Below are 57,326 nucleotides of genomic sequence, written 5' to 3'. Positions count from 1 at the left end.
CTTGATCAGTTACTTTTTGCGCGACTTGACTCAATGGAATCCCGATATTACCGGCGGCATAGGCGTGACCTTGCGCACGCTTATAATCGAGCATCAATTGAATCAGCGTGGTGGTCGTCGTCTTACCGTTTGACCCCGTCACACTAACCCATTGTGCTTCTGACACTTCATAGGCTAATTCGGGTTCCGTTAAAACTGGAATATGGCGAGCCACTGCTGCTTCGACCATCGGATTATCGTAGCGAATCCCAGGATTTTTAAAGAGGTAACTAAAAGCATGTTCGTCAAACAGGCTAACCGGATGACTCCCCGTAATAACGGTGGCGCCTAAAGCCCGTAATTCGGCAACTGCTTCCGATGATTCTTGGTCTTGTCCGTCATTGACGACGACCGTTGCCCCTAATTTTAATAATAGTTGCGCGGCGTTAATCCCACTTTTGCCTAACCCTAACACTAATACTGCTTGATCTTGATACGTTGCGACTGTTCTCATCAATTACGCCCTCTTCTAGAAAATTAACAAATAAATAGCTGAACAAATAATGCTGAAAAGCCAGAAACTGATATCAATCCGCCATTCACTCCACCCTGACATTTCGAAATGGTGATGAATCGGACTCATTTTAAAGATTCGTTTATGGAATAACTTGAATGACGCGACCTGCAACATGACGCTGGCCGTTTCAATCACGTAGACTAACCCAATTAATAGCAATGAGAATTCACGATGCAATAGAATCGACATCGCGGCTAATGCACCACCGAGTGCTAGTGACCCGACATCGCCCATGAAAATTTGCGCTGGTTTACGATTAAAGAGTAAGAACCCGACTAATCCACCAACCATGCTGAGGCCAAAAATCGCCACATCGATTTGATTTTGTTGGAACGCAATCCACGTATAAGTGGCAAACGAAACCGTTGCTAAACCAGCCACCAATCCGTCAATCCCATCGGTTAAGTTAACCGCGTTTGAAAAGCCGACTAACCAAAATAAAACAAAGGGCACAAATAACCAAAGACTCGAAATCGAACCAATCAATGGCATTTGTAACGCGTGACTAAAGCCTTCATGTTGGTAAACCCAAACAAAAACTAAGCCACCGATAATTTGACCGGCTAGTTTTTGCCAAGCTTTCAACCCCATATTTTGCTTTTTAAAGACTTTAATAAAATCATCTGCAAAACCGAGTAACCCATATAGCACTAGGATAAATAAGACAATCCATAGACTATTCGTTAGTTGATCTAAATAAAGGCCCACCCAGAGACTCGAAATAACAGCGGCAATGATGAACAATAAACCACCCATCGTTGGCGTGCCGTTTTTCTTAGCGTGCCACTTAGGGCCTTCTTCGCGAATCGTTTGGCCCTCTTTTTTCATCCGTAAATAACCAATGAATAACGGCATAAAGATCACCGTAATCACGAAACTACTCATCAAGGGTACTAAAAATTGTCCTGTTGCCATTTGATAAACTCCTTTAATCGACACTCACTTATTTTAATTGTACTTTAACTTTTTTAACGCCATCTAGCAACCCGTTAGTCGCCAAACTTTGTTGATAGGCGTAACCACTACCCTTTATCTCAACTTGAATTCCCGTTAATTGAGATAACTTCAATAAATCATTTTTGGACCAGCCCGTCACATCCGGCATCGTCATCGCGCCATTGGTCATTAACAAGACCCGTTGGTTCGGTAAAATAATACTGCCGGCACTTGGCACTTGTTGCACGACTAAATTACCACTACCGACTAACGCCGTTTTTAAACCGGCCTCGGTCAACTCACTTTGTGCCGTCTTAGTCGCCTTTGTTAGAACGGAAGGTAATTTAACTTGTTGCTGTTTATCCTTCTCCGCTTTTTTAGTGTATTCCAATGCCCGTTGCATCATCGGATTAAAAATTTGTGACAGAATCGTTTCGGCACTATCCGTCATTTGTTGCGGTTGTTTCATCGTGATATATAAAATATATTTTGGATCATCAGCAGGCGCAATACCACCTACAGAGAAGATGTAATTGTTAGCACCAGTTAAATACCCCCCGGTGGGCGCCGTAATCTGGGCCGTCCCGGTTTTAACCGCGACTTTGTAATTCGGAATCTGATAAACCTGTCCCGTCCCATAATCCTGATAAACAACATCTTCCATATTTTGAAGGACTTCTTTAGCCGTGCTGGCCTTAATCGGTTGGCCGACTTTAATCGGTTCAATCGTTTTACGTTTACCAACGCCCGCCAAAATTTGTGGTTGAATCATCGTGCCATTATTAGCAATCGCACTCGTCATTTGCAACATTTGCATCACATTGACGTTAATCCCTTGACCAAACGAAGTCGTTGCTTGATCCAACGGCCGCGTATATTGTAGGGATCCGGAAACTTCACCAGGTAACTCAATACCGGTTTTTTTCATAAAGCCAAACTTGGTCAGGTATGACTTCCAAACATCGGAGCCCATTTCCTGTTCTAACTTAACCATCCCAACGTTACTGGAACGGGCGAAGGCTTGGCTGAGCGGAATCGTCCCCCAACCACTCGTTTGCCAATCACTAATTTTTTTATCACCGACTTGCACCGAACCGGATTTATAATATTCATTGGGATTATAGTTTCCAGAATCGATGGCAGCTGACAGGGTCGCAATTTTTAAGACCGACCCAGGTTCATACCCATCTTCGACCAATGTATCGCGCCAGATATCGCCAATACCCTTTTTGGTGCTGGCATTAAACGTTGGCCGTTGTGAGGCTGCTAGAATTTCACCCGTCTTAGCATTCATCAAAACAGCGTTCATGCTAACCGGTTTGTATTTCTTATTGACCGTCGTTAATAGACTTTCGAGATAAGATTGGAGTCGTGAATCGATGGTCAAATAAACATCTTGACCATTTTTAGCGGCTTTCACCTTGTTTTGTTTCTGACTGAGCGCGTAGCCGTATGAATCTTGCATTAAATTCTTATAACCATCTTCACCGGTTAACTGTTGATTGAAGTATTTTTCAATCCCCATCACCCCGACTAAATCTTGACTACCGTCAGCGGTGGCACTTTTCGATGTTTGAGCAAGACCAATGACGTGTGACGCGAATGTCCCATTAGGATAGAGCCGCGTGGGTGATTCTTTAAAATAAATCCCAGTTAATTTTTGGGCTTCGATTTTCCGTTTGATGCTCAACGATAAATTTTGACCCGCACTCCCAAATTCAACTTGGTAGACTGCTTGGTTGGTTGGCGTCATTTGTTTATAAATCTTAGCTTCACTTAATGGTAAATACTGACTTAATATTTTGGCCACTTTTTTCTTATTTGTGACATAAAGCGGCTTTTTATTAGTCCCCACATAATCGTGGCTCAAGACCGCATACACTGAATAAGCGTTCGTATCTTGCGCTAAGACGTTGCCCAGTGAGTCATAGATTGTGCCACGTTGCGCCCGCACAACCGTGTCTTCTTCATATTTTTTGTGAGAACGCTTGGTCAAATCAACCCCTGCAATCTGCCCGGTTGCAGCGATATAGATGAAGCGTCCGGCAAAAACCACAAAAATCGCCGCAATAATTAGCACTAAAAGCCTGCCAAATACGCGTCGATTCCATTGTGGACTCTTACGTGTCTTTTTAACTAACTTCATTTAGACACATTTCGAATATTATTTTCATTTAACGTCAGACCATTTTTTTGGGCAAAGGCATCTAAGCAATCTGAACTCGTCAATTCACCAATTTCTTGTTTTAAATCACTATTTCTAGCATGCACTTGGGTCATTGACCGTGATGTGGTTTGTAAATCACGTTGCGCATTAACCACCGCAATTTTAGTCGTCAATAAGCCCACCAACATTCCAAAAAAAGCGATACCGATAATGGCTAACGTCGTCTTCTCCATCGCCGATAATGCGACTTTCCGATTAGGTTGTTCATTAGGAGCTGTATGTATTGTCGGTTGTTGGTTTGGTATTAATTCAGGAGCTACAAGTTGGCGCGCCGTGTTAGATGCCATTTATATCAGTCCTTTTTTTAGTCGTCAAATTCTTTTTGCTTTTCTGCAACCCGCAATTTAGCACTGTGCGAGCGGTGATTATCTTCTAATTCTTCATCCGTTGGTAAAATCGGTTTACGGTTCACTAACTTCAAAACTGTCACTTGCGTCTCTGGCAAGACCGGTAAACCACGCGGAATTTCTTTAGGAGTGGCTTGTTCTTTAAACATGGTCTTCACTAAACGATCTTCTAGCGATTGGAACGTAATAACACTGATTCGGCCACCGATGTTCACAAGCGGAATCGCCTGTTCGATTGACTCCTCAATCGCGCCTAATTCATCATTGACCGCAATTCGAATCGCTTGGAAAATCCGTTTGGCTGGATGACCACCCGTTCGGCGAGCTGGTGCGGGAATCGCGTCTTTAATTAAGTCCGCTAATTCAATCGTTGTTTCGATTGGCGCAATTTCACGTCGTTGTTCGATTTTACGTGCCACTTGTTTGGAGAATTTTTCTTCACCATACCGGAAGAAAATTTTAATCAATTGTTGATAGGTCCATTCATTGACGATCGTGTAGGCCGTTAATTCGGCCCCTTGGTCCATTCGCATATCGAGTGGGGCTTCTTTTTTATAACTGAATCCCCGTTGTGCGTCATCAAACTGTGGTGATGAGACCCCTAAATCGTATAAAATACCATCAATCTTAGTCACACCATGCTCTGCAAGTGCTTGTTTTAAATAACGGAAATTACTCTTCACAAATGTGACTTGACCCGCTTCAGCATATTTAGCGAGACGTTCCTTGCTACTGGCCAAAGCGTGATCGTCTTGGTCGAATGAATAAAGATGACCCGTGGTTAATTGTGACAATAGATATTCACTATGCCCGCCGCCACCAAGTGTTGCATCCACGTAAATCCCATCAGGTTGAACATTCAAGGCATCAACCGTTTCTTTTAATAAAACACTTTGATGTTTAAATGTTTCTGACATCTGATTACCATCCTTTTAAAAGTCGAAATCCAACATATTTTCTGCAATTTCGTCAAAGTTTTCTTCTGCTTCTTCACTAAAACTATCCCATTTTGCTTGGCTCCAAATTTCAATCCGGTTAGAAACACCGATTAGGACACAATCTTTCTCTAAACCGGCATGGGTTACCAATGTTTGCGGAATATTAATCCGGCCTTGTTTATCGGGAACACATTCCACCGCTGCTGAATAAAAGAAACGGACAAAGGCCCGCGCATCTTTTTTAGCGAGTGGTAATTTTTTTAATTTTTCTTCTAATTGTTGCCATTCATCGAGTGGGTAGCCGAAGATGCAGTTATCCATGCCACGGGTTAATACGAATTCTGTGCCTAAATCCTCACGAAATTTGGCCGGCATGATTAGCCGTCCTTTCGCATCAATTGTATGCCGAAATTCGCCCATGAACATATACTTCACCCCTTTGCCCACCTCAACTAATTTTAGTCTACCACAATCCCCCACTTTCTACCACATTTTGCCTAAAAAAAGCTGTTCGCTATTTTTAGCGTTTTTTTGATTTTAATGAACAAGTCCAAAAAGCCAAATAAAAAAAGGCGCTCTCCGCAGAGATCACCTTTATTGACCATTATTGGTCATTATTATTATCATTTTTTAAAAGTTTAAAATGCCAGTACCTGCTAACGCGCCAAAAACGACTGAACCCACTGTGGCAATTAACATGACCCAAACGAACACTTTGGTAACCCGACTAAACGTACTTGTCTTTTTCTTCAACTATTCCACCACCTAGTCATTTCTTATCAGCAGTTTACACCGAATACGCTAAAAGTGCAACTCAGACTTTTTATATCACAAAAAAGACGTTACAATGGAACTATTAACTTTTGAGGTGACTAAATGATGCAACTCTTTTGGATTCTTTTACCATTACTGTGTGGCGGCGTAGCCTATGCAAGCCAACGCTTGATTCACCGCTATTTCCATCGTAAACTCGCGTTAGTCAGTTGGGTCTTACCCACTCCCCTGATTCTGAGCACCATTATGCTCAGTCATCCCTACTTCAACAAGGCTGGTTGGTTTATCCTTCTCGCGATGTGTCTCTGGGGCATTATTTGGGCCTTAACCCGTTTTTATTACGATCACGAATTATTTCTTAAGAAATTTTTACGAAGTTGGTGGCGTTTCGTCTTAATCATGTCGGCCGCTTGGTATTTAACGTTCTTGATTATTACATTAATTTAAAAAGAGTCATCAACTTAATGCCGGTTGATGACTCTTTTAGTTTATTCAAATAGTGGTAACAATTCTGATAATTCATGTACCGTCACCGTTGGTTGTGCCGTGATTGGCAGATGATCAACATCAAAATAAACAGATTGCACCCCCGCGTTGATGCCAGCTTCAACATCCAACGCACGATCACCAATCATCACCGTTTCCGTCGGTTTTAAATCGTATTTTTGACATAAATACAATAAACTATCCGGCGCTGGTTTACGGGCAAAGGCCTGTTGACTCGTGACAATCTCCGTAAAATACTGATTCAATCCTTGTTGCGCCAGATAAGTTTGCGCAGCCTGATCGCGATGCGTTAACAAGAAATTCTGGCCCCGCTGACTAACCTGAGCAAGAATCGCCGCCGCCCCCACGTAAGGTTGCGGTGTTAGTTGCGTTTGCTGCTCAAGTTCATGGTATTGTCGGTCTAACGTTTCAAACCCAACGCCAGTCGTTTGCGCTAATTGCCGCAACGCCACTTTTATTGATTGTTGTTTAATTAATCGGTAGAGCGCTTCTGCTTGAACGGGCACTTGATGGCGTGCGTAAACCGTCAGTAATGCTTCTAACATCACTGGATAAGTATCATAAAGCGTGCCATCGAAATCCCAGATTGCATTCCGATAACTCATCGCGATTCCTGCGTATCAAATAAAATCGTCACCGGACCATCGTTTTCGAGTCCGACTTGCATATCCGCCCCAAATTCACCAGTCGCAACGGTTAAACCAGTCGCCGCTAACTTCTGATTAAAGCGATTGTACATCTTTTCAGCGTAATCAGGTGCACCAGCCGCTGTAAAGCTTGGCCGGTTGCCCTTCTTAGTCGACGCATATAACGTAAATTGTGAAACCGATAGAATTGATCCGTCAACTTGGTTCAACGCCAAATTCATCTTGCCGGCTTCGTCTTCAAAAACCCGTAACAGACTAATTTTTTTGACCAAATAATCTAAATCGGCATCCGTATCTTCGTCGCAAATCCCGACTAATAATAAAAAGCCTTTATCAATCTGACCGACAACGGTCTGTTCAACGGTCACACTCGCGTGACTCACTCGTTGTAATACCACTCGCATTAGCGAATCCCCCTTTTATCCTTGTACCCGTTTAACTTCATAAATATCAGGAATATTTTTAACGGCTTCCATAATCGTTTCTAAATGTTCAATATTACGAATCCCAACGGTCACGTGAATATCAGCCATCTGATCATGGTCAATCCGACCCATGATATTGTTCAACTGTTTAGAATGCGCATTTAACGCTTGCAACACGTCGTTTAGCAAACCGCCACGATTGTAGCCATAAACTTCCAGATTCGCATCGTACAATTGTTGCGATTTATCAGACGTATTTTCCCAGCTAACTTCCGTTAATCGGCTATTCATGTCCGCACGGTCAATGATATTCGGACAATCCCGCCGATGGACTGAAACGCCCCGTCCCTTAGTCACATACCCCACGATATCGTCACCAGGAACGGGATTACAACATTTACTTAAGCGCACCAATACATTGTCGACCCCGTCGATAATCACACCATCTTCATGTTTAATGGTGATGTGATTCCCACTCGCTTTAGGGCCTGGCTGTTGTGAATCCTTGGCTGATAAAATTTTGGCTTCTAGTACCTTTTGGTCGTTTTCTTCTTTTTCACGTCGTTCTTTGACCGTTAAACGATTAACCACTGATTGAGGCGAAATTTCGCCAAATCCAATTGCCGCGTACAATTCTTCATCGGCATTAAAATTGAAATGGGGTAGAATCACGCCAACCGCCGTTTTATTGAGGTAATCTTTCGGTAGATAACCTTGATCAGATAAAAGATGTTCCAAGGCACTACGCCCTTTTTCAACGTTCTCATCCCGATCTTCTTTTTTGAAGTAACGTTTAATCTTATTCCGAGCTCGCGCTGTGAAGGCCAGTTTAATCCAATCACGACTCGGCGTCGCGCTGGTCGATGTCAACATTTCAACAATATCACCGTTGCGTAATTGATAATTCAACGGCACAATCTTACCGTTAATTTTGGCACCGACCGCGTGATTACCGACTTCGGTATGGACTAAATAAGCAAAATCAAGCGGGACCGAGCCCTTGGGCAATTCGTAAACATCCCCTTTAGGCGTAAAGACGTAAACTCGATCACTAAAAATATCGCCTTTGACACTTTCCATAAATTCAGCCGCGTCTTCAGAAGCATCCTGAATTTCCAGAATTTCACGGAATAAATCGAGTTTGCGACCCGATTCATCGATCTTAATCTGTTCTTTGACGCCTTCTTTATAGGCCCAATGCGCGGCCACCCCGTATTCAGCAACATCGTGCATCTCTTGCGTCCGAATCTGGACTTCCAACGGTTTACCCTTAGGACCAATCACGGTCGTATGAATCGATTGATACATATTAGCTTTCGGCATCGCGATGTAGTCTTTAAAACGGCCCGGCATCGGTTTCCATTTGGTATGAATCGCCCCTAAAACAGCGTAACAATCCTTAATCGAATCGACCACGATCCGAATCGCTAATAAATCATAGAGTTCTTCAAAGCGTTTATGCTGATCGCGCATCTTGCGATAAATTGAATAGAGATGTTTGGGCCGACCATAGATTTCGTAATTCATCTCTAAATCAGCGACTGAATCTTTAATCTCTTCAATCGCGCCTTGAATATAGAGTTCCCGTTGCGTCCGTTTCGAATTCATTAAATGGACAATCCGATAATATTGTTGTGGGTTTAAATACCGCAATGAAATATCTTCTAATTCCCATTTAATCTTGCTAATCCCTAAACGATCGGCAAGTGGTGCGTAGATTTCAAGCGTTTCATTCGCAATCCGTCGTTGTTTTTCGGGTTTTAAATGTTTGAGAGTCCGCATATTATGGAGACGATCGGCGAGTTTCACCATGATCACCCGTAAATCTTTAGCCATCGCCAACAACATTTTCCGGTGATTTTCGGCTAATTGTTCCTGATGCGATTTATATTTAATCTTCCCTAATTTGGTAACGCCATCGACGATAATCGCCACATCATGACCAAACATCTCTTCAACGTCGCCTAAGGTAATGTTGGTATCTTCAACCACGTCGTGCAAATAACCAGAAGCCACCGTTTCAGGATCCATCTTCAATTCGGCTAAAATCCCAGCGACTTGAATCGGATGAATAATATACGGTTCACCGGATTGGCGAATCTGTTCTTTATGGACATAGGCCGCAAAATCGTAAGCCTTTTGGACGAAAGCAAGATGCTCAGCGTTCATGTATTTCTGGCATAATTGTAAAACCTCTTGTTGCGAAATCACCTTTTCTTCTGACATCTTGCTCCACTCACTCTCTCATACTCAATTAAAATTGCTTTTTAAACAACAAAACTGACTCAACAATTTTGTCGAGTCAGTTCTATTTGCGACGTTCATACGCGGTGTTAATCCCTAAGTAACTTAACAAGAAATAAATAGGAACAAACCAGTAATTATAATCTGCATAGCGAACAACCACCATTAAGGCAAATAAAACTGGTAAATATAAAATATGATACCAAGGCGCACGGGTTTTCTGAATGCGATAACCAATCATAAATGCCGCGCAACCATTAATTAACATGAAGAGTAGTCCCACCCGCCAAGTTTTACTGATTCCAAGCCAACCAAAAATAAGTGGCAATAGGACCGCTAATACTAAGGCGACTAGGAAATACCGTACCCAAACTTGTTGTAAAAAACGATTTTGTTTTAATTTATTCATCTCTATAAGCCCTCTATCAAATTGTTATTCCCTATCATACTATAAAGTGGCTAACTCTGTCACATATGACAGCGCACTTAATAAATATAATGGCGCCGTTTCCGCCCGTAAAATCCGAGGGCCTAGTCCGACTAATTGAAAATTGGCCGCCTGTAATTGTGCTACTTCAGCCGGCGCTAAGCCGCCTTCTGGCCCAAAGACACACAACAAGCTTTGCCCAGCCGTCAATGTTTGTAAATTCTTCACTAGTTGTGCAGTTTCACCGGCTTTCGCCGATTCTTCATACGCCACTAGTTTGACGGTCGCCGCTTCAGTTGCGATCGAGGTTAAACTTGCGCGCCATTCAATCGTTGGGACATGCGTTCGATGGGCTTGTTCGGCCGCTTCTTGCGCAATCTTTTGCAATCGTTGTAACTTCTTAGTTTGCTTTTTAGCATCCCATTTCGCAATTGAAAATTGACTGTTACAAAAAATAAACCGGTGCGCCCCGAGTTGAGTACCCTTTTGAACGATCCAATCGGTTTTATCCCCTTTGGACAACCCACAAACAATCGTGGTGGCCACTGGTAATTCGACCGTCGTGGTTAACGCGGTTTGAACCGTCAGTTGCACCATTTTATTGGTGACATCAGCGACCATGATTGCAGCCACGAAGGCTTGTTCATCAACCGACACCAACTCAACTTGGGTGCCCACTTGCATCCGCATCACCTTCAACATATGGTGGGCGGTTTCCCCCGTTAATTCAACGGCTTGTTCGAGGGCTAAAGGTTGCTCTAAAAAATAACGTTGCATCTTAATTCCTCTTAATCTTCATCAGTTTTCAAACGTGCGATAATCCCGACCCAATCACCCATATATAAGGTTTCTTGAACTATCAGTTCATTAGCCGCTAACGTTTGACGAATGACCGCTTCTTTATCGTTAATAATACCGGCTAACAATAAATGCCCGTTCGGTTTCAAAAGTGGTTTAGCTTGCGGAATCATCGGCACTAAAACTTCCGTTAACATATTGGCCACAATCACATCTGCCGGAACCGCAATCCCGTTTAACAAATCATTCGGTTGGGCGTCAATCCCCTTAGTCACTGGGTTTAAAGCAAAGTTCTCTTTAGCCGAATCGACGGCGACTTGATCGACATCGTACGCACGAATATCACTAACCCCAAGATGGGCCGCTGCAATACTCAAAACACCGGAACCCGTCCCGACATCAATCAGCTGTTCACCGCCGCGTAAAATCATTTCCAACATTTGTACCGAAAGATGCGTTGTCGGATGCGTTCCAGTCCCAAACGCCATCCCCGGATCCATCTTGATTAACGCTTCACGCGGATCTTCTGGTTGATAATCGGTCCAACTAGGGACGACCGTTAAAAAGCGCGTTAAACGGGTTGGCCGATAATATTTCTTCCAAGCCGTTGCCCAATCATCATCCGCGACTTGTTGTAACGCTACGGTACCGGCGCCGGCATCTAATCCAAATTCAGCCAATTGGCCAATTCGGTGTTTAATGATTGGTAACCGTTCGGGGACAAAAATAGATTCAGGGAAAAAGGCACTAATTTGAACATCAGTCACATCTTCAATCTGAATCCCTTCAGCCCCCGCATCAGTTAGAATATTCGCAATTGCTTCAACGGATTCATTGAGGGTTGTGACGGTTACTTTTGTCCATTCCATTTTAAAGGCTCCTTAATACTTAGGATAAGCGTAATATTTTTTAGCTAATTGAGCGTCTGCTTGTGCAACAGTTGCTTGGAAGACCGTATCATCCCAATTTAGAATAAACGTTTCTTCTTCAGATTCATCATTGGCAAACGCGGCTAATTGGTCTTCGCCATCATCTAATAAATCTTGTAGATAATTGAAAAGGCCACGGGCAACTTGTGCGTTTAACCCTTGGCGACCTGAGAAAGGAATCACGGCCAAATAGTTATCAGCGTATTCAAACCCGTCTAACTTACTTTCATCAAAAAATAAAATCGCATCTTCATAACTAATTTCATCTGATTCATTTAATTCGCCATCTTGATCTTCGACTGCTAGTTCTTGGCTCTTTGCAACATTTAACGTAAATTCAAGTTCAATTGCGCGCGATTGTTTATCCCAGTTCAAGTTAACATCACCGCTAAATTGTAAATCATCTAATTCGGTTTCAAAGAATTCAAGCATATTTTGGTCTGCCATCATTAATCACCATTTCCTTATTATTATTCTATCTTTTCTGTAAATAGCTGGTCTGATAATATCATACCTGATTATGGCCCGAATCTAAAGACATAACAAATAAAAAAACCAAGTTAGTCTAAGCCAACTTGGTTTTAAGCCTAATCTTGGGTCGCACCTTGACCCCAATAAATGACGTCCATTGTTTGCTGATCGTAACGTTGAAATTCGATTCCCAGTGCTTCTAATGAATGACTCATGACACGCCCATATAACCGCATATCCGCTTCAGCCGAATTATCGTCTGGTCGAATCGCATGCATCAGGATAAACTTCGCCATCTCCGATTGCAACGGTGTCTCAATTTGAGCTAATGGATCAAAGGTCATCGTGACAAAGCGAATGTCACTACTATTCCCATCTTGAGCAAGTTCGACAATTGGAAAACCGCCAAAATTACGTTGTTGTCGTAAATAACCTAATAGCCGGTCAATCTGAACTTTTGTAAACGCTGATTTATAGAAGAGAAAATGCCAGGTTTGTCGTTCCATTATGTCACCCATCCAAGTTAGTTATCGTTATTGATTACTCTTATTATGCCATAACCGGTTGGATTCGTCAGGTCTAAAAGCTAACTTTCGAAATTGCTTGTAATACTTGATTAATTCGTTGCCGTTGAACAGTCTGCTCAGACCGACCCAGAATAATCCGTTGATAAACGGTCAGTTCATCACCCTCGAGTGAATCAACCATCGTTTCCGTCGCAACCACGTAATCCGCTAACGCATTTTGCAGTTCTTGATTAATTTGTTCAAAGACGATTGGCGGCTCAACGCTCCCCGCCTGGGCCACAAATTGACGCAACACCGTTAGATTTTGTTCAAAATACAGTTTAAGCGTTTCCAAATTTTCATTCACCAAACATTTACCCAAACTAATGTTACGACACGTCTGCGCATATTCATCAAAGACAGTCTCAAAAACGACAAATTTCTCGAGTAATCGGTTTAGTTTAATCACGTATTCGGTTGTCGGGACAGTGGTTGCTTGAATTGGCATGGTGGTTCCTCCTTTAGTTTTGCTAATCGTTATAATAAGAATATAGAATATTTTAACAGCCGTCAATAAATAACTTTATATCAATTTAACAATTTAATTGTATTCAAGCGAATTTTATGCTTCTTAAATATAAAAAAGACCCCGGCTAGCTCAAATGAATTGAGCGCTAGAATCCCTGTACTACCCTTATTTAACTCACTTATTTTCCTTGGTGTTTAATTCAGATTGTGCCACCTGATACGATTTCGTTAAATCAGCAAAAGTCGCCTGAACTTTCTGATAATGACCATTATCGGCTCTGGCTCGATTAAGTAGTTGGTTGAAATCGTGCGACTCAACCTTAATATCATCTTCATAACTATGTTTAAACCAACTCATCTAAATCCTCTCCTTGCTTACAATGATTATACAACGAAATCCATTAATTGGCGTCAGCTAACCCCTTTAATATTTGCAATTTTAAGCAGATGCCGTAAACTAAGCATATTGTATAGTAAGGAGTGTCGTCATTTTGAGTAAGAAAAAGAAGGATCAACTACCTAAAACCCTCGTTGAAAAAATTCTTGATAAGCAAAAAATTAGTTACACACAGTTTGCTTTTCCAACCCATGAAGAACACCATGTCGCTCAAATGCAAGTTGAGCATCTCGGGATTGATGAACATTTGATTTACAAAACACTGGTCTTAACTGGCAAACAAACCGGTCCGATTGTTGGTGTCGTGCCGATTGATGGTCATTTAGATGAAAAAAAGCTCAGCCAAATTTCAGGTAATAAAAAAATTACCATGCTGCCCCTTAAAGACTTAGTGGCGACAACCGGTTACGAACATGGTGCCAATACCCCCATCGGCATTTGGGAAAAGGCCCATTTCCCGATTTATATCGATCAGCAAGCCGCTGAAGAGCCTTTAATCTTCGTTTCATCGGGTAAAATTGGTCGTTCGATTCAAATCAATCCGCAAGATTTACAAAAAGCGGTCTCAGCTACTTTTTGCGATATCAGTACCCACTAAAAAACGTTAGAATCAGTTGATTCTAACGTTTTTTAGTCTAAATATTGATCGATATTATGTTTCGAAATCGTCATTGGTTTTCTGAGTTGTGTGGAATCTTTGATAATATTATGAATGACAGTTTGCGGCAAAATTGATTGGGCCGTCAACTCCGCTAAAACATCATCCTCAATCACAATCTGAGTAACCGCGTTACGCAACTTAACGGTCGCCAAATATTGATCAGCACTTTGTTCTTCTGTAATTTCATATTTACCATAAAAATGTTTCTGTGCCATTCGCTCATCTCCTTGAGAATAGAATAACACACTGTCCCCTAAAAATTAAGTACCTAATTATAGGATAAACGAAAACTAATATCGTTCGTTAACAAGCTATCTCACTAGGCTCGCAAGGACTGTCGTAAATTCTGGGTCTGCATTAAAGGGTTGCACCACATCAAATTGTTGACCGCCATTTCCCATGAAATAACCGCGATTTTCATCCTCGATCTCTTCGACCGTCTCTAGGCAGTCCGCCACAAAACTAGGCGTCACCACAAGTATCTTGTGCACACCTTGCCCTGGTAAGGCCTTTAACGTTGCATCGGTCGCCGGCGTTAACCATTCATTCGGTCCAAACTTCGATTGATAGGTCATGGTAACTGGGACCGCTGTTTTTAACTGGGCGGCAATCAAGGCCGTGCAATTCTCACAACGTTGTGGATAGGGATCCCCTTTAGTCGCGTAACTCTTAGGAATCCCGTGATAGGATAATAGAATCTGATCGTAATCAGCATCGGCTAATTGTGTTTGGATTTTGGCCGCCATCGCTTGCACATATTGTGGATTGTCGCTGAAATCTTGAATAAAATGCAACGTCGGCATTTGTGGATAACCCACATAAAAACGCGCAACCTCATCGTAGACTGCTCCAACCGTCGTCGTTGAATATTGCGGATAAAGTGGAATCACGGTTAAATCCGTCACCCCAGCGGCCTCAAATTCAGTTAAAACCGCCCCAATGCGCGGATTGCTATAACTCATCGCAAAACGGACCATTTTATCCGGAAAATGAGCTTGCAACGCCGTGGTTTGTTGTTGCGTATAATATAACAACGGTGACCCATTTTCAGTCCAGATCGATTGATACAGTTTTGCCGATTTCTTAGGCCGTGCGGGTAAAATCATCAAATTTAAAATTGGCCACCAGAATAGTCGTGGTATTTGAATCACACGTGGATCACCTAAAAATAATTTCAAATAGCTGCGCACAGCTTTGGTTGTCGGTTCCGCCGGTGTGCCTAAATTAATGAGTAATACCCCATTTTTTGTCATTGAAAAGCCCCTCTTCATCAATTCTAATTGATATTCATTCTCAATGATACCGAATCCGTTGCCAAAGCTCAATCTTTTTTGTGATTTACTTTTCAGAATCCATAAAATCTGCTATAATAATACCATTGTGGAGAGTTGGCAGAGTGGTAATGCAACGGACTCGAAATCCGTCGAACCGGCTTATACCGGCGCGCAGGTTCAATTCCTGTACTCTCCTTCAGCTATCTAAATCAGATTTCTTAAATAAGTGCAATCAATGTCGCCATATTGACATTGATTGTGCTTATTTAATTGCATTTCCCGCACGACACACAAAACAAGCTGTGACAGAAGTCGTCATATTCTGATATTAAACGAACATTATTTTTTGACGCGCGCCAGAACTCATCAATTTCCGTTCAAATCAAAAAATCGTCTATCCTTAGTTCGGGATAGGCGATTTTTCAAAGTTCTGTCACAGCTTGTATTAATTCTAATTAATTTAATTCGTCTCTTGCTTTGAAAAATGACTGACTAGCCAATAACCGATGGCACACGCTAATACCATGATTGCTGTCAATAAATATAAATTGCTGTAGCCGACTGCGGGTTCAATCAAACCTAATAAGAATGGTCCGATACCGAGACTCAGATCAAAGAAAATAAAGAACGTCGCGGTCGCTTGACTTAAACGTTTAACGGGGACTTTCTTAGCCACAATTGATTGCGCAACTGATTGGAAATTACCGAAACCTAACCCAATTAGAAAAGCTGAGACTAATAACCCCCAACCACTATGCGTCCAAGCAACCCCTGCTAGCCCAACCGCGTTAATTAATAAGGTTGGGACAACAACGGCTTTGGCGCCAACAGCGTCCAATAAGCGGCCGGTAAAGGGTCGTGATAATAAGGCCGCAAATGCGTAGGCTAAAAAGAAATAGCTTGCATAGGTCGCCAAATCCAATTGACCAGCGTAAAATGAAAGATAAGCTTGAATCGCTGCATAACCTAATCCAACAACGAACATCAATAGTGCGATTGGCATCGCCTTGATTTCAATAAAATGTGCTAAAGTTAACGGTTCGTTATGTTGAACCTTCTTAAACCGAATTTTTTCGGCATTAATCAGTGTGGCAATGACGAGGGCCGCGATTGCAAAACCAATTTCAACATTAAATAACGTTGAAAAGCCAACCGTCTGCATCAGTTTTAACCCTAAAAAGGGCCCAACTGCCGTTCCTAAAACGGTGCTTAAACTGAAATAACTAATCCCTTCACTACGGCGTTCGACTGGAAAAAGTAACACCACCGCCGTATTGGTCACAGTACTAATTAAACCAATCGCTAAACCGTGGAGTAAGCGTACCGCCATTAAAATCGCTAAACTGGTTGTAAAATGGTATAAAATCATCGCGGGCACTAATAAAATCGTCCCGGTCATTAACAATTTTTTAGTCGTAAAATGTTGGGTTAAATAACCTGAACTAAACCGCGCGATTAAAATCCCAATCACGGTAATCCCAATCACTAATCCGGCAATGCTGGTACTCGTGTGAAATTGGTCCGTCGTAAATTTAGCGGTGGTCACCATTAAACTATAATAGGTTGTCATCACCAATAGATTGACACTCGCAATTAACCAAAAATCACGGGTAAATATTTTTTCTTTTCTCACAAACTTGATCCCTCCTGTTTTTACACAACTTTAATATTATAAGTAATGGAGTGAAGTCCATGTCAACCGATAATCAATATTCAATTGGCCAATTTTCTAAATTAACCGGCTTATCACCAGATACATTGCGCTATTATGAACGCCAACACCTACTAACGCCGCTACGCGGGACACGCAATTTGCGCTACTATTCTAACCAGCATCAAGAACGGATTGCCCTAATCCGTCGCTTGAAAGGCGGTGGCTTTTCAATTGCTGAAATTCAAAAGTATCTTGAATTACGTAGCCACCACGGGACTTTTCAACAACGACGCGACTATTTAGCCAAACAATTAATCACATTACACGAACGCCAACAAAAACTAAACGCTAGTATCGATTACGTCCAAACCAAAATGGCGATTTTGGATGACTGGATTGCCAACGACAAGTAAGTCTCCTAAATTCGATATTTCTTTTTAGGTTAAAATTCGTTATACTGATAATAACTTAAACTATGAGACTTAGAGGTTCATCGCGATGAAAATTTCAATTCGTAAATTGCCATTTTTATATGATTTAATATTCTTAGCCGTCACCGTGATTCAATCCATTATTATTCTGGTGGTTAATCCCCATTTGACGAACTTCATGACCATCTATAGTGATTCAATGGGCAAGGTTTGGTGGCTTAGTCTGATTGCCATTGTATTGCACGTCGTTTCCTACCTGACCTCTTTGAGTCGGAACACCGCGCTCTTTGCCAACCTGGTAGCGATTATTGCCTACATCATCTTCATTCTACTGCCAGGGTATTTCATTGGCGCCTTGATTTTATTACTGATTGGATTGATTGCCTCTTTCAAATCCTATCAATTCCATATCAACTAATCATGACCGTTCTAGCAACTACCCGCATTTTGCGAGTTGCTAGAACGGTATTTTTAATAACGGCTTATTTATGCTATAATTAGTTTAATTATAAAACTAAGGGGATTATTTTTATGAAACGAATAATTGCAGTTTTTAGTTTGATTTGTCTTTTTGCATTGCCTTTTGTAAGCCCTTACTTATTCGATAAAGGCATGACTTTTGCCAAAAGCCATCCAACCAGCGCCGTTCAATTCGATGCGCATCAACAACCAAAAGTTCAACATAAGGCCACTTCTGATCAAAGCGAGGCCCATTTAACCGCTTTTAATCAGCGTTTTGAACATTATTTTGATCAACTCACGCTTTCTAAGAACGCGCTGGTTGCGCTGATTACCGTTTTCACATTATCGATTTTAGCCATGCTCTCCCAACCGCTCTTGGCTTACCTGGGGACTTGCCATCAGACCACACCAAAAAAGCAGCCCGCCCCAGACAAAGCACGTCAAAAGATTGCTGCTTACAAACACCACTTATTAGGTTAATTGAGGTTTAATTTACGATACGTATAATGCCCCTCTTTTAACGATTGATTCGCATAAGGGGTTTCATTGAGCAATGAGACGTATTCTTGAGCGCGTTGTTCGGAGCTGAACGCACGAATCATTTTACTTTTTTCAACATACAGTGGGTTCGCTTGGTACAATACAACGTAGATCCATTGATTCATCATTATCACCTAACTTTTAATTATCACATAAAGAAAGGCCGCCTCGTAATGAGTCGGCCTTTTTATTGGTTATCTTAACGACGAGCTTCTTTAATACGAGCTGCCTTACCATGTAATGCGCGTAAGTAGTATAACTTAGCACGACGAACACGGCCATGACGGATAACTTCAAGTTTAGCAACACGTGGTGAATGTAATGGGAATGTTCTTTCCACACCAATACCGCTACTGATCTTACGAACAGTATAAGTTTCGCTCACGCCAACACCGTGACGTTTGATAACAACGCCTTCGAATAATTGGATACGTTCGCGCGTACCTTCGACAACTCGAACGTGAACTCGAACACTGTCACCAGGACGGAATTCAGGCATGTCTGAACGTAGTTGTGATTTTGTAAGTTCTTGAATTAATAGATTCATTAGAATCTCTCCTTTTTCACAGATATTCATTAACGTTGAATCGCCAGCGGAATACCGTTGTTTTGTGACTTCACATCACAATATTAAATTTTACCATAATTAGCCACCAATTAAAAGACTAATTTTCTGAAGTCGCTTCTTGTTTTAATTCACGAATCCATTTGATTTGATCCTTGGTTAAATCGAGTTTCTTTAACAAATCGGGGCGCCGTTCCAATGTGCGTTTAAGCGACATCTTTTCACGCCATTCATTGATTAGTTTATGATTACCGTTCATCAATACTTCTGGGACCGTTAACCCACGGTATTCTGGTGGTCGCGTATATTGCGGGTGTTCCAATAAACCGGTTGAAAATGAATCCGTAATCGCGGATTGTTGGTTACCCAACACACCGGGAATTAGCCGTGCAATCGCGTCAATCATGACCATCGCGCCTAATTCGCCACCCGTTAAGACGAAATCACCTAAGGAAACTTCATCGGTGACCAGAGTGCGGATTCGTTCGTCATAACCTTCGTAATGACCACAGATAAACACTAGATGGTCTTCTTGCGCAAATTCTTCAGCCACGCTTTGATTAAAGGTGACCCCCGCTGGATCTAAAAGAATCACGCGTTTATGGCCCGGATTCTTCGCATTAACTTGATCCATCGCTTCAAAAATGGGTTGGGGGCGCAACAACATCCCCGCACCACCACCATAGGGGGCATCATCAACTGAATGGTGTTTATTAACTGAAAAATCACGGAAGTCTGTGACTTCTAGATTGACCAATTCCCGGTCGATTGCTTTACCAATAATGGATTGTGATAACCCATTTTGAACCATGTCTGGAAATAAACTTAAGACATCTATTTTCATTCAATCAGTCCTTCTGGTACTTCAACATAGGCTTTACCCGCTTCTAAATCAATCCGTTTAATGACTGTTTTTAAGAACGGTAATAATAAATCCTGATGACCCCGTTTTTTAATAACCCAGACATCGTTGGGCCCGGGATTAATAATTTCGTTGACGGTCCCATAACTAGTCCCATCAGCTTCTTCAACAACTTCAATGCCGATGATATCATCGTAATAATATTCACCATCGTCCAATTCATTATCCCGTTGATTCGCCGCAATTTTTAAATTATGGCCTTTGAAGGGTTCCACATCATTGATGTTCGGATACCCCTCAAATTGCAATAGATAGAATTGTTTGTGTTGACGCATCGCTGAAACGGTCACGTCAGTTAAACCGTTAGGCATTTCAACGGTGAGTCGTGTTCCCTTTTTAAAACGGTCTTCCGCAAAATCGGTGGTGGCGATTACCCGGACTTCACCCCGAATGCCGTGTGTATTGACGATTTTACCGACTTGATAATATTTTTCTGGCATGCAATTTTCTCCTTATTCAACAAAAAACGCCTAAACAAAACATTGCTGTTTCATCTAAACGTTTTTTTAGGCATCTACAATATTTAAGCGGACGCGCTTAGCATATGGTGCTTTCACACTATAAACAATGGTACGGATTGATTGCGCAATCCGACCCTGCTTGCCAATGACGCGACCGATATCAGCAGGATTCACCTTTAAGTCAAATTCCATAAAACGTTCAGTTTCATGTTCAGTCAATTTGACGTCTTGGGGATGTTCGACAAGTGGCTGAACAATTGCAATAATTAGTTCTTTCACATCTGTCATAACGAGTCCCTATTTCTTAGCGAAACGCGCTTCGTGATATTTTTGCATAATCCCTTGTTTTGATAAAAGATTACGAACAGTATCAGAAGGTTGTGCGCCTTTTTGTAACCAGTCCATGATGACTTCTTCTTGTAAGTTCAAGTCAATTGGTTCTGTTAATGGATTGTAGTAACCAACTTCTTGGATAAAGCGGCCATCACGTGGTGAACGTGAATCTGCTACAACAATACGGTAGAATGGGCGTTTCTTAGAACCCATGCGTTTCATACGAATTTTAACTGACATTAATGCCACCTCCTATTAATTCTTTAACAAGACATAATATACCAAAAATTACAGGCCGTGTAAAGTGTTTTTTCTTTACAGGCTGATTTTTTTTAATTTAACTTGATTATGATTTAAACCGGCGCGCATTTTTAAGGCGTTTCTTCTTATTCTTCTTATTCTTACGAACCATTGAGTTCATCGCCATCTTACCCATGCGCCCTTGAACGCCATTGCCCATTAAACCTTCCATGCCGTTAAAATTACCTTTCGACATTTGGTTCATCATCTTTTTAGATTGATTAAACTGTTTAATCATCCGATTGACTTCTTGGATTGGCCGACCAGCACCAGCGGCTAAACGACGACGGCGACTCGGGTTCAATAGATCCGGATCTTCACGTTCTTTAGGCGTCATTGATTGGACAATCGCCTTCATGTGCGTCATGTCTTTCGGATCCATCTTAACGTTCTTCAATTGGGGATTATTAGCCATTCCCGGAATCATCTTCATGATGTCTTCCAACGGGCCCATGTTTTGCAATTGATCCATTTGATCGAGGAAATCGTTAAAATCAAAACTATTTTCTTTAATCTTTTCCGCCATATCGACGGCTTTTTGTTCGTCGTAATCCTGTTGGGCTTTTTCAATCAAGCTCAACATATCACCCATGCCCAGGATTCGGCTACTCATCCGATCAGGATAGAAGATATCTAATTGCGTTAGTTTTTCACCTTGACCAGTGAACTTAATCGGTTTGCCCGTGACGGCGCGAATTGAAAGGGCAGCCCCACCACGCGTATCGCCATCTAACTTGGTTAAAACAACCCCGGTAACCTCTAAACGGTCGTTAAACCCTTCGGCCACATCAACGGCAGCTTGACCGGTCATCGCATCGACCGTCAACAAGATTTCATTCGGATGCGCTAATGCGCTAATGTCCGCTAATTCTTGCATCAAGGTTTCATCAATTTGGAGTCGACCGGCAGTATCAATTAAGACGTAATCGTTCTTTTGTAAGTTGGCCTGTGCTAACCCTTGACGAACGATTTCAACTGGACTGACATCGGTCCCCATGTCAAAAACGGGGACGTTAATTTGTGACCCGACCGTCTTTAATTGGTCAATGGCTGCAGGTCGGTAGATATCGGCCGCAATCATCAATGGTCGGGCTTTTTCATTTTGGACTAAATAGTTGGCTAGTTTCCCAGCCGTCGTGGTTTTCCCGGCCCCTTGGAGACCGACCATCATGATAATGGTTGGGACGTGTGGTGATTTGTTCAACGGTACGGCGGTTTCACCCATCATCTTCGTTAATTCTTCATCGACGATTTTGACGATTTGTTGTGCGGGTGACAAGCTATCGAGGACTTCTGCCCCAATTGCCCGTTCCTTAACGACTTTAATAAAATCTTTAACGACTCTAAAGTTAACATCGGCTTCCAATAACGCGAGACGAATCTCACGCATGGCTTGATTGACGTCGGCCTCAGTCACTTTCCCTTTACGTCGTAATTTACTTAATGCCCCTTGTAATCGTTCTGTTAAACCTTCAAATGCCACTGATCATCATTCCTTTAATTGTTTTTATTGTTCTGTTAACGCCAACAAATCCGCTAATAACCGCGCTAATTGTTGGTCTTCTGGATAATTGGCTTGAATATATTTTTTAAGCTGATCAGCACTCGCATTTTGTTGTTCGTAATTCTGGAATAAATGCAACTTCGCTTCATAACCTTCTAATATTTTTTCAGTCCGACGAATATTGTCGTAGACGGCCTGACGGCTCACCGCATACTCTTCAGCAATTTCACCTAGTGAGAAATCATCCCCATAGTACAGCGAAATGTAACTGTGCTGTTTCGCCGTTAACAGGGCACCATAAAATTCAAACAGTGAATTCATTCGTGCATTTTGTGCCAGTTCCATTTGACGCCTCCTAGATTAGATTGACCTATCTATTAGAGTACCGATTTTATTGGTCTGAGTCAACGTTTATTGCGATTATTCCGGCCAAATAAAAATGGTCAATTAGTCCGATAGTTGCGACTAACTCACCATTTTAATTGGTTTATTACGACTGACTTTGTTTGATTAAGCGGGCAATGTTGATACTCGTTAACGTCAGATTATCTTTCGTCCGCGCCAAAGCTTGTTCCAACGTCATAACGCCAGGTGTTGAACAAAAGATGGCGTCAATGCCTAGGTCGTATAGCACTTCCGTCCCTTGACCAATATTGCCAGCAATCGCAATCACAGTGGCATTGGGATTAACCCGTTTCACCGCGCGCGCAACTCCCATCGGCGTTTTACCGTATTGCGTTTGAAAATCAATCCCGCCTTCACCAGTCACCACTAAATCGGCATCCTGAGCAATCTGGGCTAAACGGGTTTGTGCAACCACAATCTCAACCCCGGCTTGCATCTGTGCGTTTGTAAAGGCCAACAGGCCAGCACCCAATCCGCCAGCAGCACCAGCGCCGGCGATTGTTGCGACGTCTAAACCGATGTCGCGCTGAATAATCTGCGCGTAATGACTGAGGTTTTGATCAAGTTGTGCGACCATTGCCGGTGTTGCCCCTTTTTGCGGACCAAACACGGCTGATGCCCCTGTCGGACCCGTCAATGGATTGGTCACATCAGAAGCAATCACGAGTTCAACGTCTTTCAAAACGGGGAGCACATCTGTCAAATCAATTGCGGCTAATTTCGCCAACGCCCCGCCACCAAATCCAATTGGTTGTCGCTGAGCGTCCAATAACTGAACACCCAAGGCCTGTGCCATGCCGGCACCGCCATCGTTAGTCGCGCTGCCACCTATTCCGATAATCACTTTACGTGCCCCGGCTTCAATCGCCGCTCGGATTAATTGGCCCGTCCCGTAAGTGGTCGTGATTAACGGATTTTGCGTCGCTTCATCAATAAATTGAATGCCACTGGCCGCCGCCATTTCGATGACGGCCGTTTGTTGATCGCCCAACAAGCCATATTGCGCTTCAACGTCAACGCCTAGTGGATTTTTAACCGTTGCCGTTTTAAACTGACCATCGGTAGCATCGACTAAGGATTGAACCGTCCCCTCGCCACCATCAGCCATCGGTACTTCAACGATTTCAGCTTCTGGAAAAATACTCGCAAATCCGGTGCGCATTGCGTGACTAGCTTCGATTGCCGTCACTGAATTTTTAAATGAATCTGGCGCTAATACAATTTTCATCCTATCCACCTCACAATATGCCATACATGAGAACCGCAACAACCGCCATCGTTAAACCGACACCAGTTTCCCAGACAACGGCTTGCATCCGTTCTTTAAACGTCATCTTCATCGCATTGGCCGTCACGTGGAAATAATTACCGTGGGGTAGATGATCAATGACTGTCGCACCCGTATGGACCATCACGGCTGCGCTCAACGCTGGTATCCCAAACGCTAAGATTGGTTTACTAAACGATCCAGCCGCTAAAATAACCCCTGTCGAGGTTGAAGCCGTCGCTGCCGCCATTAAAATCCCAGAAATCGGTGCTAAGAAGGTGCCAGAAATCCCACTGCTTTGGACTAAACGAACGACTTCTGCCGGTAAATTCGACACCCCAATCAACCCGGCAATCGCACCAGCCCCGATTAAGATTAGAACGACGTCGGTCATCCGTGCCATACCGGCTTTCGTGTAAGCTAACAATTGATGACCTTTACCCATCGCCAACGTCCCGATAATGCCGGCGATTGGCAAGATATACATCGCATCGACTTGAAAACTTTGTAATAATTCAATATGGAAAATATTCCCGATTGGATTAATCAATAATAAAATAACGGCCAATAATGGTGTGACAATCGCTGATTTTAAAGAAGGGCCAACTTGTGTTTGATCACTTTGACGACCTTCAACATCACTGGATTGAACCTGTGCACCCTTATTTTTCAATAACGTTGCTAAGATAATCGTCATGATTAACCCGCAAACTGCAGGAATGAAGTCGGCAATCATTAATTGACTGAGTTCAACATTGAAGCCCTTAGCCGCCGCAATCGTATTCGGATTCGGCGAAATGATATTCCCCGCCTTACCGCCACCTGATAAGGCGACTAACAACGCTAGCTTAGAGATGTGCATCCGTTGCCCAACTTCAAGGGCAATCGGTGCGACGATTAAAACGGCCACTGGGATAAAGACACCGACGCCGGTAATAATCATCGTCGCTAACGCTAAAGCGAAAATCGCTAAACGATCCCCTAAGCGATCAACAATCGTGCGCGCAATCGTGTCGGCCGCACCCGATTCCATCATGACCCCAGCTAAAACGCCGGCGGCCAGAACGCGAATGACGGTCCCCATCACACTTTGAGAACCCGTGACGATGATATCGACAGTCTGCGCTAAACTCGCCCCGCCAATCAACGCCCCTGTGATTGTTCCTAAAAGTAGCGAATAAACAGCATTCAAGTGGCATAAAATTAAAATAATCGCGACTGCTAAACCAATGAGGGCAGCCCACCAAACAATTGTCATCTAAAAAACCTCCTGTGTTATATTACAGAATAATTGTAATCGTTTCATCTGATATATAACACTGGCGATTTTCCGATAATAATTGTGCAACTGCACAATTAATTTAATTGGTAATCAATTAAAGCAATGTATAACATCACTAATTCGTGATAAACCTTAGGGTCTAACCCAATTTTGGTTTTAATCTGACTTAGCCGATAGTGCAAAGTGTTCCGATGAATGTGTAATTGATTGGCCGTCTGTTGCATATTGCCGTTCAATTCAATATACATTTTGAGTGTCGCGATTAGCTCATGGCCCGCTGGTTGGTGGTTAACTTCAATCAGACGTTGCCGGTAATCACTAACGTCTACTTTAGCCGCTAACAACCGCTGGATATGCGCAATTTCCAAACGATAATTCGGATCAGTCGACCGGGTTAGTCGGTTATAATCAACGACTTGACGCGCTTGTGCTAAGGCAATTCCCAATAAGCTCTGTGCTGTACTAATCCCGACAATATACTGTTGCTTTTGCGCCAGCGCTAACCAACTTTGACACACCGCTGGTTGGCGAGTAATAATCACCAATTCATCCGGGTTTAAACGAATTTTATAACTATTAGGATCCACCGGCTGATGAATTAAAATCGTCGTGTTAATGAGAATCAGTTGATATTGTTGGTTGAGGTTAATCCCTAAGGCATGCGCCTCATTAATCAAGTCAGCAGTTTGGTCAGATTCGGTTGTGAGTCCCACCCAAGTTAATAAAAACCGTTCCAACCGTCTTTTTTCACGGGCTTCTTCTTTAGCACGTAAGGCTTGTTCCGTCAATAATTCCGTTGTGACTTTCACTAAAGGTGCGATATAAACCAACTGCTCTGGATCACCGGTAATCCCAACGACACCAATCACGTCGTTTTGAACCACAATCGGCATATTAAACCCCTGTAAAATGCCATTGGGTTGATCAGTTAGAATTCGATTATTTTGCCGGAGACGAATCGCTTCGACCGCGCCATCATGCAACTGGCCAACCCGCGTTGGTTCACCACTGGCGATAATCACGCCCTGTTTATTCATCACATTAATGTTATACGGAATCTCTCGTTGCAAGCGCGCCACAATCTTTTGGGCTAGCTGTTGTTCAATTTCCATAAGTTTGCTCCTTTCTAATCATGCTAAAAAACACAACTACCCGTTTGGATAACTGTGCTTCTAGTTGTTCAATCAATCTATTTGATGGCTTTGCTAACATCGGTATCAATCGTTGTTTGCGGTTCACTGCCGACAATGATGTCTTTAAATAACCCATAAACAAATCGGTTAGGATCAAATAGTTGTAAATCATTCATTTGTTCCCCTAATCCAACCATTTTAACCGGTAAGTGTAATTCAGTTCGCACGGCTAGAACAATCCCACCTTTAGCGGAACCATCTAATTTAGTCAGGACAATCCCCGTCACATCGGTTGTCGCTTTGAATTGTTTCGCTTGGACTAAAGCATTTTGGCCCGTTGTCGCGTCCAAAACGAGTAACACTTCTTGGGGTGCATTTGGAATTTCGCGGGTGATAATCCGTTTAATTTTTTCCAATTCGTTCATCAAGTTGACGTTGTTTTGTAAACGACCCGCGGTATCGACTAATAAGACATCGTAATGTTCCGTCTTGGCTTTATGCACTGCATCAAACACAACCGAGGCTGGATCACTGCCAGCTTGACTAGCGACAACTGGTACCGACACTCGGCGGCCCCATTCTTGCAGTTGTTCGATAGCGCCCGCCCTAAAGGTATCACCGGCTGCTAACAAGACTTTTTTACCCGCTTTTTCAAGTTGATGAGCAAATTTGCCGATTGACGTCGTTTTACCCGCGCCGTTAACCCCGACAAATAAGAAGACCGTCGTTTCGCCAGCCGGTGCAAAGTGCAACGCATTATCTTCAGCTTGGCCTTCTTGACCGTATAAATCGACTAATTTCTCAACAATCGCTTTTGAAACGGCCTCTGGCTTCTTAACATTCCGTAATTTAACTTCTTCACGCAATTCATCGGCAATCTTCATCGCCGTTTCGTAACCAACATCGGCTTCAATCAGCATTTCTTCGACATCGTCAAAGAAGGCTTCATCGACCGTTCTGAAATTGGCAAACAACGCGTTCAAACGTTGTCCAAAAGTTTGACGTGATTTCGCTAATCCTTGATCATATTTCTGTGTTTCAGCGGCCTGAATTGGTTGATCAGCGTCCACGGGGGCCTCTTCATCGGTTACCACTTCGGCCTCAGTAACTGGTGCTTCTTCTGATTCTACTGGGGTTTCACCTTTTGGTCCTTCAGATACTACTGGTGTTTCAACGTCAGTTTCAGTTGGCGTTTCAGCATCATCGTTTTTGCTGACCACCGTTTCGGCTGCCGGTTCACTATCAGCCGTATCAGGCGTCACCGTTGTTGTCGGCTGTGCTACTTCGGTTGGCGTGGCGACTGGTTCTGATTCACTTGGTTGGTCAGAAGGTTCTGTTGGTTCTGTTGGTTCTGTTGGTTCTGTTGGTTCTGTTGGTTCTTCGGTAATCGGTGGTGTGACTTTCTTTTCAGGTTCTTCTTCGCCTGTAAAAGCCTTTTTAATGCGGTCAAATAATCCCATATTGAATGCCTCCTAGGCTGTTTGATGTTCTTCTAGTGAAACCGACACGATCTTAGAAACGCCTGACTCGGCCATCGTAACGCCGTACAAGCGATTCGCTTGGGTCATCGTCCCTTTACGATGGGTAATCACAATAAACTGGGTGGCACTTTCATATCGTTTCATGAAGCGGCCAAAACGTTCAACATTAGCATCGTCTAATGACGCTTCAACTTCATCTAGGATACAAAACGGCACTGGTCGCACTTTTAAAATTGAGAACAGTAACGCAATAGCGGTTAGCGCACGTTCACCACCGGATAATAAACTCAACCGTTGTAATTTTTTACCAGGCGGCTGTGCGATAATATCAATTCCACTGGTTAAAAGCGCGGTCGGATCAGTTAACGTTAGCGATGCGTGACCGCCGCCAAACATCATTGGGAAGATGGCTTCAAAAGCAACGGCCGTCTGTTCAAACGTTGTTTTAAAACGTTTCTCAACTTCCGTATCCATCTCGGCCATCGACGCCAACAATTGGCGTTTGGCATCTAGCAAATCATTTTCCTGTTGCATGAGGAAATCATACCGTTCTTTAACCCGTTGATAATCCTCAATCGCCGCTAAATTAACAGTCCCCAAATCGGCTAACCCTAGTTTAATCAGTTTTAATTTCGACCGTAATTGATCGTTGGTTAAATCAGACGCCTGTAAGGCCGACTTAGCCGCTTCATAACTGAGTTGATAATCTTCGCTCAATGTTGTTAAGCGTTGGTCAATGTGCATCTTGGCCTGGTTTAACGCGACTGAATTGGCTTCTTGTTCCGCTAACGCATTTTTCTGTAATTGATAAACGCGATTCGCATCGGCTTGTAGTCGTTCTTGAGTCGCTTTTAAAGTCGTTCGTTGTTCTTTTTGACCTTTTAATTGTTGTTCTAATCGTTTAATCGTTTGATTCGTCGCCTCTAACAGTTCTTGACGCGCTTTTTGATCGAGCACATCCTCAGAATCCGTTTTTTGGAGCGCCGCCAATCGGGTTTGATTAGTCGTCAACTGTTGGCTTAATTCTTCAACGGACTGCGTGATCGTTGCTAATTTTTCTTGACCGTTTTTATATTCAGTGTTGGCAACGGCTAATTTAGTTTCTAGTTTGGTTTGTTGTTGGACGATCACTTTTTGACTATCATCAAAATGTTGCAATTGTTGATTTGCTTGATCCAATTCAGCCTTAAGCTGATCAATCGCTGCAGCAATCGTCTTTTCGGCCACCCGCAACTCACTTTGGCGTTGTTGATCCGCTTGATAAGCCGTTTGTTGTTGCTGTAATTGGTAATCAGTCGCTTGTTGTTGTCGTTTAACTTGGGTTAGTTTTTCGGTCAATAACGTTAACGTATTATTTTCCGTTTGAGACGTCGCTTTGACCTGTTCAAAAGTTGCTTGGTGACTCGTCAATTGCGCTTGATGGTCCGTTAGCGTTTGTTTCAATTGTTGAACGCCGTGTTGTTTTTGATCCAATGACACTTGCATTTTATCAATCTGGACGGTCAAATCAGCCAAGGTTTGTTTCCTGGCTAAAAGGCCACTGCCTTGACGGCTCGCGTGGCCCCCAGTCATCGAACCCCCAGGGCTCAAAATATCGCCCGCTAACGTCACAATTCGATAGCGATGACCCGTCAATTGACCGAGTTTAATCGCTAGATTGAGTTCGGTCGCAATGATTAAATTGCCCATCAAATGGGTCATGACCGGTGCGACTTGCGCATCGTATTGGACTAATTCACTCGCAATACCGACAAAACCGGGTTGTTGTTGCAATTGGGTCAATAACGAATTCGGTAGCGTCCGCGGTTTCACGACATTATTGGGCAAGAACGTCGCCCGCCCAATCCGATTGGTTTTCAAATAATCAATCGCTTGTTTAGCCGTTGCTTCATCGCGTGTGACCACTTGTTGGAGTTGTGCCCCTAACGCCAATTCAATCGCTTGTTGATATTGACTCGGAACGGTCATTAATTCGGCGACCGCCCCCAGTAAACCAGGTAATTGTTGTTTTTGTTTAAGAACCGCTTTAACCCCTTGGTAGAAGCCGGCATAATCGTCGTCCAACTCGGCCAAGCTCGCTTTTTTAGCTTTCGCCTGTTGCAAAATACCGGATGCTTGGAACCAATTGGTTTGCGCTTTTTGATAATCCTGTTGATCTTGCGCTAATTGTTGTTGCATCTGCGTCGATTGTGCTTGTAATTGGGCCACCTGTTCCGTTAACGCTTGGACCTTGGCCGCTTGATTAGCCTGTTGGGTTGTCTGTTGTGTTAATTGCGCACTCGCTTCGCTAATCGTGCTATCTTGACGCGCCAATTGGGTTTTAACTTGTAATAAATTCTTCGCTAAATATTGTTGATTATTATGGTTAGTGGTTTGTGCTTGCATCTGATCAATATAATCCTGACGAATTTGTTCAATCCGTTCTTTCAACTCCGCTTCACTGCCGGCCGTCTGCTTTTGTAAAGCCTTTAATTCGGTTTTAAGGGTCGCAACCGTTTGTGTTTGTTGATCAAAAGCCGCTTGCAACTGCTTTTGTTGTTGCTGAGCCGTCGTTAATTGAACCGTTAGTCGTTCAACTGATTTCTGCAGTGTTTTGCGACTTTCATCGGTAAACGTCGCCCGTTCTTTCGAAACGTTCTCTTGTCCGACTAAGTTTTCCGCTAACCGACTTTTTTCAAGTAATTGCTGGTTATTTTGTTCTAACGTTTGTTCTAATTCAGTTAACGTCGCTTGATTAGCGGCCAAATCAGCGTTGGTTTGTTGATTATCGGCTTCAACAGTGGCTAGTGTTTGAGCCAAAGATTCGGCCGTCTTTTGATGACTCGCCTGATCGATTGCCAATTGATCAATTTCAACCACCAATAATTGTTGATGAATTTGGTCAAACTGCGCTTTTTGATCTAAATAATCTTGAGCAATACTGCTTTGTTCCTTTAAGGGTTCAACCTGCGCTTGTAATTCGTGGACGATATCGGCGACTCGGTTTAAATTATCATCGGTTTGGTCTAATTCCGATTGCGCCTTTTTCTTTTGTTGTTTGTATTTCAAAACACCGGCGGCTTCTTCGATGATATTTCGGCGATCCTCAGGTTTGCTGTTAAAAATGGCTTCAACGCGCCCTTGCGAAATAATTGAAAAGGATTCCCGCCCCAGGCCGGAATCCATAAATAAGTTGACGATATCTTTCAATCGGCAACTTTTTTGATTCAAATAAAATTCGCTATCACCATTCCGAAATAAACGTCGCGTAATCATGACGTTGGCCGGCTCTTGCGGTAAATATTGATCACTATTATCAAAGTTTAACGTCACTTCAGCCCGATTCAATTGAGGCCGTAAATCGGTCCCGGCAAAAATAATATCTGGCATTCTTTCGCCCCGTAGACTTTTGGCTGATTGCTCACCCATCGCCCAGCGAATGGCTTCTGTGATATTACTTTTACCGCTCCCGTTAGGACCCACAATTCCGGTCAAACCGTCTGAAAAATTGATTTCTGTTTTATCGGCGAATGATTTAAACCCCGATAGCACTAATGATTTTAACTGCATGCACTAAACTCCCTACACCGTGTGACTGATGAACACTATTTTAATTGTGATAATGCTTTTTTAGCGGCCGCTTGTTCCGCCGCTTTTTTATTGCGACCAACCCCTGAGCCTAATACCTTATGATCGACAATTACGTCAACTTCGAATTGGCGATCGTGTGATGGCCCCACTTCAGCTAACAATTGATAATCAATTTCGATTTCACCGTCTTGTTGTAAAAATTCTTGCAAGTTGGTTTTATAATCGGTTTGATCTGAAAATTCGCCGGCTTCAATCTTGGGGAAAACCAGTTGTTCGACGAATTTAACGACCGCACCGCGACCCTGATCTAAGAATAAAGCCCCGTTAAACGCTTCGAATAAATCTTCTAACAAAGTTGCGCGTGCCCGGGCACCATTCTTTTCTTCACCCTTGCCTAAGCGAATGTACCGGTCAAAATGGGCTTCTTTGGAGAAGCTACTAAAACTCTTGGTACAAACAATTGCGGCCCGTAATCGCGTTAACTTACCTTCTGGCCAGTCTGGATATTTTTGAAAGAGGTATTCGGAAACGGTAATTTCCATCACCGCATCGCCTAAAAATTCTAAACGTTCATTATCGCGCAAACCGAGTTCGCGGTGTTCGTTGACGTAAGAAGAGTGCGTAAACGCCTCGTCTAAGATTGCTAAGTTTTGAAATTCAATGCCGTAGCGCGCACGAAGCTCGCTGACTAGTGCTGCATCCAAAATAAAATACCCCATTTCACCTGATTATAATCTTTCACTATTATACCGTTTATACTGATAAAAAAACAGCGTTGGTCTGAGTTAGACCCTTTAATTCTCATCTAATTTTGTCCGTTAATAAAATAGACTAACACCGTTTAATCGGCGTTAGTCTATTTGAAATGCTATTGCGCGATCGTCGTTGCTTGTGTCATTTTCGCTAAAGCCGCTTGATAACCCGGCACTTCAGCTTCGGTGGCATAGACAAAATGCGCGGGCGCAACTTCACGTAATTGACGACCTTCGTTATTGGCTTCAATTGACGCATCGTAAGCCACCCGTCGTTGCTTCCGTTCCAACTTAGGATCTGGTTGGGGCACGGCTGACAATAGACTTTGGGTATACGGATGCAATGGTCGGTCATAGATATCATCGGCGGATGCCAATTCCATAATCTGACCATTATGCATCACGGCAATCCGGTCACTGATGTATTTAACCATCGATAAATCATGCGCAATGAATAAATACGTTAAATTTTGTTGGGCTTGAATATCCTTCAATAAATTGACGACCTGCGCTTGAATCGACACATCGAGCGCTGAAATCGGTTCATCAGCGATGATGAATTTCGGTTTAACCGCCAGAGCCCGGGCAATTCCGATTCTTTGGCGCTGACCACCTGAGAATTCATGGGGATAACGAGTCGCGTGATCTTTGTTTAATCCGACAAGGTCCAATAATTCATTGACCCGGGCATCACATTCCGCTTCGGTTTTCACCAATTTATGAATGTGGAGTCCTTCAGCAATGATGTCTTTGACTTTCATTCGCGGATTCAAAGACGCGTACGGATCTTGGAAAATCATTTGAATCTCTTTTCTGAATTCTTTCATTTGACGACTATGATTCTTAATTTTACTGATATCTTGACCGTCAAACAGAATTTCACCACTCGTCGGATTATAGAGACGAATGATACTCCGACCAGTCGTACTTTTCCCGGAACCAGATTCACCAACTAGGCCAAACGTTTCACCTTCGTAGATTTCAAACGATATATCATCAATCGCTTTAACCTCTGATTTTTTACCTGGGTTAAAGTATTGTTTTAAATGTTTAACACTGACTAATACTTTCGGTTTATCCTTTTCCATCTGTCTGACCTACCTTCTGTGGTGCGACTTCATCATATTTAGCCATCAACGTTTTAATCGCTGCGGGTGGTTCAACTTGCGGTGCATCAGGATGCAATAACCAAGTCGCCGCATAATGGGTTTTAGACACCTCAAAAAATGGTGGCATCTCTTCCGTATCAATTTGCAGTGCGTACGGATTACGTGGTGCAAACGCATCGCCCTTAGGTGGGTCCAAAAGATCGGGTGGGGTGCCCGGAATCGCTTCTAGTTTACCCGCAGTATCTAACGTTGGCATTGAATTCAATAAGCCCCACGTATACGGATGTTTCGGTTGATAAAAAATTTCGTCGACCAATCCGTATTCGATAATCTTACCGGCATACATGACGGCGACCCGATCGGCAATCCCGGCTACGACCCCTAAATCATGGGTGATAAAGATAATTGAGGTTTCAATCTTGCGTTGGAGTTCCTTCATCAAATCGATGATTTGTGCTTGAACCGTTACATCTAAGGCAGTCGTTGGTTCATCTGCAATTAGGACTTGCGGATAATCGACAATCGCAATCGCAATCACAATCCGTTGGCGTTGACCACCTGAGAATTGATGCGGATAATCTTTCATTCGTTCTTTGGCGTTTGGAATCCCAACTAAATCTAAAACCGTTAGTGCCCGTTTCATCGCATCTTCTTTGTTCATCGCTTTGTGAATCAATAGCGGTTCAGCGACTTGTTTGCCGATTGGCATGGTGGGATCCAATGAGGTCATCGGATCTTGGAAAATCATCGAAATTTCGTTGCCCCGAATTTGATTCATTTCCTTTTCGGGTTTCTTCAATAAATCGTCACCATGGTATTTAACCGTGCCACCTTTAACTTGCGCGTTGCTAGCCAATAGACCCATGATACTCCGAACCGTCACGGATTTACCCGAACCAGATTCACCGACAATTGCGAGGGTCTCGCCTTTTTTCAATTCAAAACTCACATCACGAATCGCATGAACATCGCCTGCGTAGGTTTTAAAATCGATGCTTAAATTTTTAACTTCTAAAATATTTGCCATTTGAAAACCTCCGACTATGACTTAGGATCAAATGCATCCCGTAAGCCATCTGCTAATAGATTGACTGCGACCATGATGAGACATAGGACCGCTGCTGGATACCACATTTGGTACGGTAAGAACCGGAAGGCCTTTTGCCCGTCCGATAATAACGTCCCTAATGAAGCGCTTGGTGCTGGAATCCCAATTCCGATGAAGCTTAAGAAGGCTTCGAAGAAAATGGCACTCGGAATCGTGAACATCGTTTGAATGATAATGGTTGAGGATAAATTCGGAATTAGATGTTTCCAGGCAATTCGCGTCGGGGTTTCACCCAAAGTCCGGGCCGCTAAAACGAATTCCTGTTCCTTTAATTGGAAGGTCTGGGCTCGAATCAGCCGGGCCATCGTAATCCACCCGGTGAAACCAATGGCCAACACAATTGATAGCAAGCCTGGCCGTAAGATTAACATCATCAATACAACGACGATTAAGTTCGGAATCGATGAAATGATTTCGATAATCCGTTGCATAAACGTATCAGTTCGGCCGCCTTTCCAACCGGAAATAATCCCGTATGGAATCCCAATTAATAAATCGACTAAGGTTGCTAAAATCCCGATTAATAGGGATAAACGCGTCCCGTATAGAATCCGGGACAATAAATCACGACCGAGATAATCCGTGCCTAAGATGAAACTTTTACCCTTTGGCACACCGGCTTGTTGATACTTATCAACCGTGACCCCGGAAACCGTCGCTGTCCCTTTAAATCCGGGTAAATGACCATTACCGATTTTAGGCGGTAAGTTGGCGTACGCCACGTTTTGTGTATTCGGACTTTGCGGTGCAATCACGGGGGCTAAAAATGTCGCGAGGATGATCGCCAACAAAACAAAGAGCGAAATCACGGCCACTTTATTTTGCTTCAGACGCCGAATAGCATCTTGCGTAAACGTCAATGAAGGTGCACTAATTTTTTCTTGTTCTTCATGATTATCTACTTTGAGCGGTTTAAAAGAACCAGCTGTTATTTTTGTATCTGACATGTTAGTTGGCCCCCTTTTCACTTAATCGAATTCTTGGATCGATAATGCCGTATAGAATATCAACGACTAAGATAATCACCATTAATAAGAATGAATAGAAAATCGTCAAGCCCATGATGGTTGGATAATCGTTGGTCATAATTGATTTCACGAATTGTTCCCCAATCCCAGGAATGGAGAAGATATTTTCAACAACCAATGACCCCGTCATGAGGTTGACAGCCATTGGTCCGATAATCGTCACGACCGGAATCATTGAATTCCGTAGGGCGTGTTTAGCCACTGTTTGCCATCTAGAATTCCCTTTGGCTTTGGCTAATTCGATGTAATCACTGCTCAAAACATCCACCATTTCAGTCCGCATGAACCGGGCCGTATTAGCCAGTGGCGCGACCGCTAAGGCCAACGTCGGTAAAATACTTGATGAGAAGCCGTCCCATAAAGCGATTGGGAACATCTGTAATTTGAAGGCTAAGAAGAATTGAAGTAAAACGGCCAAAACAAAGTTAGGAATTGAAATCCCTAAGATTGAAAAGAACGTTGCGACCCCATCCACCCAGGTATTCTTCCGAATGGCAGCGACAGCCCCTAATAAAATCCCTAAACCAGAACCCAGAATCATCGCTTGGGCCCCAATTTGTAAGGAAGGTGCTAAACGTGACATGATTAATCCCAAGACCGGTTGGTTATTAAATTGGAAGGAAGTTCCAAAATCACCGTGCAATAAACCAACAATGTAGATCCAATATTGTTCTAGAATCGGTTTATTTAACCCGTATTGTTCATTCATAATCCGCAATTGATCCGCACTTAATTTTTCTTGATTCGTGTACGGTGTCCCGGGCATTAACTTCATCATGAAGAACGTGACTGAAGCAACAATGAACAGGGTTAAAACTAGATAGCATATTCGTTTAATTAGATATTTAGTCATATGATTGCTCCTAACAAAAACGGGCTTCATTGTTTTTCAACGCCGAAACCCATTTTATAAAGTCGTTTTATTTTTTTAAATAAAGTGAGACATTATTGTAACTACCAGATGGGCCATAGTCTAACCCTTTGACATTGGCATTCGTTAAGTACGCGACACCTGATTGGTACAATGGAATGACCCCTGATTCAGTATTCATAATATCTTGTGCTTTTAATAGGTTTTGCCATCTAGCCGTTGGGTTATTGGCATTGGTTGTTTTACTTGCTTTAATTTGTGCGTCATATTCTGTATTACTCCAGTGACCATTATTGTTATCGCCACCAGTCACGAATAAATCTAAGAACGTAATTGGATCTGGGAAATCAGCGCTCCAAGCACTGACAACCATATCGAAATCGCCACTATCTGAACGTGTTAGACGAGTCTTAAATGGCACGTTCGCTAATGTAACTTTCAAGCCTGGTAAATATTTTTCAAGCGTATTTTGTAAATATTCTGATTGTTTCTTCGACGTATCTGTATCGTCACCAACCATTGTATAATCAAAGGTTTTACCAGTTTGGCCTAATTCAGCTAAACCTTCTTTCCAAAGTTTAGTCGCTTCCTTTGGATTGTAAGTTGCATTTTTAGTCCCTTCAGTACTTAATTCACTCGTAAAGTCTTTCTTAGTCGTTGGATCAAATGACATATCTTTAGGTGTGACAGATGCAATTGGTTTCGAACCATCCCCTAAGACTTGTGAAACGAGTTCTTTACGATTAATCGTCATCGAAATGGCTTGTCTAATCTTAGCATTCTTGAAGATTGGATTTTTATCTTGATTTAATTGCATATAGAACGTTGCTGATTTTGGTAATGTTGAATAATCAGGATCATTCTTCATTTGTTTAGCCGTATCGCCGCTGATTGCTGTCCGGTCAACTTTGTTACTTTGGAATAAATTCAAAGCCGTTGAAGCGTCTTTAACCACTTGGTATTTCAAGTTCTTGACTTTAACGTCTTTGGCATTCCAGTAATTCGTATTCTTGACTTCGGTCCAAGAACTATCCGGGCCATTCCAGTTAGATAACTTGTAAGGGCCGTTGAAAACTAATGTCTTAGAATTTGTTCCGTAAGCTTTACCCGCTTTTTCAACGGCTGCTTTATAAACTGGGAAGAAAGTTGAGCTGGTCATTAACTGACTGAAGTATGGAATTGATTTATCTAAAGTAATCACCAAGGTGTGCGCATCTTTAGCTTCAATCCCTAATGTATCAACTGCTTTTTTGCCGGCTGTGATATCCGTTGCATTCTTGATACCTTCATAGATGTAAGCATATTGTGATCCGACTTTCGGATTAACGACCCGTTGCCAAGCGTAAACAAAATCTGAGGCAGTCAAGGCTTTACCGTTACTCCATTTCGCATCTTTACGGAGCGGAATCGTGTACGTTAAACCATTGTTGGTTGGTTTAACCACCTTAGTCGCAATCGCTGGTTTAACCGTCTTACCTTCATAACGGTAAAGACCTTCCATCGTGTCCGTTAAAGCTTGCGCACCGATTACATTGGTATTTAATGCTGAATCCATCGTGGAAATCACATCGCTTGTCGTAAACGTCACCGTATCGGTTGACGCCTCCTTACTCCCTGATGAACCACACGCTGCTAATAAGACCGTAATGGCCAATGTTGTTACCCCTAACACCAAACTCTTTTCTCGTCTCATATGGACACTCCCTTCAGTTGTTAAAAATAATAATACCTGAATAAAAATGAAAAGTAAATAAGAAAGATTAAATTTCTCTAATTTATTTTTACTATCAAATCAACGTCCGTGTTTAGCTAATTAGAAAAAGGCCGTTATAATAACGGTTATTATGTGAATACACTCATTTATAATCATCGTTTACTCATTTTGAAAATAGGCACAAAAAAAGCTTAACGTCTGAATCCTTAGATTCAGACGTTAAGCTTTTTTCGATTAGATTATTTTGTCTTTGTTTTGATATAAGCGACGGCATCCGCAACTGTTGCGATTTTTTCAGCTTCTTCATCTGGGATTTCGGCACCAAATGTGTCTTCCAATTCCAAAACGAATTCAACAACATCAATTGAATCAGCGTCTAGGTCTTTTTTAAAATTTAATTCGTTAGTAATTTGATCTTTATTTAATTCAAAACGATCGACAATAATATCCGCAATCTTATCAAAGATTTCTTGTTCATTCATGTTAAAACCTCCAAAAATTGAAACACTTTCGTACCTAAGCATTATCGGTATTCAGTGATTATACCTAACTTTATAGGCCGTTTCAAGTAAACTGTTTTAGCCCGCGAAGTCCATTGTAGTCCCTTTGACTCAGCTTGTCTAGCTAATTATTTAGTTTCATCTGAGACCTTTTTTTGATCAAAATAATCAATCACTTTTTGGACCGTTTGATTGGCCAACATCGTATGAATCTGTTTGACCGTATAATAGACGGTTTGTGCATCAGCAGCCCCGTGCGCCTTGATGACGGGGGCTTTTAAACCTAGTAAAACAGCGCCACCGTAAATCGAGGTATCGAACTTAGTTTTAATTTGACCGACGCTGCCTTTTAATAAAAGTCCGCCGATTTTTTCTTTAACGCCCGCATCCATAATCGCGTGTTTAACTTGCGACATCACGATGGTTGCAGTTCCTTCAATCGCCTTTAAAGTCGCGTTGCCGGTAAAACCGTCAGTCACGACGACATCCGCTAAGCCTTTTAATAGATCATTGGCTTCAATATTCCCGATGAAGTTCAAATCAGGATCATCCGCTAGTAATTGATGGGCTGCTTTGTGCAACTCATCGCCCTTACTCGCTTCAGTCCCGTTGTTTAATAGCGCAATCCGCGGATTCGCAATTCCACGGACATCTTGCGCGTAAAAATTACCCATCAAACCGTATTGATGTAAATGTTCTGGTTTCGCTTCGGCATTCGCACCAACGTCTAACATATTAAAACCATCTTCTGAATTAATGGAAGGCAGCGTGGGCATCAACCCTGGCCGATCAATGCCTTTGACCCGACCAATGATGAATAATCCGGCTGCCAACAACGCCCCAGTATTGCCTAATGAGAATAACGCGTCGGCTTCGCCAGCTTTAACCGCTTGGGCGGCTAAGACCATTGAGGCTTGTTTCTTACGGCGAATCGCACGAACTGGTTCATCATCGCCAGCAATCTTTTCAGTCGTGTGAACGATTGACAGTTGCGCCATATCAGGTAGGAGTGGTTTAATCTGGGCTTCATCACCGTATAAAATAAAATCAAGGTCTTTAAATTCTGAACGCGCCTGTAAAACCCCTTCAATCACTGCTTGTGGCGCAAAATCGCCGCCCATTGCATCAACTGCAATTTTCATATCAATTCCTCTTTTCATCACTAATCTAATGTTAAATAATTTTGTTGTTGTTGCGCTAGGTATTGCTTCAAAGTTGGATAGTGGGTCAAATCTGGATCGGTGGTAAAAATCTTTTGAACCGCTTGTTGGGCCACTTGCAGACTCGCGAAATCAGCAATCGGATCGCCGACCTTAAAAGTCGGTACGCCTGATTGTTGATGACCAAAGACTTCCCCTGGTCCCCGCAACTCTAAATCTTTTTGAGCCACAACGAACCCGTCATTGGTTTCGGTCATAATCGTCATCCGATCGATGCCCTGTTGATTTTTAGGATCGGCAACCAGCAAACAATAGGCTTGTTTCTTGCCCCGTCCAACCCGGCCGCGTAATTGATGGAGCTGCGCCAAACCAAAACGGTCGGCATCAAAAATTAACATGACGGTTGCATTCGGTACATCAACCCCAACTTCGACGACGGTCGTCGAAACCAATAATTGAATCTGATTCTCTGAGAAAGCCGTCATAATCCGGTTCTTCTCATCATCTTTCAACTTGCCATGGAGCAAAGCAACTTGGTAGTCCGGCGCAAACCGTTCGGATAGTTTGGCGTAAATTTCTTCCGCATTTTTAAGATCCATCTGTTCTGATTCAGCAATTAACGGCGTAATCGCAAAGACTTGGGAATGTTGGGCTAATTGCGTGCCGACAAAGCTCAACGCCTGTTCAACTTGGTTACTCCGCACCCAACTGGTTTCAATTGGAACTCGGCCCTTCGGTAATTCATCGATTGTTGAAACATCCATCTCACCGTACGCGGTAATTGCCAAAGTCCGTGGAATGGGGGTGGCAGTCATCGCTAAGACGTCCGGTTGTAACCCTTTTTCACGCAGAATCCGGCGTTGGTTGACGCCGAAACGATGTTGTTCATCAATCACCGCAAAACCCAACCGTTGATAATTAACCGCATTTTGAATCAACGCGTGGGTGCCGACGATCATGTTAATCCGGCCATTCTCAATATCGGCTAATAATGGCCGGCGTTCTTTAGCCGTGATTGACCCGGTCAATAAACCGACCGTGACGTTCATCGGCGCAAATAATTGCTTTAATTTTTGATAATGTTGTTCCGCTAAGATTTCAGTGGGCACCATTAACGCCGCTTGGTAGCCGGCCGTAACCGCCGCAAACATCGTAATGGCTGCGACAATCGTTTTCCCAGAACCAACATCGCCTTGTAGTAAACGGTTCATGTGCGTGGGCGATTTTAAATCTAAACAAATTTCGTTGACCACCCGTTTTTGGGCCGCGGTTAATTCAAATGGTAACGTCTGGATAAATTCTTTTAACGCTGCGTTCTGATAATGCAGTGCCAAGCCGTTAGCGACATGGCGTTCCGATTGCTTAATCGATTGTAATTGTAATTGATATAAGAAGAATTCGTGAAAAATGGCCGTTCGTCGTGCTTGTTTAGCTTCCGGATAAGTTTCTGGAAAATGCATCCCCGCAATTAGGGCTTGTTCGTTGACTAACTTGTACTGCTGGCGTAATGCCTCAGGAATTAATTCCGGAATAACCGCTTGATACTTCTCGTAGGCTTCTTTAATCAGTTTAACCAATGTGCCTTGTTGGACACTTTTATTCACCGAATAAATCGCCGCAAACGACGGGTTATCGGCCGATTGGACCGCTAAGACCTTCATCCCAGTTAACGTATGTCGTTTTGCATCCCATTTGCCATAAATGGCGACATCGACGCCGGTTTCAAATTTATCCTTCAAATACGGTTGATTGAAAAACGTCACCATCACGACATCGTGTTCAACTAAGATCCGGACGTTTAGACGCGTTTTACCGGGGCCCCAGCGACTAATCACTGGTTCGGCAACAACGGTCCCTTTTAAAGTCACTTTTTCCTGATCGGCAGCTTCGGCCAAATCCTTGACCTTTAAATCCTCATAACGGAAGGGAAAATAGTACAGTAAATCACTTATATTCTGGATACCCAGTTGACCAAGCGCGGTTAAGCGTTTGGGGCCAACCCCAGTTAACTCAGTGACTGAATCGGTTAACTGCAACATGTCATTCCCTCCTTTTTAGCAAAAAACAGGAATCAGGTCATCATCCTCATTCCTGTTTTTATTTAGATTAAGTTATTCAACTGAGATTAGGTATGGATAAACGGGTTGATGACCTTCATGAATTTCAACTTCCAATTCATCGTCAATCGCCATAACCGCATCACTAATTTGTTCAGCTTCAGTTTGATCGCCATCGGCACCCACAATAATCGTGACAATTTCACTATCGTCATCCAACATGGCTTCAACCATTTGAATGGCTGCATCGAGTCGTTCGGTTGTTGAAACTTTGATTTTGCCGTCGATAATGCCCATGTAATCATCTTTTTTAATTTCAAGGCCGTCTAACGTTGTGTCCCGAATCGATTGCGTGACCTGGCCACTAATGACCGTATCTAGCGCTTCGGTCATCGCCGCTTGGTTATCTTCGATTTCAGCAGACGGGTCAAACGATAACAACGCGGTCATCCCTTGTGCAATCGTCCGACTCTTAACAATTTCGACCGGAATTTCAGCCACTTCAGCCGCTTGTTCAGCTGCCAAGAAAATATTTTTGTTATTAGGGAGTAAAATAACCCGTTTGGCATTAGCTGCGGCAATCGCATCCAAAATATCTTGCGTACTTGGATTCATGGTTTGACCACCACTCAAGATATAAGTTGCGCCTAGACTTCTAAATAATTCAGAAATACCAGACCCCGCGGCAATCGCAATAATCCCATAATCGACGGGTGCTGATTTTTGTGCCACAGCAGCTTGTTGATCATTGTCCACAATGGTTGCGTGTTGAAGACGCATGTTGTCGACTTTAATCTTCATCAATGAACCGAAATGTTGGCCGTAAGCCATTACCGTGCCCGGATGTTCCGTATGCACATGGACTTTGACGACTTCTTCATCGGCCACCACGAGCAGTGAATCACCGACACCGTCTAAATGGTTCCGGAATTCATCGTAATCAAACTCGCGGTCAACGGTTGTCCCGTCGCCTAAAGCGACCATGATTTCGGTACAATAGCCATTTTCGATATCTTCGGTGCCCATTTGAGCCGTTTGATGATGATTGGCGTTGACCATTTCATCCATCTCAGCTTCATCAGGCGTGTATAAATCTTTTTCAGGCGCTTGTCCGGTTAAACCTTCTAAGAAACCTTCATAGATGAAGACTAACCCTTGGCCACCAGAATCTACGACGCCGACTTCTTTTAAGACTGGCAATAATTCAGGCGTTTTTAGGAGCGCTTTTTTAGACCCTTCAACGACGGCAGCAACCACTTCACCGATATCATCGGTTTGACTAGCCACTTTGGCCCCCGCTTTGGCGCCTTCACGTGCAACGGTTAGAATTGTCCCTTCAACGGGTTTCATCACCGCTTTATACGCTGTTTGAACCCCACTGGTGAACGCTTCAGATAAATCCTGAGCTGACAAGGTCGTTTTTTCTTCCATACTCTTTGAAAAGCCACGGAAGATTTGTGAACTAATGACCCCTGAGTTGCCCCGAGCGCCCATTAAAAGGCCCTTGGCTAAACTCTTTGAAAGTTCACCAACTGCTTGATTGCTATTTTCATTAACGGCCTTCGCACCGCTTTGGAACGTTAAACTCATATTGGTCCCAGTATCACCATCTGGCACTGGAAAGACGTTTAAAGAATTGACAAATTCTGCATTTTTAGTTAATCGATGGGCAGCAACCCGCATCATTGCTTGGAACTCTGTTGCTGTAATTTCAGTGACTTTCACGAATGTTCCTCCTCGAACAAAAACAAATAGAACTGGTTTGATTCACCAGCTCCTGATTGATTTTAGTCTTCTAATACGCGTACACCTTGAACATAGATATTAACGGAGTTGGCGCTGACGCCCAACATCGTTTCAAGATTATACTTCACTTTACTTTGAACGTTACGACAAACTTCTGAGATCTTAATCCCATAACCAAGAATGATATAAACGTCAATCGCAACACCGTTATCTTCTTGACGGACAACGACCCCACGGTTATAATTTTCACGGTTTAATATTTCATTTAAATTGTCACGAATCTGATTTTTACTTGCCATGCCGACGATGCCATAGATATCAGTAGCGGCACCACCAACGATAGTTGCAATGACATTATTGGTAATATCGATATCGCCATATTGCGTTTTAATTTTAACAGCCATCAAAATAGCCTCCTTGTGACGTACTTATTATCATTTTAGCATAGCAGACTGGCGTTGCAAAGTAACTCGCCAATAAATTCCGTTTCATTTGGCTTACGCTAGTATCTTACAATCAACGTAATTCTGCAAGTAAAATCGCCCTTTTTTTACCCTGTCAAGTAATTTTCCTTGAAAGAACTCTTGCAATCTATCAACCGTTATGGTAAATTATTTAAGTGAATTGTATAAGCCGGTGTGCATGCATGCAACTATTAAGACTAACTGAAAATCATATTATGTTTCTCGTTAATTCTACCGGCTTTACTAAAAGGAGGAATAAGACCATGGCAAAAGACGTTATTACCGGCCGTAAAACATCATTTGGCAACAAGCGTTCACACGCTTTGAACTCATCTCGTCGTTCTTGGAAGCCAAATTTACAAAAAGTACGTATCTTAGTTGATGGCAAACCTAAACGTGTTTGGGTTTCTGCCCGTGCTTTGAAATCAGGCAAAGTAACTCGCGTTTAATTTCGTTTGTTTAGACTGTCAATTGACAGTCTATTTTTTTGCAAACTGTGACAGAACTCGGTTATCAATTGAGTATCAAGTTGGAAAATCGGATTATCCAGAACTAAGGATAATCCGATTTTTTGATTTGAACGGAGATTGATAGTTCTGGCGCGCGTCAAAAAACGTTTGCTTAATATCAAGATACTGCGACTGATATCACATATTTTTTTGCATTAAAATACCCCAGCGCCGTTTTTAGGCTGCTGGGGTATTTTGAGTTGTTCGACTAATCGGTACTTTGAATCACCGCGACAATCCCGGTTTTAAAATTAAAACGACCGGTCGCACCAATAAATTCATTGCTGGCCCATGAAATTGGGACTTCTGTATCAAAATGGTGCAACGGATATTTCTCATCAATTAAATTTAAATCAGTTGTCGGCGTCAACGGAATAAACGCTAAATACTTTTTATCGACCTCTTTGGCAATTTGATAGTCGCCCGGCAAATAAAAACGAATCGTATTTTGGCTATCCCGCATCTCTAAGCGATTTAAGAACGGTTTAAAGCGTTCTTCCAACGGCATGAATAGATTCGCTAGGAAGTGGTCTAAACGGCCACCAGTCGCACCGTAAATCACGACTTGATCAGCAGCAAGCTCTTCAAGCGCAATTGATAACGCCAATTGGGTATCCGTTTCATCTTTTTCGGCTTGAACCGCCCGAATGTCCCCGACTTGTTCCTGAACCTGTTGCCGTTCAGCTGGTGTTAATGAATCAAAATCACCCACGGCAACTGTCGGCACAATCCCCTTTTGTAATAGACGCCAAGTCCCCCGATCAGCAGTCACCCACTGACCGGTAATTTGAGTTGGTTTTTGTAACTCTGGTGCCCATTGTTCAATTGGCCCGCCCGCTAATAAATTAACGCGCTTCATTGGCTGCCTTCTTTAAAAGCGCAATCCGTTCCGTTAAATCACCCGCAAATGTGTATGAACCAGCGACAAAAATATCAGCCCCCGCTTGCGCGCAAGCGGCGATTGTTTGGTCGTTGACCCCGCCGTCGACTTCGATTTGATAAGTCGCATCAGCATGCTGATCACGATAAGCAGCCAATTCACTCACTTTGGTCAACATCGCTGGAATGAATTTTTGACCCCCAAAGCCAGGATTAACCGTCATCACTAAAACTTGATCGACTAACGGTAAGACCGCTTCGATATAACTAACCGGTGTCCCAGGATTGATGACCACGCCGGCTTTAACCCCAGCATCTTTAATCATTTGTAAACCACGGTATAGGTGCTTTGTGGCTTCCGCATGAATCATAATCAAATCCGAACCCGCTTGCGCGAATTGTTCGATGTAGCGTTCTGGTTGTTCAACCATCAAATGGACATCTAAGACCAGCTTCGTCAGTGGCCGGATGCCAGAAACAACTTGCGCGCCAAATGACATATTCGGGACAAACATGCCATCCATAATATCGACGTGCAATAAATCTGCGCCAGCCGCTTCCAAATTTTGAACATCTCGTTGTAAATTCATAAAATCTGCGCTTAAAATTGACGGTGCGATTTGTGTCATCTGTCTAACTTCCATTCTTTTATGATTTTGATTTTTTATAAACGGGGCGTAAATCCTTTAATTCAGCTCTAAATTGTAAATAATTATCGTAACGACTCCGCAAAATTTGACCCGCTTCCAGGGCTTCTTTAACGGCACATTTCGGTTCCATCACGTGTTGACAGGTTCTAAACTTACACCCTTGACCGATTTCACGGAATTCCGGAAAACGATCAACCAAGGTCTCACTTGTGACGTCTAACAATCCTAACGATGAAAATCCGGGTGTATCACCGACTAATCCGCCATTAATTGGAATCAATTCAATATGCCGCGTCGTATGTTTCCCACGATTCAGACTTTTGGAAATTTCAGCCGTGGCCAAATTTAATTTAGGTTCAATATGGTTTAACAAGGTTGATTTACCCGCACCGGTTTGACCGGTAAAGACCGTCGTTTGATTCGCAAAGGTCGCTTCGATTGCAGCAATCGTTTCAGCTGTAAAAGCGGTCCGCGGTGCAAATATCCGGTAACCAATTGACGCGTAATAATCCAACGATACTTTAATTTGGGCGTACAATTCATCCGAAATCAAATCGGTTTTGGTTAAATAAACGGTCCCTTGAACGTTTAAACTTTCCAAATAAATTAGAAAACGATCCAAAAGATTTAATGAAAAAGCCGGTTCAACCGCTGACATAATCACCACTACTTGATTAATATTCGCAATCGGTGGTCGAATCATTTCATTTTGGCGTTCTAAAATTTCAAGAATGTAGCCTTCACTTTGTTCTTTACTTTCGAATTCAACGAAATCCCCGACTAGCGGTGTGATTTTACGCTTCCGAAAATTACCGCGCGCCCGCGTACGATAGATCTGTTGACCACTTTGTACCTCGTAAAACCCACTGAGGGCTTTAATAATCTGTCCGGTCTGCAATAGGCCACCTCCGAATATTAATCGCTATTTATTTTTTGACTGTTGCTTGACTCGCTGAACTCGATTCAGTGCCGCTAGGCTGGCTACTCGTTTCGCTTGGTTCTGATTCGCTACTACTCGATTCACTACTACTTTCTGATTCACTACTGCTGCTCGAAGGTGTTTCACTCACTGATTCTGAAGGTTGCACGGCTGGTGCTCGCGGTCCTTTGGATAACACAACATTGAGACGGTCGCCCGCTTGGACCATCGTCCCGCTAGCAGGCGATTGGCGAATCACTAAACCGGTTTGAATGCTCGTCGAATATTCCTCTGAGAAAGTCACCATTAACCCGGCTTCGGCTGCATAATCTTGAACCGCTTGTTGCGTGTAATCACTTAAATCACGGACGGCAAAGGTTGGTTTCCCACTGCTGACGGTTAACGTAATCGTTGTTTTGCTAGGGACGACGTTTTTACCGGCATCAATACTTTGATTCAAAATAGTCCCCGCATCAACCGTCGTCGAACTTTGATACTTGCGTTTAACGGTTAAACCTTTTTGTCGTAATTGCCGACTCACATCGCTATAAACTTGATCTGTGTAATCCTTAATTCGATATTTTTTCTGACCTGTGCTGACGGTTAAATCAACGGTACTACCTGATTTAACCCGTAAGCCTTTGACCGGTGTGGATCGAATCACGTGGCCACTATCATATTGATTACTAGCCGTTTTTTGAATCGTACCGACCTTTAAATTTTTATCGGTCAACACATCTTCAGCGTTTTGTTGCGTCATATCAGTCAAATCGGGCACGCTGACCTCGCTACCTTGGATTGCGTAAGCACCAACCGTCCCCAGTAGCACCAATAGGGCAACGCCGATGCCAATCAACCACCATTTTTTCTTCTTGCTCATCTTAGACTTCTTAGCTTTTTTGGCGTTTGATTCAGCCGGCTTAGCCGCTGTCGCTTCAGTCACCTGTTCCGCTTGATCCGTCTGAGTAAGCCCTTCTGGATCGAGCGCCGGAATCACCTTGGTTTCTCCCAAATCGCTAGCCTTATTCGGCACAAATTTCGGCTCGTGTGCGCGACTAGCCGATAAGGATGTCGCTAAATCCGCCGCCATAATCTTGACGCCGCTATACCGTTCATCAGGATCCTTAGCGGTCGCTTTTAAGACCACGTTTTCCAATGCTTGCGGAATTCGCGGATCATAATTGCGAACCGGTGGGACTTCATTTTGAAAATGTTTAATCGCAATCGAAACCGCCGATTCGCCTTCAAACGGCACCATACCGGTCAATAATTCGTATAGAATAATCCCCAACGAATAAATATCGGAACGTTTGGTCGCCATTGAACCACGCGCTTGTTCTGGTGATAAATAATGAACAGAACCCAACAACGTGTTGGTCTGAGTCATCGCGGTTTCGCTTAACGCAATCGCAATCCCAAAATCGCTAATTTTCACGTTGCCCGCTTCATCGACCAAAATATTTTGGGGTTTTAAATCACGATGAATAATATTGTGATCGTGGGCGTTTTGAACGGCGGATAAAATCTGCGCCATAATATCGATCACCCGTTGGTAGGGAATCGGAAAATGTTCAACGATGTATTTCTTCAAATCCGCCCCTTGAACGTATTCCATGACGATGTATTGCATACTATTTTCTTCGCCCACATCATAAATACTAACGATGTTGGGATGATTCAATTCGGTAGTCGATAGTGCTTCGCGTTTAAAACGGCGCACCGTATTAGGATCGTTGCGTAAATCTAAACGCAAGACTTTAACCGCGACTTGGCGGTCTAAAATCAAATCTTGGGCTAAATAAACGTTCGCCATCCCACCTTCACCGATTGGTCGAATAATTTGATAGCGACCGCTCACCGCATAACCTGGTTCCATCATATCGGTTGCACCTCGCGATCACGGTGTAAAATCAGCGCAGTGATATTATCTAAACCACCAGCTTGATTCGCTTGTTCAATCAATGACTGACACTTTTCGTCCAACGTTGTGTCGGCTAATAACGTCGTTTTAAGTTGTTGATCATCGACCATGTTGGTTAAACCATCGGTACAGAGTAATAAATAATCATCTGGTTCAAATTCATAAATCGTCACATCGGCATCGACATCTTGTGAAACGCCTAATGTGCGCGTAATAATATTTTTTTGTGGATGATGCCGAGCCGCTTCTTCGGTTAATTCACCTTGTTTGACTAATTCGTTGACCAATGAATGATCTTCCGTCAACTGTTGCAACTGCTGGTGACGCAACCGGTAGACCCGGCTATCACCGATATTGGCCACTAGATAATTCCGCCCCGAAATTAGGACCGCCACTAAGGTCGTGCCCATCCCGGTTAGATCATCATATTGATTTGCCTTGGTTAAAATATGTTGGTTTTCTTTTTGAAGTTCAAAAATTAACCACTTAACCATCGCTTCGATATCGGTATCATTCGTCCGTTCGAATTCGTAACCAATGTGCGAGACTGCCATTTCAGAAGCCACATCGCCACCTAGATGACCGCCCATTCCGTCTGCGACAATCGCAAACTGAGCGCCTTTTTTATTCGTATAAAATCCGACATAATCTTGATTGTTTTGACGTTGTTGACCAACATCCGTTCGATACGCTACTTCCATAGAAATCACCTCAATTAAAATTTAAGCTTTCCGTTGCAAACAAGCAATAAAAAAGCCGTCTGTTTGATAATCATCTGGATAAATCTGGACAAATGGCGTTGCTTGATTTTGCGTTAATGGTAATTCGAGTGGCACGGGGACGACCGTAAATTCTGGATGTTGCGCCAGAAAGGCCGTTATTACCTGTTGGTTTTCTTCAGGAACGATTGTACAGGTACTATACGTTAATTGCCCACCGACTTTTAAAGTTGGTGCCACCGCGTTTAAAAGCGCAATTTGAATCTTTTGTAGATTGATAAAATCCGCCGGTTGCCGACTATATTTAATTTCGGGTTTCCGTCGCATTAATCCAAGCCCGGAACAAGGGGCATCCACTAGAATTTTATCAAACGTCTCCGCGGCAAATTTCGTGCTAATTTTGCGAGCATCTAACGCTTGGGCTTCAATCACATCTTCGACATGTAACCGTTTGGCATTTTGTTCGATCAAACGGACTTTATGGTCATGGATGTCCAAAGCGACTAAACGACCGCCTTGTTGCGCATCTAAATATGTCGCCATGTGCGTTGACTTACCACCAGGCGCTGCACACGCGTCTAAGACTTGATCCGTCGGTTGAATTTGGAGACTCGGTGCGACCAACATTGAACTTTCATCTTGAATCGTATAGGAACCGGCTTCAAAGGCCGGCCCACTCGCTAGATGGCCGCCTTGAGCGACTAAACCGACCGATGCAATCTGACTAGGCACCAGATTTTCAAACTGTTCTTGTAATTGCGGCAATAAGTCCGCCACCGAATTTAAACGGGTATTGACCCGAATCGAAGCGTTGGCCGGTTGATTAATCGTCGTCAATAATTGCGTTACCTTCTCGATGCCCAAATCAGCTTGTAGTTTTTCAACTAGCCATTCGGGCACACTGTAAGTGATACTCAAGCGTTCTAATGGCGATTCGATTTGGTTTAAATCGGCTAAACCAGTCCGTTGCAAATTCCGTAGAATCGCCGTCACTAATTTAGCGGTGCCAACATGGCCCATTTGTTTGGCGATTTCGGTCGCTTCATAAAAAATCGCATGTTCAGGTACCCGATCCAAATAAACCAGTTGGTAAACAGCCGTCCGTAAAACCTGACGAACCCAAACAGCCATTTTAGTTGGCTTTTGAATGAACGGTTTTAAATAGTAATCCAAGTTGTATTCATGTTGAATGACACCGTAGACTAATTGCGTTAAGAAGCCCGCATCTTGGGGATTTAAATGTTCTTTTTTGATGACCTGGTCTAACGCCAAGTTTGAATAACTTTTTTGTTTGGTAATTGTCGTTAAAATTTCAACGGCTAAATAACGCGGGGTCTTTTTAGGCATCTTGCACCACCACTTGTTGACCGGCTGCTAATTGTTTGCCGACACCGTTAAGATATGATTGCACTGGCATCTTAGCCTTACCAGCGGGTTGAATTTCAGTGATTTTGAGCACGGTCTGGTTGCCGGCCGCGATTTCAAAATCTTTTTTATGAATGGCGACAATCGTGCCGGGTGCAACGTCGGTCGTCGTTTCCGCCACCGTGGCCTGCCAAACTTTCGTCCGTTGACCGTTGATTGGTAACCAAGCCCCTGGTTGTGGCCGTAAAGCCCGAATCTGATTGACTAACGCTTGCGCGGGTTTAGTAATGTCGAGTGCTTCTTCTTCTTTAGTAATGTTATACGCAAACGTCACTTGACTCTCATCTTGCACGGTCCGTGGTGCTGTTTGATCAATAATCGCGGGGAGCGTTTTTAACAATAAATCGCGCCCGACGAAACTGAGCTTATCAAATAACGACCCTGTATCGTCCGTAGCTTCGATTGGAATACTAGCTTGTTCAATCATGTCACCGGCGTCCATTTTCTTAGCCATGTGCATAATCGTAATCCCGATTTCAGAATCACCATTCAATACAGCGTACTGAATAGGGGCCCCACCCCGGTATTTAGGCAATAATGATCCATGAACATTAATGGCGGCAATTTGCGCAGCCGCTAATAATTTACTGGGTAAAAATTGGCCGTAAGCGGCGGTCACGATTAAATCGGGTTGTAAGTCAATGATCGTTGCAAGTTCCGGACTACCACTTAATTTTTCGGGTTGATAGACCGGCAAGTTCAAGCGAACCGCGGCTTCTTTAACGGGTGTTTGTTGCAATACTTGTTTACGACCGACCTTACGATCTGGTTGGGTCACGACTGCTAAGACCTCGTAATCTGCTTGATCCACTAAGGCTTCTAAAATTGGTACTGAAAATTGGGGGGTTCCCATAAAAACGATGGCTGTCATTTAAAATCACTCTCACTTCTAAGTAAATTGTAATGGTTCGTTGTCTAACCCGATTTTAAAGCCGTTGCGGGTGTCAACTTGGGTTGTTTCTAAAATTTCGGCTAATTTAGCCGCTAATTGGGGTTCTTGTTTATATTTAATCACAATTTGGTAAAAATAACGATTATTAATCCGCGCGATTGATTTCGGCGTCGGGCCTAACACAATGGCTTGCTCGGATAAAATCGGCCGTAATTGTTTCGCAATTTGGAAACTCTTCTTAGCGGCTTGAACTTCTTCCGGATGACTAACCGTCAACTGGACCGTAAAATAATACGGCGGATAATTGCCACGATGGCGCACCGCCATTTCATAGCGGAAAAAGCCTTCATAATCGTGCTTTTGCGCAAATTGAATCGCATAATTCTCCGGATTAAACGTCTGAACTAAGACCTGACCGGGTTTGTCCGCCCGACCAGCTCGGCCACTAACTTGCGTTAATAGTTGAAAAGTTCGTTCGCTCGCCCGAAAATCGGGTAAGCCGAGTGCGGTATCGGCGTTGATCACGCCGACTAACGTCACATCGGGAAAATCTAATCCTTTGGCAATCATCTGCGTCCCGAGTAAGATATCCGCTTGGTGGTCACCGAACTGTTTTAATAATTTAGCGTGCGCCCCTTTTTTACGGGTCGTATCGACATCCATTCGGATAATTCGCGCGTCTGGCATCAAGGTTTGTAATTCAGTTTCTACCTTTTGCGTCCCAGTCCCGAAATAACGAATTTGATGGCTTTGACAGTTGGGACAAATCTTTGGAATCGCTTCTTCATGACCACAATAATGGCACTTCATCGAATGCGAATCCATGTGTAACGTCAACGAAATATCACAGTTGGGACATTGTAAGACAAAGCCACAATCCCGACACATCACAAACGATGAAAACCCCCGACGGTTTAACAATAAAACACTTTGTTCACCCTTGGCTATACGCGCCTTAAGAGCCGTCAATAACGGCGCCGAAAAATTAGTCGTTTGTTGTTGCTTGAGCGCTTCACGCATATCAATCAATTCAACTTTGGGCATCGGTTGTTGATTAATCCGTTGCGTTAACTGAATTAACTGATAAACGTGTTTCTGCGCCCGTGCCCGTGATTCTAGTGAAGGCGTTGCACTGCCTAGAATCACCGGACAATGATGATGACGACTCCGCCACAAAGCGACTTCGCGCGCATGGTAACGGGGACTTTCATCTTGTTTATAACTAGCTTCGTGTTCTTCATCCATAATGATGACACCAATATCGGATAAAGGCGCGAAAACGGCTGAGCGTGCGCCCACGACGACTTTAGCTTCTTGACGTTCAATTCGACGCCATTCATCATACTTCTCGCCTTCTGAAAGGCCACTGTGTAAAACCGCCACCAATTCGCCAAACCGTCCTTTGACCCGTTGCACCATCTGCGGGGTCAACGCGATTTCGGGGACTAACATTAGGGCCGTCTTGGCTTGTTTTAAAACGGCTTCAATCGTTTGCAAATAAACTTCCGTCTTACCACTACCGGTGACCCCTTCAAGTAAGAACACTTGATCCGAATCAGCGGTCGCGGCTTGCGTCACTTGTTTAACCGCGGTGGCTTGTTGCGCCGTTAACGCCATTTTCTGCGTCGCCGCAACGGCTTGTTGGTACGGATTTCGATAAGTTTCGACCTTAATTTGGTGCAACCAACCTTTTTGATGACCCACTCGAATATTTTCCCGAGTAAAAGTCGTTTGCTTTAGGACATCCTTTAATAACGGTGGTCTTTGGCCGATTAAACTTTGCACATAGCTAATCAACTGTTGTTGTTTCTTCGCTGATTGGCGCAATCCGGTCCGCGCTTCTTCCAACTGCTCAAACGTTAAGGCCGGTTCGATAGCCGTTAATTCTTTGACTTGGGCGCGATTACCAACGTGGTAAGTCACGCTGACTTTGTCTTGGCGTTGTAACGTCATTAATTGTTTCATTTTATCTGGATCGAGATTTTGATCAAAGGTCAATTCATCGTTATCGTTAAATAAACTCGCTTTGAGGGCCGGCTCAATCTCATCAATTAGGGTGACGGTTTTCGTGTATTTAGCGCGCATCACACTCGGTAACATCGTTTGCAAACAGGTAATTAAAAAGGCGTACGTATTGGTCGCCATCCAACCCGCTAATTGCAATAACTCCGGATTGACGACTGGTTGTAAATCAACTAGTGCCTCTAAAGTTTTAAGTTGTCCCGTAAACTCGGGCTGATCAACGATGGTCACGACAAAGCCCTGAATTTTACGATCACCTTTGCCAAAAGGCACGACCACGCGCATCCCCGGTTTAATCGTATCAACTAATTGATCTGGCACTTGATAATCATACGGGCGATTGGTTTGTAGTGTTGGCACATCAACAATCACCTTAGCAATTTGTGGCATATCACCACTCCTTTATTTTTGAACTTGTGCGATCCGGGTTAAAATCTGGGTCGCAATCGTCACTTTCGTGGTTAATGGCAACTTTTCAGTTGTCCCATCCGCCCACAGTAAGGTAACTTCATTATCGTCGGCATTAAACCCACGATCAGTTTGACTGACGTCATTAGCGACAAGTAAATCAACTTGTTTAGCCGCTAATTTAACTTGCGCGTTGCTGAGTAAGTCATTGGTCTCGGCTGCAAAACCGACTAAGAATTGGGTCGTCTTTTGTTGGCCGAGTGCTGCTAGTATATCCGGATTTTTAGTCAGATTTAATTGAAAATCAGTTTGATTGACCTGTTTTTTAATCTTTTGTGGCGCATATTGAACGGGTTTAAAGTCGGCAACGGCCGCCGCCATCACCACGATGTTCGCTTGGTCGTAAACCGCTTGAACTGCACCTTGGAGTTCAGCCGCCGTTTGCACGTAAATCACCCGTTCCAATTGCGCTGGCACGGCTAATTCAGGGCGCGTGCTAATTAAAATCACTTTGGCCCCTAACATTGCGGCCACTTGCGCGACTGCATACCCCATTTTACCAGAAGAACGGTTCCCAATAAAACGAACTGGGTCTAACGGTTCAGTCGTGCCGCCAGCGGTGACAACCACCACTTGGTCTTTCAACAGTTGTGGTGTTAGCAAACGCGTTGCTTGCGCCACAATCTGCGCTTCTTCTGGAAAGCGACCTTGACCATTGTAGCCTTCCGCTAAAAAACCAGTCGCCGGTTGCATCACGGTTAACCCATCGGTGACTAACTGTTGCACATTACGTTGAGTCGCTGGATTCAGCCACATATGTTCATTCATCGCTGGCACGATTAATTTAGGGGCGGTCGTCGCTAGTAACGCGGTCGTCACAAAATCATCGGCAAGTCCGTTGGCCAGCTTGGCCAGCACATTGGCCGTCGCGGGTGCCACGATGGCCAGATCTGACCAATCGGCTAAATGAATATGGGCGACTTGATCGGGTTGGTCAACGGCAAATAAATCCGTTAATACCGGTCGTTTGGTGAGCGTCGCAAACGTTAATGGTGTCACAAACTCTGTGGCTGATTGGGTCATCGCCACTTGGACCGTTGCGCCCGCTTTAATCAGTTGACGAACTAAACCGGCCACTTTATAGACCGCAATCCCACCGGTCACATAGACGGCAATCTTTTGATTAGCTAACGACATTCTAAAACCCCCTAAAATTAAAAAAACCGCATTTCAAGTTCAACATCCATCGATGAATAAACTAAAAATGCAGGTTTTCTCTAATTATTCTTATTCGCCATCTTTTTGAGCGAGCTTATCCATTTTTTCAGCATCTTTTTCAAGCATCAATGAATCAGGATCGATAATGACATTTCCAGCAGCAATTTCTTCCATTGCCATCCCAACCGATTTTGGTGATTGGTATTCAGATAACATCTTCATGTCACCTGCTTCGATTTCGTGAGCTCGTTTGCTAGCTAAAACCGCTAATGAATAACGTGAGTTAACATTTTCTAATAATTTATCAATTGAAGGATATACAATCATGTTTTAGTCCCCTATCATTTTTTTATATAAATCGATGACCCGTGGCACACGTAGATGTTCGCCTTCGATAATCTTTTCAATCCGTTTAACCGCATTGGGAATTTCGTCGTTCACAACTGCGTAGTCGTAGTTTTCCATCATCTTGATTTCATCAGCAGCTTTGTGCATCCGCTTATCAATCGTTGCTTGATCGTCAGTGCCGCGTTTTTGAATCCGATTGCGGAGTTCCAACAAATCAGGCGGTGTTAAGAAAATAAAAACGCCATCCGGACATTTGTCCCGAACTTGCATGGCCCCTTGGACTTCAATCTCTAATAAAACGTCCCGACCAGCGTCCAACGTTTGGTTGACGTACTTCATCGGTGTACCGTAATAATTATCGACATATTGCGCATACTCTAGCATACCATCATTTGCAATTTCTTGCTCGAATTCTTCTTTACTGACAAAATAATAATCAACACCATCTTGTTCGCCTGGTCTTGGTTTCCGAGTCGTCATTGAAACTGAATAATGAAAGTCACGAAATTCATCTTCTAGCATCGCTTGACGAACGGTCCCTTTACCTACACCTGATGGACCCGATAAAACGATCAACATTCCTCGATTGGACATCTGCGCAATTCCCTCTTCTTCATAAAATAGTTATATTCTATTTTGCACTATTTTTCGCTTAATATCAAGTCTACTTTACGTTCATTTCATCTAAAATTAAACGAAGTTGTGCGATTTCATCATTTGTCAGGGTGACACCCTTGCCCATCTTCTCGTGATTGGGGGCCCAATCCCGTAAATCAAACTTTGGTTCTCGACCATTCCAAGCAATTAAATTCAGTTCTTTTTGCCAGCCCGCCTTATTTTGACTCAACACACCGATTTCTGCTTTAATCTCATATTCAATATTAGCCATCTTATCACCCTTTTTCTGTTTGGTGAATTTTATAATGAAGTTAGCCACCGCTAACTAAAAAACGCCACGTGAATTTCATGTTATATTGAAGTTACCACTAACTTTCAATAGACAAG

The 57,326-nt window shown here is 43.2% G+C and carries 62 protein-coding genes and 1 tRNA gene (1 of these 63 running past the window's edge); 7 read left to right on the top strand and 56 right to left on the bottom strand.

What is annotated here, in order from left to right; genetic code table 11:
• The 7 genes from murD to LFUMFP_RS04440 all read right to left on the bottom strand — a co-directional run.
• A protein-coding gene (gene murD, locus LFUMFP_RS04470) for a UDP-N-acetylmuramoyl-L-alanine--D-glutamate ligase (protein ID WP_106483117.1) crosses the window boundary here: on the bottom strand, positions 1-493 show its 5' end (the start). Its footprint begins 878 nt before the window's first position; 493 of the gene's 1,371 nt are visible here — the first part of the coding sequence; it begins with the start codon at positions 491-493; its stop codon lies beyond the left edge, outside the window.
• 15 nt (positions 494-508) lie between these two features.
• Positions 509-1,471, bottom strand: a complete 963-nt coding sequence (gene mraY / locus LFUMFP_RS04465) for a phospho-N-acetylmuramoyl-pentapeptide-transferase (protein ID WP_106483116.1) — start codon at positions 1,469-1,471, stop codon at positions 509-511.
• 28 nt (positions 1,472-1,499) lie between these two features.
• Positions 1,500-3,638: a penicillin-binding transpeptidase domain-containing protein gene (locus tag LFUMFP_RS04460; RefSeq protein WP_106483115.1), complete on the bottom strand. Its 2,139-nt coding sequence runs from the start codon at positions 3,636-3,638 to the stop codon at positions 1,500-1,502.
• Entirely contained in the window at positions 3,635-4,006 is a 372-nt protein-coding gene (ftsL2, locus tag LFUMFP_RS04455) for a cell division protein FtsL (protein WP_025082536.1), read from the bottom strand. Before ftsL2 ends, LFUMFP_RS04460 begins: the two co-directional genes overlap by 4 nt.
• A gap of 17 nt (positions 4,007-4,023) precedes the next feature.
• Positions 4,024-4,983 (bottom strand): 16S rRNA (cytosine(1402)-N(4))-methyltransferase RsmH, encoded by a 960-nt coding sequence (gene rsmH / locus LFUMFP_RS04450; protein WP_025082535.1) that lies wholly within the window; start codon positions 4,981-4,983, stop codon positions 4,024-4,026.
• Between the two features lie 15 nt (positions 4,984-4,998).
• Entirely contained in the window at positions 4,999-5,430 is a 432-nt protein-coding gene (gene mraZ, locus LFUMFP_RS04445; RefSeq protein WP_025082534.1) for a division/cell wall cluster transcriptional repressor MraZ, read from the bottom strand.
• Between the two features lie 204 nt (positions 5,431-5,634).
• Positions 5,635-5,757 (bottom strand): DUF4044 domain-containing protein, encoded by a 123-nt coding sequence (locus tag LFUMFP_RS04440; protein ID WP_025082533.1) that lies wholly within the window; start codon positions 5,755-5,757, stop codon positions 5,635-5,637.
• Positions 5,758-5,880: 123 nt separating this feature from the next.
• Here LFUMFP_RS04440 and LFUMFP_RS04435 point away from each other — a divergent pair, with 123 nt between their 5' ends.
• Positions 5,881-6,225, top strand: coding sequence for a DUF3397 family protein (locus LFUMFP_RS04435; protein WP_025082532.1), 345 nt, complete (start codon positions 5,881-5,883; stop codon positions 6,223-6,225).
• Between the two features lie 41 nt (positions 6,226-6,266).
• On the opposite strand, the gene LFUMFP_RS04430 is transcribed toward LFUMFP_RS04435, so the two are convergent.
• From LFUMFP_RS04430 to LFUMFP_RS04385, 10 genes are all read right to left on the bottom strand, one after another.
• Positions 6,267-6,890 (bottom strand): HAD-IA family hydrolase, encoded by a 624-nt coding sequence (locus LFUMFP_RS04430; RefSeq protein WP_106483114.1) that lies wholly within the window; start codon positions 6,888-6,890, stop codon positions 6,267-6,269.
• Positions 6,887-7,336 (bottom strand): D-aminoacyl-tRNA deacylase, encoded by a 450-nt coding sequence (dtd, locus tag LFUMFP_RS04425; RefSeq protein ID WP_106483113.1) that lies wholly within the window; start codon positions 7,334-7,336, stop codon positions 6,887-6,889. The genes LFUMFP_RS04430 and dtd overlap by 4 nt, the downstream gene beginning before the upstream one ends.
• A 15-nt stretch (positions 7,337-7,351) precedes the next feature.
• Positions 7,352-9,583, bottom strand: coding sequence for a RelA/SpoT family protein (locus LFUMFP_RS04420; protein ID WP_025082529.1), 2,232 nt, complete (start codon positions 9,581-9,583; stop codon positions 7,352-7,354).
• An 82-nt stretch (positions 9,584-9,665) separates the two neighbouring features.
• A complete protein-coding gene (locus tag LFUMFP_RS04415; RefSeq protein WP_025082528.1) occupies positions 9,666-10,010 on the bottom strand; it encodes a hypothetical protein in 345 nt (114 codons plus the stop codon).
• Positions 10,011-10,049: 39 nt separating this feature from the next.
• The gene (locus LFUMFP_RS04410; protein WP_106483112.1) at positions 10,050-10,805 is read right to left on the bottom strand and encodes a 16S rRNA (uracil(1498)-N(3))-methyltransferase; all 756 of its coding nucleotides are present in this window, start codon (positions 10,803-10,805) and stop codon (positions 10,050-10,052) included.
• 11 nt (positions 10,806-10,816) lie between these two features.
• Positions 10,817-11,695: a 50S ribosomal protein L11 methyltransferase gene (gene prmA / locus LFUMFP_RS04405; protein ID WP_106483111.1), complete on the bottom strand. Its 879-nt coding sequence runs from the start codon at positions 11,693-11,695 to the stop codon at positions 10,817-10,819.
• A gap of 12 nt (positions 11,696-11,707) precedes the next feature.
• Positions 11,708-12,202 carry a DUF3013 family protein gene (locus LFUMFP_RS04400; protein ID WP_025082525.1) on the bottom strand — a complete coding sequence of 165 codons (495 nt, stop codon included), beginning with the start codon at positions 12,200-12,202 and terminating at the stop codon, positions 11,708-11,710.
• Between the two features lie 140 nt (positions 12,203-12,342).
• On the bottom strand, positions 12,343-12,732 hold the full coding sequence (locus LFUMFP_RS04395; RefSeq protein ID WP_025082524.1) for a CBS domain-containing protein: 390 nt from the start codon (positions 12,730-12,732) through the stop codon (positions 12,343-12,345).
• 73 nt (positions 12,733-12,805) lie between these two features.
• A complete protein-coding gene (locus LFUMFP_RS04390; protein ID WP_025082523.1) occupies positions 12,806-13,240 on the bottom strand; it encodes a hypothetical protein in 435 nt (144 codons plus the stop codon).
• 195 nt (positions 13,241-13,435) lie between these two features.
• Positions 13,436-13,618, bottom strand: coding sequence for a hypothetical protein (locus LFUMFP_RS04385; RefSeq protein ID WP_025082522.1), 183 nt, complete (start codon positions 13,616-13,618; stop codon positions 13,436-13,438).
• A 133-nt stretch (positions 13,619-13,751) separates the two neighbouring features.
• On the opposite strand from LFUMFP_RS04385, the gene ybaK reads away from it, so the two are divergent.
• Positions 13,752-14,255, top strand: a complete 504-nt coding sequence (gene ybaK, locus LFUMFP_RS04380; protein ID WP_025082521.1) for a Cys-tRNA(Pro) deacylase — start codon at positions 13,752-13,754, stop codon at positions 14,253-14,255.
• 32 nt (positions 14,256-14,287) lie between these two features.
• Here the strand turns inward: ybaK and LFUMFP_RS04375 are convergent, their stop codons facing one another.
• Positions 14,288-14,533: a hypothetical protein gene (locus LFUMFP_RS04375; RefSeq protein WP_106483109.1), complete on the bottom strand. Its 246-nt coding sequence runs from the start codon at positions 14,531-14,533 to the stop codon at positions 14,288-14,290.
• A 96-nt stretch (positions 14,534-14,629) separates the two neighbouring features.
• The gene (hemH, locus tag LFUMFP_RS04370) at positions 14,630-15,571 is read right to left on the bottom strand and encodes a ferrochelatase (RefSeq protein WP_056950127.1); all 942 of its coding nucleotides are present in this window, start codon (positions 15,569-15,571) and stop codon (positions 14,630-14,632) included.
• Positions 15,572-15,700: 129 nt separating this feature from the next.
• Between hemH and LFUMFP_RS04365 the strand changes: the two genes are divergently transcribed.
• Positions 15,701-15,788, top strand: a tRNA-Ser gene (locus LFUMFP_RS04365).
• Between the two features lie 264 nt (positions 15,789-16,052).
• Here LFUMFP_RS04365 and LFUMFP_RS04360 read toward each other — a convergent pair.
• Positions 16,053-17,225 (bottom strand): MFS transporter, encoded by a 1,173-nt coding sequence (locus LFUMFP_RS04360; protein WP_106483108.1) that lies wholly within the window; start codon positions 17,223-17,225, stop codon positions 16,053-16,055.
• Positions 17,226-17,284: 59 nt separating this feature from the next.
• On the opposite strand from LFUMFP_RS04360, the gene LFUMFP_RS04355 reads away from it, so the two are divergent.
• The 3 genes from LFUMFP_RS04355 to LFUMFP_RS04345 all read left to right on the top strand — a co-directional run bounded on the left by LFUMFP_RS04355 (position 17,285) and on the right by LFUMFP_RS04345 (position 18,619).
• Positions 17,285-17,659 (top strand): MerR family transcriptional regulator, encoded by a 375-nt coding sequence (locus LFUMFP_RS04355; RefSeq protein ID WP_106483107.1) that lies wholly within the window; start codon positions 17,285-17,287, stop codon positions 17,657-17,659.
• A gap of 85 nt (positions 17,660-17,744) precedes the next feature.
• On the top strand, positions 17,745-18,095 hold the full coding sequence (locus tag LFUMFP_RS04350; protein ID WP_025082517.1) for a hypothetical protein: 351 nt from the start codon (positions 17,745-17,747) through the stop codon (positions 18,093-18,095).
• A 113-nt stretch (positions 18,096-18,208) separates the two neighbouring features.
• Positions 18,209-18,619: a hypothetical protein gene (locus LFUMFP_RS04345; RefSeq protein ID WP_106483106.1), complete on the top strand. Its 411-nt coding sequence runs from the start codon at positions 18,209-18,211 to the stop codon at positions 18,617-18,619.
• Here LFUMFP_RS04345 and LFUMFP_RS04340 read toward each other — a convergent pair.
• From LFUMFP_RS04340 to LFUMFP_RS04225, 24 genes are all read right to left on the bottom strand, one after another.
• Complete coding sequence (locus tag LFUMFP_RS04340) at positions 18,616-18,804, bottom strand: hypothetical protein (protein ID WP_106483105.1); 189 nt, start codon at positions 18,802-18,804, stop codon at positions 18,616-18,618. The two genes, LFUMFP_RS04345 and LFUMFP_RS04340, sit on opposite strands and share 4 nt — an antisense overlap.
• Before the next feature lie 74 nt (positions 18,805-18,878).
• The gene (gene rplS, locus LFUMFP_RS04335; RefSeq protein WP_025082514.1) at positions 18,879-19,226 is read right to left on the bottom strand and encodes a 50S ribosomal protein L19; all 348 of its coding nucleotides are present in this window, start codon (positions 19,224-19,226) and stop codon (positions 18,879-18,881) included.
• Between the two features lie 118 nt (positions 19,227-19,344).
• Entirely contained in the window at positions 19,345-20,088 is a 744-nt protein-coding gene (gene trmD / locus LFUMFP_RS04330) for a tRNA (guanosine(37)-N1)-methyltransferase TrmD (protein ID WP_025082513.1), read from the bottom strand.
• Entirely contained in the window at positions 20,085-20,606 is a 522-nt protein-coding gene (rimM, locus tag LFUMFP_RS04325) for a ribosome maturation factor RimM (RefSeq protein WP_025082512.1), read from the bottom strand. Before rimM ends, trmD begins: the two co-directional genes overlap by 4 nt.
• A gap of 66 nt (positions 20,607-20,672) precedes the next feature.
• Positions 20,673-20,915, bottom strand: a complete 243-nt coding sequence (locus LFUMFP_RS04320; RefSeq protein WP_025082511.1) for a KH domain-containing protein — start codon at positions 20,913-20,915, stop codon at positions 20,673-20,675.
• A 9-nt stretch (positions 20,916-20,924) separates the two neighbouring features.
• The gene (gene rpsP, locus LFUMFP_RS04315; protein ID WP_025082510.1) at positions 20,925-21,200 is read right to left on the bottom strand and encodes a 30S ribosomal protein S16; all 276 of its coding nucleotides are present in this window, start codon (positions 21,198-21,200) and stop codon (positions 20,925-20,927) included.
• Between the two features lie 106 nt (positions 21,201-21,306).
• Positions 21,307-22,743, bottom strand: coding sequence for a signal recognition particle protein (gene ffh, locus LFUMFP_RS04310; RefSeq protein ID WP_025082509.1), 1,437 nt, complete (start codon positions 22,741-22,743; stop codon positions 21,307-21,309).
• A gap of 24 nt (positions 22,744-22,767) precedes the next feature.
• The gene (locus tag LFUMFP_RS04305) at positions 22,768-23,109 is read right to left on the bottom strand and encodes a putative DNA-binding protein (protein ID WP_025082508.1); all 342 of its coding nucleotides are present in this window, start codon (positions 23,107-23,109) and stop codon (positions 22,768-22,770) included.
• 145 nt (positions 23,110-23,254) lie between these two features.
• Positions 23,255-24,397, bottom strand: coding sequence for a glycerate kinase family protein (locus LFUMFP_RS04300; protein WP_106483104.1), 1,143 nt, complete (start codon positions 24,395-24,397; stop codon positions 23,255-23,257).
• A 10-nt stretch (positions 24,398-24,407) separates the two neighbouring features.
• Positions 24,408-25,694, bottom strand: a complete 1,287-nt coding sequence (locus LFUMFP_RS04295) for a GntP family permease (protein WP_056950129.1) — start codon at positions 25,692-25,694, stop codon at positions 24,408-24,410.
• 98 nt (positions 25,695-25,792) lie between these two features.
• On the bottom strand, positions 25,793-26,830 hold the full coding sequence (locus LFUMFP_RS04290) for a CdaR family transcriptional regulator (RefSeq protein WP_056950131.1): 1,038 nt from the start codon (positions 26,828-26,830) through the stop codon (positions 25,793-25,795).
• 77 nt (positions 26,831-26,907) lie between these two features.
• Positions 26,908-28,311, bottom strand: a complete 1,404-nt coding sequence (ftsY, locus tag LFUMFP_RS04285) for a signal recognition particle-docking protein FtsY (protein ID WP_106483103.1) — start codon at positions 28,309-28,311, stop codon at positions 26,908-26,910.
• Positions 28,312-28,323: 12 nt separating this feature from the next.
• Positions 28,324-31,881, bottom strand: coding sequence for a chromosome segregation protein SMC (gene smc, locus LFUMFP_RS04280; protein ID WP_106483102.1), 3,558 nt, complete (start codon positions 31,879-31,881; stop codon positions 28,324-28,326).
• Positions 31,882-31,916: 35 nt separating this feature from the next.
• A complete protein-coding gene (rnc, locus tag LFUMFP_RS04275; RefSeq protein WP_302685336.1) occupies positions 31,917-32,621 on the bottom strand; it encodes a ribonuclease III in 705 nt (234 codons plus the stop codon).
• A gap of 149 nt (positions 32,622-32,770) precedes the next feature.
• Positions 32,771-33,742 carry an ABC transporter ATP-binding protein gene (locus LFUMFP_RS04270; protein ID WP_025082503.1) on the bottom strand — a complete coding sequence of 324 codons (972 nt, stop codon included), beginning with the start codon at positions 33,740-33,742 and terminating at the stop codon, positions 32,771-32,773.
• Entirely contained in the window at positions 33,729-34,790 is a 1,062-nt protein-coding gene (locus LFUMFP_RS04265) for an ABC transporter ATP-binding protein (protein ID WP_025082502.1), read from the bottom strand. The genes LFUMFP_RS04270 and LFUMFP_RS04265 overlap by 14 nt, the downstream gene beginning before the upstream one ends.
• Positions 34,791-34,804: 14 nt before the next feature.
• A complete protein-coding gene (locus LFUMFP_RS04260; RefSeq protein ID WP_106483101.1) occupies positions 34,805-35,818 on the bottom strand; it encodes an ABC transporter permease in 1,014 nt (337 codons plus the stop codon).
• Between the two features lies 1 nt (position 35,819).
• Positions 35,820-36,752 carry an oligopeptide ABC transporter permease gene (opp3b, locus tag LFUMFP_RS04255; RefSeq protein ID WP_025082501.1) on the bottom strand — a complete coding sequence of 311 codons (933 nt, stop codon included), beginning with the start codon at positions 36,750-36,752 and terminating at the stop codon, positions 35,820-35,822.
• Positions 36,753-36,819: 67 nt separating this feature from the next.
• Positions 36,820-38,463: a peptide ABC transporter substrate-binding protein gene (locus LFUMFP_RS04250; protein ID WP_025082500.1), complete on the bottom strand. Its 1,644-nt coding sequence runs from the start codon at positions 38,461-38,463 to the stop codon at positions 36,820-36,822.
• A gap of 260 nt (positions 38,464-38,723) precedes the next feature.
• Positions 38,724-38,966 carry an acyl carrier protein gene (gene acpP / locus LFUMFP_RS04245; RefSeq protein WP_025082499.1) on the bottom strand — a complete coding sequence of 81 codons (243 nt, stop codon included), beginning with the start codon at positions 38,964-38,966 and terminating at the stop codon, positions 38,724-38,726.
• Positions 38,967-39,112: 146 nt separating this feature from the next.
• The gene (plsX, locus tag LFUMFP_RS04240) at positions 39,113-40,126 is read right to left on the bottom strand and encodes a phosphate acyltransferase PlsX (RefSeq protein ID WP_056950137.1); all 1,014 of its coding nucleotides are present in this window, start codon (positions 40,124-40,126) and stop codon (positions 39,113-39,115) included.
• A 20-nt stretch (positions 40,127-40,146) separates the two neighbouring features.
• Positions 40,147-42,183, bottom strand: a complete 2,037-nt coding sequence (gene recG, locus LFUMFP_RS04235; protein ID WP_106483100.1) for an ATP-dependent DNA helicase RecG — start codon at positions 42,181-42,183, stop codon at positions 40,147-40,149.
• A gap of 72 nt (positions 42,184-42,255) precedes the next feature.
• The gene (locus LFUMFP_RS04230) at positions 42,256-43,926 is read right to left on the bottom strand and encodes a DAK2 domain-containing protein (protein ID WP_106483099.1); all 1,671 of its coding nucleotides are present in this window, start codon (positions 43,924-43,926) and stop codon (positions 42,256-42,258) included.
• A gap of 62 nt (positions 43,927-43,988) precedes the next feature.
• Complete coding sequence (locus LFUMFP_RS04225) at positions 43,989-44,351, bottom strand: Asp23/Gls24 family envelope stress response protein (protein WP_025082497.1); 363 nt, start codon at positions 44,349-44,351, stop codon at positions 43,989-43,991.
• A gap of 323 nt (positions 44,352-44,674) precedes the next feature.
• On the opposite strand from LFUMFP_RS04225, the gene rpmB reads away from it, so the two are divergent.
• Complete coding sequence (gene rpmB / locus LFUMFP_RS04220) at positions 44,675-44,860, top strand: 50S ribosomal protein L28 (RefSeq protein WP_025082496.1); 186 nt, start codon at positions 44,675-44,677, stop codon at positions 44,858-44,860.
• 268 nt (positions 44,861-45,128) lie between these two features.
• Here rpmB and LFUMFP_RS04215 read toward each other — a convergent pair whose 3' ends face one another.
• From LFUMFP_RS04215 to LFUMFP_RS04160, 12 genes are all read right to left on the bottom strand, one after another.
• Positions 45,129-45,779, bottom strand: coding sequence for a thiamine diphosphokinase (locus LFUMFP_RS04215; RefSeq protein ID WP_025082495.1), 651 nt, complete (start codon positions 45,777-45,779; stop codon positions 45,129-45,131).
• Positions 45,766-46,428 carry a ribulose-phosphate 3-epimerase gene (gene rpe / locus LFUMFP_RS04210; RefSeq protein WP_025082494.1) on the bottom strand — a complete coding sequence of 221 codons (663 nt, stop codon included), beginning with the start codon at positions 46,426-46,428 and terminating at the stop codon, positions 45,766-45,768. Before rpe ends, LFUMFP_RS04215 begins: the two co-directional genes overlap by 14 nt.
• A 19-nt stretch (positions 46,429-46,447) precedes the next feature.
• Positions 46,448-47,347, bottom strand: a complete 900-nt coding sequence (gene rsgA / locus LFUMFP_RS04205; protein ID WP_025082493.1) for a ribosome small subunit-dependent GTPase A — start codon at positions 47,345-47,347, stop codon at positions 46,448-46,450.
• 28 nt (positions 47,348-47,375) lie between these two features.
• A complete protein-coding gene (pknB, locus tag LFUMFP_RS04200; RefSeq protein WP_056950139.1) occupies positions 47,376-49,247 on the bottom strand; it encodes a Stk1 family PASTA domain-containing Ser/Thr kinase in 1,872 nt (623 codons plus the stop codon).
• Complete coding sequence (locus tag LFUMFP_RS04195) at positions 49,244-49,990, bottom strand: Stp1/IreP family PP2C-type Ser/Thr phosphatase (protein WP_025082492.1); 747 nt, start codon at positions 49,988-49,990, stop codon at positions 49,244-49,246. The genes pknB and LFUMFP_RS04195 overlap by 4 nt, the downstream gene beginning before the upstream one ends.
• A gap of 21 nt (positions 49,991-50,011) precedes the next feature.
• The gene (gene rsmB / locus LFUMFP_RS04190) at positions 50,012-51,355 is read right to left on the bottom strand and encodes a 16S rRNA (cytosine(967)-C(5))-methyltransferase RsmB (RefSeq protein WP_025082491.1); all 1,344 of its coding nucleotides are present in this window, start codon (positions 51,353-51,355) and stop codon (positions 50,012-50,014) included.
• Positions 51,348-52,304 carry a methionyl-tRNA formyltransferase gene (gene fmt, locus LFUMFP_RS04185; RefSeq protein ID WP_056950142.1) on the bottom strand — a complete coding sequence of 319 codons (957 nt, stop codon included), beginning with the start codon at positions 52,302-52,304 and terminating at the stop codon, positions 51,348-51,350. Before fmt ends, rsmB begins: the two co-directional genes overlap by 8 nt.
• An 18-nt stretch (positions 52,305-52,322) precedes the next feature.
• Positions 52,323-54,737, bottom strand: a complete 2,415-nt coding sequence (gene priA, locus LFUMFP_RS04180; protein ID WP_056950145.1) for a primosomal protein N' — start codon at positions 54,735-54,737, stop codon at positions 52,323-52,325.
• A 12-nt stretch (positions 54,738-54,749) separates the two neighbouring features.
• Entirely contained in the window at positions 54,750-55,952 is a 1,203-nt protein-coding gene (coaBC, locus tag LFUMFP_RS04175) for a bifunctional phosphopantothenoylcysteine decarboxylase/phosphopantothenate--cysteine ligase CoaBC (protein WP_025082490.1), read from the bottom strand.
• Positions 55,953-56,042: 90 nt separating this feature from the next.
• Entirely contained in the window at positions 56,043-56,300 is a 258-nt protein-coding gene (gene rpoZ / locus LFUMFP_RS04170; RefSeq protein WP_025082489.1) for a DNA-directed RNA polymerase subunit omega, read from the bottom strand.
• A 3-nt stretch (positions 56,301-56,303) separates the two neighbouring features.
• On the bottom strand, positions 56,304-56,915 hold the full coding sequence (gene gmk, locus LFUMFP_RS04165; protein ID WP_025082488.1) for a guanylate kinase: 612 nt from the start codon (positions 56,913-56,915) through the stop codon (positions 56,304-56,306).
• 70 nt (positions 56,916-56,985) lie between these two features.
• On the bottom strand, positions 56,986-57,210 hold the full coding sequence (locus tag LFUMFP_RS04160; RefSeq protein ID WP_025082487.1) for a YdbC family protein: 225 nt from the start codon (positions 57,208-57,210) through the stop codon (positions 56,986-56,988).
• Positions 57,211-57,326: the final 116 nt, after the last annotated feature.

It is taken from the genome of Latilactobacillus fuchuensis, from assembly GCF_900258455.1.
In the GTDB taxonomy this organism is placed as follows: Bacteria; Bacillota; Bacilli; order Lactobacillales; family Lactobacillaceae; genus Latilactobacillus; species Latilactobacillus fuchuensis.
This window is presented reverse-complemented; position numbering and strand designations above follow the sequence as displayed.

What these genes read in the sequence shown, in the direction of transcription:
- LFUMFP_RS04260 (WP_106483101.1), bottom strand. Translation starts at nt 35,818, where the DNA reads ATGTCAGATACAAAAATAACAGCTGGTTCTTTTAAACCGCTCAAAGTA.
- LFUMFP_RS04420 (WP_025082529.1), bottom strand. Translation starts at nt 9,583, where the DNA reads ATGTCAGAAGAAAAGGTGATTTCGCAACAAGAGGTTTTACAATTATGC.
- fmt (WP_056950142.1), bottom strand. Translation starts at nt 52,304, where the DNA reads ATGACAGCCATCGTTTTTATGGGAACCCCCCAATTTTCAGTACCAATT.
- recG (WP_106483100.1), bottom strand. Translation starts at nt 42,183, where the DNA reads ATGTTGCAGTTAACCGATTCAGTCACTGAGTTAACTGGGGTTGGCCCC.
- plsX (WP_056950137.1), bottom strand. Translation starts at nt 40,126, where the DNA reads ATGAAAATTGCAGTTGATGCAATGGGCGGCGATTTTGCGCCACAAGCA.
- LFUMFP_RS04290 (WP_056950131.1), bottom strand. Translation starts at nt 26,830, where the DNA reads ATGGAAATTGAACAACAGCTAGCCCAAAAGATTGTGGCGCGCTTGCAA.
- LFUMFP_RS04350 (WP_025082517.1), top strand. Translation starts at nt 17,745, where the DNA reads ATGAAAATTTCAATTCGTAAATTGCCATTTTTATATGATTTAATATTC.
- LFUMFP_RS04355 (WP_106483107.1), top strand. Translation starts at nt 17,285, where the DNA reads ATGTCAACCGATAATCAATATTCAATTGGCCAATTTTCTAAATTAACC.
- mraY (WP_106483116.1), bottom strand. Translation starts at nt 1,471, where the DNA reads ATGGCAACAGGACAATTTTTAGTACCCTTGATGAGTAGTTTCGTGATT.
- priA (WP_056950145.1), bottom strand. Translation starts at nt 54,737, where the DNA reads ATGCCACAAATTGCTAAGGTGATTGTTGATGTGCCAACACTACAAACC.
- LFUMFP_RS04225 (WP_025082497.1), bottom strand. Translation starts at nt 44,351, where the DNA reads ATGGCTGTTAAAATTAAAACGCAATATGGCGATATCGATATTACCAAT.
- mraZ (WP_025082534.1), bottom strand. Translation starts at nt 5,430, where the DNA reads ATGTTCATGGGCGAATTTCGGCATACAATTGATGCGAAAGGACGGCTA.
- LFUMFP_RS04410 (WP_106483112.1), bottom strand. Translation starts at nt 10,805, where the DNA reads ATGCAACGTTATTTTTTAGAGCAACCTTTAGCCCTCGAACAAGCCGTT.
- rpe (WP_025082494.1), bottom strand. Translation starts at nt 46,428, where the DNA reads ATGACACAAATCGCACCGTCAATTTTAAGCGCAGATTTTATGAATTTA.
- rsmH (WP_025082535.1), bottom strand. Translation starts at nt 4,983, where the DNA reads ATGTCAGAAACATTTAAACATCAAAGTGTTTTATTAAAAGAAACGGTT.
- LFUMFP_RS04345 (WP_106483106.1), top strand. Translation starts at nt 18,209, where the DNA reads ATGAAACGAATAATTGCAGTTTTTAGTTTGATTTGTCTTTTTGCATTG.
- LFUMFP_RS04160 (WP_025082487.1), bottom strand. Translation starts at nt 57,210, where the DNA reads ATGGCTAATATTGAATATGAGATTAAAGCAGAAATCGGTGTGTTGAGT.
- LFUMFP_RS04215 (WP_025082495.1), bottom strand. Translation starts at nt 45,779, where the DNA reads ATGAAGCGCGTTAATTTATTAGCGGGCGGGCCAATTGAACAATGGGCA.
- gmk (WP_025082488.1), bottom strand. Translation starts at nt 56,915, where the DNA reads ATGTCCAATCGAGGAATGTTGATCGTTTTATCGGGTCCATCAGGTGTA.
- acpP (WP_025082499.1), bottom strand. Translation starts at nt 38,966, where the DNA reads ATGAATGAACAAGAAATCTTTGATAAGATTGCGGATATTATTGTCGAT.
- rplS (WP_025082514.1), bottom strand. Translation starts at nt 19,226, where the DNA reads ATGAATCTATTAATTCAAGAACTTACAAAATCACAACTACGTTCAGAC.
- rimM (WP_025082512.1), bottom strand. Translation starts at nt 20,606, where the DNA reads ATGCCAGAAAAATATTATCAAGTCGGTAAAATCGTCAATACACACGGC.
- opp3b (WP_025082501.1), bottom strand. Translation starts at nt 36,752, where the DNA reads ATGACTAAATATCTAATTAAACGAATATGCTATCTAGTTTTAACCCTG.
- rpsP (WP_025082510.1), bottom strand. Translation starts at nt 21,200, where the DNA reads ATGTCAGTTAAAATTCGTATGAAACGCATGGGTTCTAAGAAACGCCCA.
- LFUMFP_RS04385 (WP_025082522.1), bottom strand. Translation starts at nt 13,618, where the DNA reads ATGAGTTGGTTTAAACATAGTTATGAAGATGATATTAAGGTTGAGTCG.
- LFUMFP_RS04340 (WP_106483105.1), bottom strand. Translation starts at nt 18,804, where the DNA reads ATGAATCAATGGATCTACGTTGTATTGTACCAAGCGAACCCACTGTAT.
- LFUMFP_RS04320 (WP_025082511.1), bottom strand. Translation starts at nt 20,915, where the DNA reads ATGACAGATGTGAAAGAACTAATTATTGCAATTGTTCAGCCACTTGTC.
- smc (WP_106483102.1), bottom strand. Translation starts at nt 31,881, where the DNA reads ATGCAGTTAAAATCATTAGTGCTATCGGGGTTTAAATCATTCGCCGAT.
- LFUMFP_RS04460 (WP_106483115.1), bottom strand. Translation starts at nt 3,638, where the DNA reads ATGAAGTTAGTTAAAAAGACACGTAAGAGTCCACAATGGAATCGACGC.
- coaBC (WP_025082490.1), bottom strand. Translation starts at nt 55,952, where the DNA reads ATGTCGTTAGCTAATCAAAAGATTGCCGTCTATGTGACCGGTGGGATT.
- LFUMFP_RS04305 (WP_025082508.1), bottom strand. Translation starts at nt 23,109, where the DNA reads ATGGAACTGGCACAAAATGCACGAATGAATTCACTGTTTGAATTTTAT.
- ftsY (WP_106483103.1), bottom strand. Translation starts at nt 28,311, where the DNA reads ATGGGATTATTTGACCGCATTAAAAAGGCTTTTACAGGCGAAGAAGAA.
- prmA (WP_106483111.1), bottom strand. Translation starts at nt 11,695, where the DNA reads ATGGAATGGACAAAAGTAACCGTCACAACCCTCAATGAATCCGTTGAA.
- rpmB (WP_025082496.1), top strand. Translation starts at nt 44,675, where the DNA reads ATGGCAAAAGACGTTATTACCGGCCGTAAAACATCATTTGGCAACAAG.
- hemH (WP_056950127.1), bottom strand. Translation starts at nt 15,571, where the DNA reads ATGACAAAAAATGGGGTATTACTCATTAATTTAGGCACACCGGCGGAA.
- LFUMFP_RS04295 (WP_056950129.1), bottom strand. Translation starts at nt 25,694, where the DNA reads ATGACAATTGTTTGGTGGGCTGCCCTCATTGGTTTAGCAGTCGCGATT.
- rpoZ (WP_025082489.1), bottom strand. Translation starts at nt 56,300, where the DNA reads ATGATTGTATATCCTTCAATTGATAAATTATTAGAAAATGTTAACTCA.
- pknB (WP_056950139.1), bottom strand. Translation starts at nt 49,247, where the DNA reads ATGATGGAACCAGGTTATGCGGTGAGCGGTCGCTATCAAATTATTCGA.
- rsmB (WP_025082491.1), bottom strand. Translation starts at nt 51,355, where the DNA reads ATGCCTAAAAAGACCCCGCGTTATTTAGCCGTTGAAATTTTAACGACA.
- dtd (WP_106483113.1), bottom strand. Translation starts at nt 7,336, where the DNA reads ATGCGAGTGGTATTACAACGAGTGAGTCACGCGAGTGTGACCGTTGAA.
- LFUMFP_RS04390 (WP_025082523.1), bottom strand. Translation starts at nt 13,240, where the DNA reads ATGCCAATTCAAGCAACCACTGTCCCGACAACCGAATACGTGATTAAA.
- LFUMFP_RS04430 (WP_106483114.1), bottom strand. Translation starts at nt 6,890, where the DNA reads ATGAGTTATCGGAATGCAATCTGGGATTTCGATGGCACGCTTTATGAT.
- trmD (WP_025082513.1), bottom strand. Translation starts at nt 20,088, where the DNA reads ATGAAAATAGATGTCTTAAGTTTATTTCCAGACATGGTTCAAAATGGG.
- LFUMFP_RS04375 (WP_106483109.1), bottom strand. Translation starts at nt 14,533, where the DNA reads ATGGCACAGAAACATTTTTATGGTAAATATGAAATTACAGAAGAACAA.
- LFUMFP_RS04300 (WP_106483104.1), bottom strand. Translation starts at nt 24,397, where the DNA reads ATGAAAATTGTATTAGCGCCAGATTCATTTAAAAATTCAGTGACGGCA.
- rnc (WP_302685336.1), bottom strand. Translation starts at nt 32,621, where the DNA reads ATGGGGTATTTTATTTTGGATGCAGCACTAGTCAGCGAGCTTCGTGCG.
- LFUMFP_RS04415 (WP_025082528.1), bottom strand. Translation starts at nt 10,010, where the DNA reads ATGAATAAATTAAAACAAAATCGTTTTTTACAACAAGTTTGGGTACGG.
- LFUMFP_RS04400 (WP_025082525.1), bottom strand. Translation starts at nt 12,202, where the DNA reads ATGGCAGACCAAAATATGCTTGAATTCTTTGAAACCGAATTAGATGAT.
- ftsL2 (WP_025082536.1), bottom strand. Translation starts at nt 4,006, where the DNA reads ATGGCATCTAACACGGCGCGCCAACTTGTAGCTCCTGAATTAATACCA.
- LFUMFP_RS04395 (WP_025082524.1), bottom strand. Translation starts at nt 12,732, where the DNA reads ATGGAACGACAAACCTGGCATTTTCTCTTCTATAAATCAGCGTTTACA.
- LFUMFP_RS04270 (WP_025082503.1), bottom strand. Translation starts at nt 33,742, where the DNA reads ATGGAAAAGGATAAACCGAAAGTATTAGTCAGTGTTAAACATTTAAAA.
- LFUMFP_RS04265 (WP_025082502.1), bottom strand. Translation starts at nt 34,790, where the DNA reads ATGGCAAATATTTTAGAAGTTAAAAATTTAAGCATCGATTTTAAAACC.
- LFUMFP_RS04250 (WP_025082500.1), bottom strand. Translation starts at nt 38,463, where the DNA reads ATGAGACGAGAAAAGAGTTTGGTGTTAGGGGTAACAACATTGGCCATT.
- LFUMFP_RS04435 (WP_025082532.1), top strand. Translation starts at nt 5,881, where the DNA reads ATGATGCAACTCTTTTGGATTCTTTTACCATTACTGTGTGGCGGCGTA.
- LFUMFP_RS04195 (WP_025082492.1), bottom strand. Translation starts at nt 49,990, where the DNA reads ATGGAAGTAGCGTATCGAACGGATGTTGGTCAACAACGTCAAAACAAT.